Source organism: Streptomyces cellostaticus, from assembly GCF_001513965.1.
GTDB classification, from domain to species: Bacteria; Actinomycetota; Actinomycetes; order Streptomycetales; family Streptomycetaceae; genus Streptomyces; species Streptomyces cellostaticus.
The window spans coordinates 1-55,760 of sequence record NZ_KQ948044.1 but is presented as its reverse complement, the minus strand read 5'-3'; the positions used below and the strand labels follow the sequence as shown (position 1 = coordinate 55,760).

Sequence of the window (55,760 nt, the reverse complement as noted above, 5' to 3'; positions counted from 1 at the left end):
GGGGGATCCTGTGGGCGTGCGGGGTGAGGCGGGCTGAAGAACCCTGGAGGGGCGTCGCGGCCGGCTGGAGGTGACCATGGATCCCGTCTCGGCCCTGGACCGGATCGCGTTCCTGCTGGAGCGGTCGCTGGCGCCCACCTACCGGGTACGGGCCTTCCGCACCGCAGCCCGGGTGCTCTCCGCGCTGCCCGAGGGCGAGGTCGCCGAGCGTGCGGCGGCCGGGACACTGGAGTCGCTGAAGGGGGTCGGCCCGAAGACCGCGCAGGTGGTGCGGGAGGCCCTGACCGGGGAGGTGCCGGGCTATCTGCGCACGCTGGAGGAGGAGGCCGCAGCGCCCGCGGCCGACGGCGGCGGCGCGCAGCTCAGGGCGCTGCTGCGCGGGGACTGCCACACCCACTCGGACTGGTCGGACGGCGGCAGTCCGATCGAGGAGATGGGGCGGGCCGCGGCCGGGCTCGGCCATGAGTGGACCGCCCTGACCGACCACTCCCCCCGGCTGACCGTGGCCCGGGGCCTGTCGCCGGAGCGGTTGCGCGAGCAGCTGGAGGTGGTGGCGGAGCTGAATGCGCAGTGGGCGCCGTTCCGGCTGCTCACCGGCATCGAGTGCGACATCCTGGAGGACGGTGCGCTGGACCAGGAGCCGGAGCTGCTGGCACGGCTCGACGTGGTCGTGGTGTCCGTGCACTCCAAGCTGCGGATGGACGCCCGTTCGATGACCCGCCGCATGGTGGCCGCCGTCCGCAATCCGCACGCCGACGTGCTCGGCCACTGCACCGGACGGCTGGTCACGGGGCGTGGGCGGCCGGAGTCGGAGTTCGACGCGGACGCGGTGTTCGCCGCCTGCGCCGAGTCGGGTACGGCCGTGGAGATCAACAGCCGTCCCGAGCGGCTGGACCCGCCGAGGCGGCTGCTGCGCAGGGCCGTGGCCGCCGGGGTGCTGTTCTCGATCGACACCGACGCGCATGCCCCGGGACAGCTGGACTGGCAGATCCTGGGCTGCGCACGGGCCGAGGAGTGCGGGGTGCCCGCCGAGCGGGTGGTGACGACCTGGCCGGCCGAGGAGCTGCTGGCGTGGACCCATGAGGGCCGTACGCCGCTGTGAGCATCGAACGGCGTGACGCGGATCACGGCATCCGGCTGGAACACCACACAATGGTTGCCTGTTGAACGAACCGTGGGTGCGGATGGGACAGTGTCCCCGGGCCTCACCTTTTGCCCACAGGGACGATCGTCCGGCTGAAGCCCTGTGGAGCCTTTCGCCGAGAGGCGACCGCCATCCGCGCCCACCGCTTGGCCGCCCGTGTGCGCGCGCCCGGCCTGGGTACCCGGTGGGGTCACGCCCGGGCCGACGAGACGAGGAGGACGGTCATGACCGCACAGCCGGAGCCGAAGCCCGCTCACGGCAGGGAGCCGGTCCCCCGGGACCTGCCCGATCAGCAGGCCCGTCCCGGTGGGGATCCATGGGAGGCCGCGGCGGGGCAGCGGCCCGACGACGAGCCGGGGGCGGAGGACGTGCCCGAGCCCGACGAGGCCGGCACGGGACCCCGGGGCGCACCGCGCTCCGCCACGGTCCACCCCGAGCATCCGACGCCGCAGGAGCCCTCGGACTGAGCGTGCGGCGGCCTGCTCAGCGCGGTGCGCGCTCCTGCAGCACGGCCCGCCAGGCGGGGTGCCGGTCCTCGGTCGCCGGTTCGGCGCGCCGGCCGCCGCGGGCGAAGAAGTCGGCCAGGGGCAGGATCGCGGCACCCACGGTGACCGCGTCGGGGCCGAGCCTGCCGAGGTCGATGGTCACCTTGTCGGCCGGGTACCGCAGGGCGTACGTCGTCGCGTGGCGGCGTACGGCGGGCAGGAACCGGGCGCCGAGCTGGAGCCCGGCCCAGCCGCCGATCAGGATCCGCTCGGGCCGGAAGAGGTTGATCAGGTCGGACAGTCCGGCGCCCAGGTACTCGGCGGCCTCCTCCAGGACGGCGAGCGCGGCGGCGTCGGGGACCCGGCCCTCGGGCGGGTAGGCGGCGGCGAGCATCGCGGTGAGTGCGGTCTCCTCGTCGGTGCCCCGGGGCGGCCGCCCACCCTCCTCGCGCCAGCGGGCCAGCAGCGACTCGGCACCCGCGTAGGCCTCCAGGCAGCCCGGCGCACCGCAGCGGCAGCGGCGCCCCCGGACCCGTACGGTCAGATGCCCCCACTCGAGGGCCCGCCCGTGCTCCACCTCGGGGGTGACCAGGCAGGCGCCGACTCCGGAGCCGAAGAGCACGACCACCGCGTTGCGGGCGCCGCGCCCCGCGCCGAACCACATCTCGGCCTGTCCGAGGGTCTTGGCGCCGTTGTCGATGAAGTAGGGGACGCTGTCCGGCAGTTGCGAGGTCGAGCGGAGCAGTTCCTCCAGCGGGACCGCGTCCCAGCCGATGGTCTGCCCGTGCACGACGGCACCTCGCTCGGCCGTGTGCTCGACGATGCCGGGGACGCCGACACCGACGCCGAGCAGCCGCTCGGGCGAGGCCTCCTCGGCCGCGAGGACCTCGGCGATGCCGTCGCGGATGTGGCCGGCGATGACGTCGACTTCGTAGCCCTGCGGGGTCAGCGGGCGTTCGGTGCGGGCGAGTTCGGTGAGCGTCAGGTCGAACAGCTCGATACGGACCCTGGTCTCGCCGACGTCGACGCCGATCATCTGTCCGCTGCGCGGGGCCACGCGCAGCAGGGTGCGGGGGCGCCCGCCGTCGGAGTCGACGCTGCCGGCCTCCTCGAGCAGGCCGTCGGCGACGAGGTCCGCGACCACGTTGCTGACCGAGCCGGAGCTCAGGCCCGTGACCGGGCCCAGCTCGAAGCGGCTGAGGGGACCCTCGAAGTACAGCCGCTGCAGCACAGCCGTGCGGTTGCTCCGCCTGAGATCGCGTACCGTGCGCCCGCTCCGCCCCGCCATGTGGCTCCCCTCAACCGTGTCCCGACCTGCAACATACCCCTGGGAGCAGGGTGGACGCGATATTCAACCACCCCTTATTTCATGTGATGAGCTAAGCGCGGGCGGTCTTGATTCCGGCCCCCTCCCATGCGGGTCACCCCGCCGCGTACACGTCCTCGATGTAACGCCCGTCCGCCACCAGCGAGTCGAGCCACCGTACGGCCGCCGTGTCGTCGGCGCCGGGGGTGTGCTTGCGGTACAGGGTACGGAACGCCTCGCGTACGCCGGGTGCCATCCGGGCACCGTCGCCGCAGACGTGGACGCGGGCCCCGGCGGTCAGCAGCTCCCAGACCTCGTCGGCCTCGGCGGCGATGCGGTGCTGGACGAAGAGGGCGCCGTTCTCGGGGGCGGCACTGAAGGCCGGGCGCAGCGAGACGGCTCCGGCACTCTCGGCGGCGCGGAGTTCACCGGCGTGCAGGAAGTCGGCGTCGGGGGCGTCGCAGCCGAAGTAGAGCAGCGCCGGGGGGAGTTCGGTGCCGGCGGCACGGGCCGCGGCGCGGTCGGCGACGGCTCCGCGGAACGGCGCGAGGCCGGTGCCCGCGGCGACCATGACGACGGGTGCGGTGCCGTCGATCCGGAAGACCTCCCGGCAGGGCTGGACGCGGGCGTACACGGTGTCGCCGGGCCGCAGGGAGGCGAGGTGCCCGGAGCCGGTGCCCCGGTAGCGGCCCTTGCCGGAGCGCGCGGGGGCGTCGAGGACGGAGACCATCAGCTCTGCGTGGCGCGGGTCGGCCGCCGGGGAGGAGGAGAGGGAGTAGTGGCGGGGCCGGATCGGGGTGAGCAGGTCGAGCAGGCGCGGCCAGTCCAGCGCGCCGCGCAGGGCGGGGTGGTCCTCGATGATCTCCACCAGGGTGCGGGGATCGTCGCCGGTCAGGGCGGCGAGGGCGGCACGCTCGGGCGGGCAGGGGTTGGCCTCGGCGAGCAGGGCCAGCTGCCGTGCGGTCGGGCGTTCCTGCACCTCGACCTGGTGGGTGAGAAGGTGACGTACCGTCAGCGGGCGGTCCGTGGCGAGGCCGTCGCGGCGTGGGCGGGTGGCCCGGATGTCCAGGACGGTGTCGAGGTCGACGCCGAGCGCGGCGGCGGCGCGGTCCACGAGGTCCGGGGCGCCCGCGGGGAGCACGGTCAGGTGGTCGGCGGTGCGGTAGGTGACGCCGTCGGGCAGGGCGATGCGCAGGAACCGCTTGGTGCGCGGGTGTCCCGGCGCGGTGAGGTCGTAGGCCTCGGTGACGGTCATCGGCACCAGCCCGTGCCGCTCGGCGAGGGCGTCCAGCGGGCCGCCGGTCACGGTGCGGACCTCGTACGCGGTTGCGGGCTCCTGCTGTGTGCCGGTGACGGCGTCGGGGTCGCCGTACTCCCCGAGCAGGGCGGCGCGCAGCCGGGCGGTGAAGTCACGGACGGTGCCGGTCAGGTCGCCGGAGGCGTCGGCGGCGGCGCGGTCGGTCAGCCGGCCGGCGCCGAGCTCGGCGAGGCGGGCGTCGATGCGGATGGGGACGTGCTGGTAGGTGGCGGCCCAGTTGCGGTCGCCGACGCCGAGGACGGCATAGGTCACGCCGGTCAGGTCGGGGGTGCCGTCGAGCCAGGCGGTGAAGGCGGTGGCGTCGTCGGTGGGGCGGCCGTTGTAGGAGGCGGCGGTGATGACGACGGGCCGGTCGGTGGGCAGTCCGTCCGCATAGTCGTCCAGGGCGGCGACCTCGGTGACGCAGCCGACGGCGGCGGCCTCGTCGGCGAGCTGGGCGGCGAAGGCGCGGCAGGTGCCGTAGTTGCTGCCGTGCAGGAAGAGCGTACCGGTGCCGGGGCGGACCCGGGCCGGCAGCGCGTCCGGGGCCGGGGCCTGGGTGCCGGGGGCGGTCGCGGCGCCCGGCAGCGGGGCGTGGACCCGGTCCGCGTCGGTGCGCGGCGTGAGGGTGAGGGTGAAGTCCTCGGGCTTGAGGGTGAGGGTCTCCTTCACGGTGAGCGCGTAGCCGGCGTGGTCGTGCAGCCGGTAGCGGTGGACCAGCATGGCCAGCAGCATGGTCGCCTCGTGCAGCGCGAACTGCCGTCCGATGCAGGCGCGTTCACCGGTGCCGAAGGGCTTGAAGGCGTGCACCGGGCGGGCCGCCTCCGCCTCGGCGGTGAAGCGCTCCGGATCGAACAGCTCCGGGTTGTCGCCCCACACGGGCTGCCGGTGCAGCATCGGGGCGAGCACCACGACGGCCTGTCCGGCGTGCATCGGGAGCCGCCCGCCGAGCAGGGTGTCCTCGCGGGCGTGCCGGCTGAAGGCGGCGGCCGTCGGCCACAGCCTGAGCGCCTCGTTGAGGACCTGACGGGTGTAGGTGAGACGGCCGATGTCCTCGTACGTCGGTTCCGGATCGGGGGTGTCGCCCCACAGTGCGTCGGCCTCGCGCTGGACGAGCCGGAGCGCGGCCGGATGCTTGGCGAGGTAGTACAGGGCGAAGGACATCGCGCCGGAGGTGGTCTCGTGGCCGGCGATCAGGAAGGTGATGACCTGGTTGCGGATGTTGGCCGTGTCCAGGGTGGTGCCGTCGGCCGGGTGGCGCGCGGTGAGCATCAGCCCGAGCAGGTCCTCGGCAGCGCTCTGGTCGGTGCCGGTGCGGGCGGCGATGACGTCGTCCACGACACCGGCGAGGTAGTCGGCGTCCGCACGGAAGGCGGCGTCGGCCGCCGCGTGGTCCTCGCCGGGGTTACGGGCGAGGCGGGTCATGGCCCACTCCAGGCAGCGCACCATGGACTCGACGAAGGGGTGCGGCTCGGCCCGCTCGAAGGAGCCGAAGTCGTAGTCGAATCCGGCCAGGCCGATGGTGTCGAGGGTCATCCGGGTCATGTCGTCGGGGACGTTGACCGGCTGCCCGGCGCGGGCGGCCCGGTCCCAGGAGTCGATGAGCCGGCGGGCCACCTTCAGCATCACCGGGTGGTAGGTCTTCATCGAGCCGAGCGCGAAGGCGGGCATGAGGATGTCGTGCGCCTTGGCCCAGTTGGGCTCGTCGTTGTAGGCGGTGAACAGGCCGTCGGCGGTGAAGGCGCGCACGTTCTCCAGCGCGGGCCCGATGTGCTTGGCGAACCGCTCCTCGTCGGCGAGGTCGGCGACCAGGTCGGCATCGGCGACGAACAGGATGTCGCGCCCGTGCAGCCGGCGCACCAGCACCGGTCCATGGGCGCGCATCAGCTCCATGACCTGCTGGATGGGGGTGTGTCCGGGCCCGGTGGCGGTGATGTCCACGACGGGGACGCCGGGCAGCGTACCGGCCGGCTCGGGGTGCAGTGCGGTGGGGGGCATGGCGCGACAACTGCCTTTCGCAGAACGGAAGTCCTGCGTTCCAGGGTGGTCGACCGACCAGGGGTGTTCGGGCCGCGGCACTACACGATCGTGCAGTCAAAAGTCGGCAGGAGGGCTTGCGCGGTACCGGCACGGCCGACTTGACACCGCCCCTTCGGGGCCCGTGAAGTGGGCGCTGACCTGGCTTTCCGTCGTGGCCGGGCGGGACATCGGGAGGTGCGGGTGGAGGCAGGGCGGGCCGAGGCGGTGGTGTGGCGCAACCGTGCGCTGACGCTCTTCGACCGGGTCTCGGTACCGGTCGCGGTGTGCGATGTGTACGGCTCGGTCGTGCTCGCCAACCCGGCGATGGCCGCCGAGTGCGGTACGACGCCGGGGCGGCTGCGGGGACAGGACGTGCTGGAGTTGTTCCGGCCGCAGGAGGCCACGCAGGTGAAGCGGATCGCCGAGGCGCTGCGGCTGCGGCGCCGCTCGCGCTACCAGGTGTCCGTGCGCTGGCGCGCGCCCGGCGGTGCGGAGCGGTACGGGGAGCTGACGGCGGATCCGGTGAGCGACAGCACTGACCAGACACCCGCCCTGCTGGTGATGCTGCGGGTGCAGGGCGAGCACGCCGTCCGCCGCGCGCCGGAGCCCGCTGCGGTCACCTCGGTGGAGGGCCGGGTGCTGGCACTGCTGGCCGGGGGCGCCACCACCGCCCGGGCGGCGCGCGAGCTCGGCCTCAGCAAGGACGGCGTCACCTATCACCTACGGCGCCTGTCGGCCCGCTGGGGCGCGGCCAACCGCACCGAACTGGTCGCCCGCGCCTACGCCCTGGGGGTTCTCACACCCGGGGTGTGGCCGCCGGAGGCGAAGGCCACCGAGGCGGAGTAGGGGCGCCTGCGTGGGGGGCGGGGCCATCGGGGGCGGGCTCGATGCAGGCTGGACCGTCGACGCAGGCAGGGCCATCGGCTCAGGCGGGGGCGGTGCGGGCAGGCACGGCGTCGGTGCAGGCAGGTGCGGAGCGGGCCGTGCCCGCACCCTCGGGTGCCCCGAAGCGGGCGAGGGTGTGCCACACCATCTTCAGGTCCTGGAGGTCGTACCGGCCGGTGCGGGCCGCGTCGCCGATGACGCGCGGGGTGAGGAGCCCGCGCTCGGCGATCCGGGCGCCGAGGTCGGCGTACTCCGGGCCGCGGTAGTCGGCGTGACGGCGCAGTTCCGCGACCGTGAGCCGGTAGCCGGGGTGCCATGCGAGGGGGAAGGGCAGGCGCCGGGCCGCCGCCTCCACGGGCGTGTCCCGGTAGCTCGCGTCGAGTACGAGCGCCTCGACGTCCCGGGCGAGCAGGACGCCGCCGTGCACATGGCTCTCGATGTAGTCGTTGAGGGCGTCCTGCTCGTCCGCCTCGGCGAGCGCGACGAGGGGCATGGCCGGGGCCACGCCGAAGTCGGTGGGCTCGGCGGCGCTGTCCGGGTAGCAGAAGGTGGCCCGGGCCAGGACGGGGCCGGTGAGCGCCAGGTACGAGGAGCCGAAGCGCGGGGCCGCGCCGACCACCTGACGGCGGAAGTTCAGCGCGCCGTACACCGGCCGCTCCGCCGGGTCCGCATCGTCGTACGCACCGCCGAAGATACGGTTCTCCCAACGCCAGCGGTCGCCGCCCGGGTGCGCGGTGAGCCCGCCGTTGCTGGTGCCGGTGACGAACTGCGAGTGGTAGGCACCGTCCCGGGCCAGCGCCTCCAGGATCGGCACCGAGGCGGACAGCCGGTCCGGGTGGAAGTTGAGAGTGATGCGCACGCCCGAATCGAGCGGCGGCCCTGACACCCCCGCGGCCACATGATCCAGCGCCCGCCGGGCGCGCGGCGGCAGCACATCCGGGAAATCCATTGGCCCACCCTCCCCTTGGCTACCTAGGCTAGCCATGAACCTAGACCCCCTAGGTTCATGGCGCAGAATCCGGAAGGACCCCCCATGAAGTCCCTCACCGAGCAGGACATCCGCAACTCTTTCATCAACTGCTCCAAGGGGGAGGCCAAACGCCTGGCGGTCCCCCGTGATCTCGATGAACACCCCTGGGAGGACCTGGACTTCCTCGGCTGGCGGGATCCCGGGGCGCCCGACCGAAGCTATCTCGTCACCGAGCGGGACGGCGGGCTCGTCGGTGTCGCCCTGCGCTTCCCGGCCGCGCGGCGCGGATTCCTGCACCGCAGCATGTGTTCGGTGTGCCTGACCACGCATCCCGGCGGCGGGGTGTCGCTGATGACCGCCCGGAAGGCGGGCGCGGCGGGCCGCGAGGGCAACTCGGTCGGGGTGTACATGTGCACCGACCTGGCGTGCTCGCTGTACGTACGCGGGAAGAAGGTGCCGGAGTCCGGGGGCCGGTTCGAGGAGAGCCTGACTCTTGAGGAGCAGATCACCCGCACGACGGGCAACCTGTCCGCCTTCGTCGACAAGCTCTACGCCTGACGCTCCAGGGGGCCGCTCAGCCGCCCGGGGTGAGCACGATCTTGCCCCGGTGGCCCCGGCTCTCCAGCCGCTCGCACGCGGCGCGCGCCCCGGACAGCGGCAGCACGGTCTCGACCGGCACCCGGGCAGGCGCCCGCGGCCACCCGTCGGGACCCCGGCTCGCGCCCCAGCTGGGGTCCCGGCGCCGGCCGGCGCGCCATCCGGCGCGTGCCGCCCTGGTGGCCGTGGCCCGGGCCGCCGTCCGCTGCGGCAGCCTCGCGAAGGTCGTCGGCTACCGGCCGCGCACCCGGGCCGCCTCGACGCGGTGAGGGCGGATCAGTACGTCATCGGTGCGGGCGAGCGGGGCGTCCGTGCGGCGGTGTCAAGGCTGCTGATCGGCCCCGGGGCGCAGCCATGCGACTGTGCTCCGTTCCGCTCGTGCGGACAGCCCCCGGCCGCAGCGGGGCTGCGGGCACGGCAGGGGCATGACGACGACGGCTGCGCGGTCGCGGCGGCCGTCGGGACGCGGTCGTCGCTCAGGACTCCGCGGGCGTCCAGTGCGGGTCGCGGCCGAGGAAGGCCAGGAGTGAGCCGGCCGCATCGCCGGTCCCGGACAGGGCGACCTCGAGGGCGAACACGTGGTAGGAGGCGCGGAGATGGGGCACCAGCCGGTCCGCGGCCGGGCGGATGCCCGCGGCCGGCTCCGGCGCGAGCGGCCGGTCCTGGCGGGTGGCCACGGCGATGTCCCAGGCGTGCACTGCGGCGTCCATCGCGGCCGCCGCCGCGGCGAGCCGCAGGGGCAGCGGGCCCAGCGGGGTCGGCACCGACTCGGCGTCGGCGGGCAGCTGCGCGTACGCCTCGGCCACGGCGTCGAGGACCTTGGTCAGCTCGTCCGCCGGGTCGCCGTCGAGGACGTCGGCCGGCTGAAAAGGATCGGCGTCGGGCCGACCGCCGGTGAGCGTGAGGCCGTACGCCTGCTGGTCGATACGCGCGTGGTTGAGCACCTGCCGTACGGTCCACTCGGCGCAGGGAGTCGGCGCGCCCCACGCCTCCTCCGGTACCGCGGCCACCACCTCGCGCAGGTAGGCATGCGCCCGGTCGAGTACCTCGACACCCTCGAAAGCCTGGTTCGCACCCATCATCTTGCCCTCATGCCTTCCCTTGACCGGCGAGATCACTGTAGAAGTCGTTGCGGACAGATACGGTCCTCGATCAAACAACGTTCGACCCGCCTCCGGAACGGGAACAGGCCAAGGGATGCACGACGCACACAAGTGGAGCGAGAAACTCCTGCGCCTGGTGGGACGCCGCCGGGAGCCGGTGGTCGTCCAGACGCTGCGGTCGGCCGCCGCGGCGACGATCGCCTACGTCGTCGCGCTGCGCCTGAGCCCCGAGCCGGCCCCGCTGACCGCGCCCCTGACCGCGCTGCTGGTCGTCCAGGTCACCTTCTACGCCACGCTCACCAATGGCATCCGCCGGGTGAACTCGGTGGTGGCCGGGGTGCTGGTCGCCATCGCCTTCAGCCTGCTGGTGGGGCTGACCTGGTGGAGCCTCGCGCTGCTGATCGTGGCCTCGCTGGCGGTGGGACATCTGGTGCGCGTGGACGAGTACGTGGCCGAGGTGGCGATCAGCGCCATGCTGGTGCTCGGGGTCACCACCGTCGGGTTCACGGCCTGGGCGCGGATCGTGGAGACGCTGATCGGCGCGGTCGTCGGGATGGCCTGCAACCTGCTGCTGCCACCGCCCGTGTGGGTGGACGAGGCCGGCCAGTCGATCGAGGGACTGGCACGCCGGGTGCGGCAGCTGATGCTGCGGATGGGCGAGGAGGCCGCGGGCCGGACCCCCTGGGAGCGGGCCGCCGAGCGGCTGCACGAGGCGCGCCGGCTGGACCACGACATCGTCCAGGTGGACGCGGCGCTGCGGCAGGCCGAGGACAGTCTGCGGCTCAATCCGCGCGTCAAGGAGGGCCTGCTGCACCGGGTGGTGCTGCGCACCGGACTGGACACCCTGGAGATCTGCACGGTCGTCCTGCGGGTGCTGGCCCGCTCCTTCACGGACCTGGCCAAGGCCCGCGGGCCCGAGGAGCTGTTCCCGCCCCGGGTCGGGGCGACCGTGGAACAGCTGTTGTCCGAGATCGCCGACGCGGTCGTCAGCTTCGCGGTGCTGGTCACCACCCACCTGCGCGAGAACGCCGAATCGGCCGAGGCGCGGCTCACGGCCGAGCTGACCACGGCGGCCGGCACCCGCGACCGGCTCGCCGAGCTGCTCCGGGAGGAGGTCCGCGAGGGCTCGGCGAACTGGCACCTGATGGGCGCCGTACTCACCGAGGTGAACCGGATCATCGACGAACTCGACACCGAGCACCGCACCGGCCGCCTGCTGGAGGAACTGGACCGGGTGTCCCGGGAACACCGGGCGAAGCTGCCGAAGATGAACCGGCTGCGCGAGCGCCTCGGTGTCCAGGAGGAGCTGTGGCGGAACCGCACCGGGGTCGGCGAGCGTTTCCGGTGAGGGAGTGCCGGGGCGGGGCCGGCACCTTGAGGCGAGGGAGCGGGCCGATGGCCGAGGCCGCCGTACGGATCGACGGGAACACGCTGCGGCTGCCGGGCGGTGTGGCGGTGCGGTTCGTCCGCACGCTGCGGCTGCCCGAGACGGGGACGCATCCGCTGCCGCCGGGGCTCGGCGAGTTCCCGGTCCGGCGGGTGGCCGACTACGCCGACCGGGTCCCCGAACGGTGGCGGGCGCGCGGCGGCGTGATGCTGCCGGTGTATCTGCGCGAGGCGATGTGGCTGAGCTTCGCCGGTACGGCGGAACCGGCCGCCCTCCAGGTCGGCGTGGGCAAGGTGTGCGCGGTCTCCGGCAAGCCGTGGCGTGACCGCCTCTCCCGCGCCCCGCAGAACTACGTGGTGCTGCCCCGCCAGCCCTGGCTGGACGGCATCAACTCCGGCACGGGAACGGTCCGCCAGTTCGTCGCGGTGCCGCTCGGTCTGGGCGCGACCGTGGAGGGTCAGGTCACCGGCGAGGAGGTGTGGGGCGGAGTCCAGTTGCAGTCCTTCCCGCTGAAGGAGGAGGTCCTGGCCGACTGGCGGCGCCGGGAGCGGGAGCGGCGCCGGCCGCCCCGGTGGGGCGGGGCGGCCGGCGGCTACGGCGGGCCCGTGCCCGTGGCGGCGGCCGCCCCCGGCGGACCCCCGCCGCCTGCCGCGGCCGCGCCTCAACGGCGCGCGGCGGCCATGGGCCTGGGCGTCGGCGGCTCGATGCGCCAGGAGGTCTACCAGGACGACCGGCCGCTCACGGACTGGTCCGAGACCCCCGCCGGGCGGGTCTTCGTCCATCTGGTCACGCCCCCTGAGTGGCGCCGCATCACGGGCGAGGCGCCCCCGCCGTCGCCGGTGGACCGGGCGGCGTACACGAGCGCGGGACTGCCCTGGTACGACTACTACGACGAGGACGCCGAGGACCTCGCTCCCACGGATACCCTGGAGGCCGTCAAGCCGGTCGGCGACTGGCTCGGGGACGACCTGGAGCCCTGGCAGCAGCCGTCCGCGGGCCAGGTGACACCGCTGAAGGACGCGCCGGGCAGGCCGGTGGAGGGCGGGGACTGGTAGCCGACCCTCGCCGTTGCACACCATGCAACAGCCGTTGCTCGTCTTGCCTTTGACGGTGAATCCGCGCCAAGGTGGCTGTCACGACCGGGGCGAGTGACGACCTGAGGTGCGGCATGGACACGGATGCGCGGGCGGCACGGCGAGGCTGGAGCAGACGCCGGTTCGTCGGGGCCGCGGCGGGCACGGCCGCGGTGGCGGCGATGCCGGCACCGGCGTCCCCGCCCGCGGACGGCGCGCCGGCGGCCGAGGAGCGGCCGGCTGCGCAGCCGCCTCGGAAGGACTCCCGCCCCCGCCCGCTCCACCTCGGCACCTACACCTCCGTCGAGGGCGGCGGCACCGGGATCGGGCTGGCCTGGTACGACCCGGACACGGGCCGGATCACCGGCTCGGGGACGCTCACCGGGGTGCCTGACCCGTCGTACCTCGCGCTGCACCCGGACGGCCGGACGCTGTACGCGGTCGACGAGCGCCAGGACGGGGCGGTCACCGCGGTTCGCCTGGCGGACCGGCGGATCCTGGGCTCCCGGAGTACGGGCGGGGCGGGGCCCTGCCATCTGTCCGTCCACCCCGGCGGCCGCTGGCTGCTGAGCGCCAACTACCAGTCGGGCAGCGTCGCGGTGCACCCCGTCGACGCCTCAGGCGCCCTCGGCGAGCGCACCGAGCTGGTCACGCACTCGACCCCGCCACCCGGCCCGGGCCAACAGGGCCCGCACGCCCACCAGTTCATCACCGCCCCCGACGGCGGTCATGTCCTTGCCGTCGATCTCGGCACCGACACCGTCTACACCTACCGCCTCGACCAGGCGCAGGGCACGCTCGCCGAGGTGGCCCAGGCGCACACCCGGCCCGGCGCGGGCCCGCGTCATCTGACCTTCCATCCGGGCGGCCGGTACGCCTACTTGGCCAACGAGGTGGACGACACGGTCGCCGTCTGCGGCTACGACCCGGACACCGGCCGCCTGACGATCGGGGACCCGCAGCCCACGGGCTCGGCGGGCGGCACCAACTACCCGGCGCAGCTCCTGGTGACCGCGAACGGCTGCTACGCCTTCCTCGCCAACCGCGGCCACAACAGTATCGCGCGGTACGCCGTCGAGGCGGACGGCGCCACGCTGCGGCTGCTCGGCACGGTGCCGGTGGCCGGGGACTTCCCGCGGCAGATCGCCTTCGCGCCGGACGGCCGGCTGCTGTTCGCGGCGAACCAGCGCTCCGGCACGGTCAGCGTCTTCCACGTGGACACCACGAGCGGTGAACTGAGCCTGGCGGGCGAGCCGTTCGCGTCACCCGTCGCCGTCTGCGCGCTGCCGCTCTAGGGCCTGTCCGGCGGATCATGCCGCAGACGCGGGGGCTGGCACGCACTCCCCACTGCCTCAAGGGCGTGGGGGCACCCCCAGCCGCGTTGTCGTCACTCTCCCCCACGCTCGGCCTCGCTCGAGCGGGAGGTACCTCCATCGCTCAGCGTCGACGCCCTCCTCCGTCTTGCAGCTGCGCGCTCCCCCACGCTCGAATGCGCTCGCGCTGGGGCACCCCCATGCCCCCGCTCGGGTCGGCCGATCAGCCACCGTTGCCTCCCTGCGACTTGATCCGCCGGACTGGCCCGAGCGCACGGGGGCAGGCGGCGGCGCTCGCCTGCGCCAGCAGCGCGTGCATGCGCTCGGTGAGCTGCGTGACGTCGTCGGCGGGCGTGTGGAACGGCAGCCGTACGTCGCCGTGGGCGCGGGTGCGTTCGATGCGGAGGGTGAGGCCGTGCCGGTCCACGGCGAGGGGCACCACCCGGGTCGCGGCCTGCAGGCTCTCGGGCTGCACGAGCCGGGTGAGCCGCTCGACGGCGTCCGGGTGGGCGTCGGCGAGGTGGGTCAGCAACTGGGCCTCGGCTCCGGCCAGCGGGTCGGGCCGGGCGGCGGCGAACTCGCCGGAGTCGACGAGCACGGCACCGGACGGCTGCCGCAGCACCACCCGGGTCGGCCGGAAGAGCAGGGGGCCGTCGGCCGGGGCGAACCAGCCGGCCAGCCACAGCCGGGCACGGATCCGCCGGCGCACCGGGACGGGGGCCACGTCCGCGAACTCCAGCACGGCGGACGGCTCCCCGCGCGGAGCGCACAGGGCGGCCGCGAGCAGGGCGCTGTCCTCGGGCACACGCAACAGCACCTCACCGTCGTCCGTCACGGAGTGCGCGCCCACGTACTCCTCGCGGGCACCGTCCGCGGTCACCTGGCACGACCATGCGGCGGCCAGCACCGACCGTGCCCGCTGCGCCGGACCGGGTTCGGCCGCCCAGTCCTGGGTGTCACCCATCCTCGACCTCCTTAGGTAAGCCTTGCCTAACCTATCGAAGATCCGGGCGCACGCCAACCATGCCCCACCAGGACGAGGACTCAGGCGATGACACCCAACAGGGCACGCGCACACAGGTCGCGCACCTGCTCCAGGGTCAGCTCGCCGTCGCGCAGCCACTCCAGGCAGACGGCCGTGGTGAACGCGAGCCAGCCGCGCACGGCCAGCCGCACCTGCGGAGCGCTCTCGAAGACGGGCCCGAACTCGGGGTCGGCCGCCAGGGCGGCGAGGATCTGCTGCTCCTGGGCAGCAAGAGCCCGCTGGTAGACGCGGCGTACGGCCTGGTCACCGGCGGCGTCGGCGCGATGGAAGGCGCGGAAGCCATGGGCGTGGGCCTGGACGTAGCCGAGGTAGGTGTCGAGGCCGGTGCTCAGCTGCTCGCGCACCGGCACCCCGGGCACGGCCGCCGTCATGCGCAGCATCCGCTCGCTCTCGCGCTCCACTACCGCGGCGAAGAAGTCCCGCTTGGTCGGGAAGTAGTGGTACAGCAGCCCGCGGGAGACGCCGGCGATCTCGGCGACCTGCTCGATCCACACCTCGTCGTAGGGACTCTCCGAGAACAGGCTCGCCCCGACCGACAGCAACTGCTCACGGCGTTCCTCGGTGCTGAGTCTGCGACGGACGCGCTCCCCCTGGTTCGCGGGCATGACGTCACTTTACTTGACGCCGGTTCAACAAGCGGCCCACACTGAACCGCGTTATTGAACTCACATACAACACGTGGGGTCCCAGGTTCAACCATCCGCTGGATCAAGGGAGATCGCGCCATGGCGGAGACAACGGAGACCGGGCTGCCGAAAGGTTTCCGCGGTGCCGAGCAGGGCTGGCCCGAACTGCACCGCATCCCGCATCCGCCGCACCGGCTGCCCCTGCTCGGCGACGTGCTCGGCGTCGACCGGCGCCGACCCCTTCAGGACTCCCTGCGCCTGGGCCGCCGGCTGGGTCCCATATTCCGGCGCCGGGCGTTCGGGAACGAGTTCGTGTTCCTGTGGGGCGCGCGGCTCGCCGCCGATATGGCCGACGAGTCCCGGTTCGCCAAGCACGTGGGCCTCGGGGTCGCCAATCTGCGGCCGGTCGCCGGGGACGGGCTGTTCACGGCGTACAACCACGAGCCGAACTGGCAGCTGGCGCACGACGTCCTGGCGCCCGGCTTCAGCCGGGAGGCCATGGAGGGCTACCACGGCATGATGCTCGCCGTCGCCGGGCGGCTGACCGGCCACTGGGACCGGGAGCTGGCGGCCGGGCGGGCGGTGGACGTGCCCGGCGACATGACCAAGCTGACCCTGGAGACGATCGCCCGCACCGGGTTCGGGCACGATTTCGGCTCCTTCGAGCGGGAGCGGCCGCACCCCTTCGTGACGGCGATGGTGGGCACGCTCACCTACGCGCAGCGGCTGAACAGCGTGCCCGTGCCGCTGGTCCCGCTGCTGCTGCGCGGCGCTTCCCGGCGCAACGCGGCCGACATCGCCCACCTGAACCGCACGGTCGACGACCTGGTGGCGGACCGGCGCCGGTCCGGCGGCGGGGACGGGGACCTGCTGGACCGCATGCTGGAGACGGCCCACCCGCGGACCGGGGAGCGGCTGTCGGACCAGAACGTCCGCAAGCAGGTGATCACGTTCCTGGTGGCGGGCCACGAGACCACCTCGGGCGCGCTCTCCTTCGCCCTGCACTACCTCGCCCGGCACCCGGAGGTCGCCGCCCGGGCCCGCGCCGAGGTGGACCGCGTCTGGGGCGACACCCCGCAGCCCGGCTACGACCAGGTCGCCAAGCTGCGCTACGTCCGCCGGGTGCTGGACGAGTCGCTGCGGCTGTGGCCCACCGCGCCCGCCTTCGCCCGTGAGGCCCGCCAGGACACGGTGCTGGCCGGGGAGCACCCGATGCGGCGCGGTGCGTGGGCGCTGGTGCTGACGCCGATGCTGCACCGCGACCCGGAGGTGTGGGGCGAGGACGCCGAGCGGTTCGACCCGGACCGGTTCGACGCCAAGGCCGTACGGGCCCGTCCCGCGCACACCTTCAAGCCGTTCGGGACCGGCGCGCGGGCCTGCATCGGCCGCCAGTTCGCCCTGCACGAGGCGACCCTCGTCCTCGGCCTGCTGCTGCGCCGCTACGAGCTGCGGCCCGACCCGGACTACCGGCTCCGGGTCACCGAGCGCCTGACGGTGATACCGGAGGGGCTGCGACTGCACCTGGAGCGGCGTACCGCGCCCGCGCGCGCCGCAGCGCCCGTCACGGTCCCGGACGACGGCTCCGGGTCAGCCGCCCGCTGTCCAGTGCACCGGCCGGCTGACTGACTCCGGCAACCGGGTCCCGGCACTGCCACGCGCAGCGTTCAGCTGCGGCTGGGTGAGGAAGAAGGCGCCGGTGAGGTCCGCGTCGGTCAGGTCGGTGTCGCGCAGGTCGGCGCCGATCATGTCCGCTCCGCGCAGGTCGGCGCCGGTGAGGTCGGCGGCGATGAGGTAGGCGCCGCGCAGGCTGGCACCGCGCAGGTCGGCGCCCCTGAGCCGGGCCCCGATGAGGTCGGCGCCCCGGCGGTCCTTCGCCTTGCCCTTCTGGCCCTTCTTGCCCTTGGGGCCGGCGACGCTCGCCCGGGCCAGCTCGCTGGAGCGCAGCAGGAGCACGTTGACCTCCTGCCGGTGGGCGGCCACGTCAAGGGCGGCCAGCTCTTCCGGGGTCTGCCGGGTGAGCCGCTCGGTCCGTTCCAGGGCCCGGCGCAGGTCGGCGTGGACGGGCCCGGCGGCGTCGAGGCCCAGCGCCTCCGTCAGGTACCAGAGCAGTTCGTGCAGCTGGCGTACGACCGGGAACACGTCGAACATGCGGCGGGCGTGCTCCTTCGGCGCCGTACGCCAGTCCTGCCCGCCGAAGGTGATCTGCGAGACCTTCTGTCCGGCGCCGAAGCAGTCGTAGACCGTGCAGCCGGTGAAGCCCTTCGTGCGCAGGTCGGCGTGGATGCCGCAGCGGTGGTCGCCCCGGAGGTTCGGGCAGGGCTTGCCCGCGGGCTTGTCGAGGGCGAAGTCCGCGGAGGCGGCGAAGGGCAGGGCGACGCAGCACAGTCCGAAGCACTGGGCACAGTCGCCGCGCAGGCTGGCGGGGTCGATGGTCTTGGTCTGGTCCGGCATGGCGTCAAGCCTACTGACCTGCGAAACCTTCCGGGGCCGAGGCGGCCCGGCCGGCCGTCAGGCCTCGAGCGGGGGCAGGTCCAATCCGGCCAGGCGTCCGGGATCGGCGAGGATGTACATGCCGGTGATCCTGCCGTCGGCGACCGTGAACGCCGTGACCGACAGCGGCTGCCCCTCGGGCGCGGTGACCACGCCCACCGCGCCGTTGACCAGCGCGAGCCGCGCGAATCCCGCGAACCGGGAGAACATCGCGGCCTGTTCGGCCACCGCCCGCGCTCCGCGTACGGCCTTGGAGGCGGCCGCGCCCCGGACCAGGGCGCCCGCGTCGGCGCGCAGCTCCACGTCCGGGTGGAGCAGGGCGAGCAGCGCCTCGAAGTCGCCGCCGCGCGAGGCCGCGAGGAAGGCATCGACCACCTGCCGCTGCCGGCCGAGGTCGGGGTCGGCGGCCGGGGTTGCCCCCTGCACCCGGCGGCGGGCCCGGCTGGCCAGCTGCCGGGTGGCGGCCGGGGTGCGCTCCACGATCGCGGCGATGTCGTCGAAGGGCACGGCGAACATGTCGTGCAGGACGAACGCCAGCCGTTCGGCGGGCTCCAGCGTCTCCAGGACGACGAGGAGGGCGAGCCCGACCGAGTCGGCCTCCAGCACCTCGGTCTCCGGATCGACCCGGGACAGCGGCCGCACCAGCGGATCCGGGACGTACGTGTCGTCCATCGGCTCCTCGCGGCGCGCGCTGCGCGAGCGCAGCATGTCCAGGCAGACCCGGCCGACGACCGTGGTCAGCCAGCCGCCGAGGTTCCTGATCCCGTCCGCGTCGGTGCGGCCGAGCCGCAGCCACGCCTCCTGGACCGCGTCCTCCGCCTCGGCGAGCGAGCCGAGCATCCGGTAGGCCACCGCGCGCAGCTGTCCGCGGTGTTCCTCGAAGCGGTCGGCGAGCAGGTCCCTGCTGTTCATGTCATCCCCGTTCGGTGCGGTCGGCCGTCGGCCGGGCTATCGGCTGAACACTTCGAAGGCCACCGCCGGCTTCCCGCCGAAGCGTTCCGCGGCGCCCTGGGTGCTCGCGGTCAGGAAGTCGCGGACGTACGTCTCCGGGTCCTGCTTGGTCAACGCCTCGATGTAGGTGCGGTGTTCGAGCAGGGAGCGCACCGCGCGCTCCAGGCCGGGCGTGGCGTCGACCGCATGGGTGGGGCTGCTCGACCCGGCCACGGCGACCCGGCGGACGCCGTTCCAGGGCTCCAGCCCCTGCTCGGCGAGTTCCGGGAAGATCCAGCGGTTGCCCGCGTCCGCGGCGGCGTCCAGGGTGGCGCGGCCCACGGCCACGTGGTCGGGGGTGTTCCAGGCGACACCGCCCCAGGTGTCGCGGTGGTTGAGGGTGAGGACCAGTTCGGGGCGGTGGCGGCGGATCGCGGCGGCGATGTCCCGGCGCAGTGCCAGGCCGTATTCGATCACTCCGTCCCGGTGGTCCAGGAACTCCACGGTGGTGACGCCGACGGCGGCCGCGCTCGCCCGCTGCTCACGCTCGCGCAGCGGGCCGCATACGGCGGGGTCGAGGGTGTCTATCCCCGCCTCACCGCGTGTCGCCAGGACATAGGCGACCTCACGGCCGGCATCGGTCCAGGCGGCAATGGCCGCCGAGCACCCGTACTCCAGGTCGTCGGGGTGCGCGACCACGGCGAGGGCACGCTGCCAGTCGTCGGGCAGGGGCTGGAGCTGGGTGATCTTCGGCTCGGTCATGGGCGCAGACTATGCCGCTCAGTCCCGCCCGCAACTCCTTTTACCGGGTGACCCGTTGTGTCGCCCCTCGCGTGGGCCGGGTCCGTCACGCCTCGTCGTGGGCCAGGGCGAGCAGCCGGTCCAGCACGCGGGGCGCGCCGGTGCGCAGGCCGTCGTGCTCGAACTCGTCGGTCACCCAGGTGCGCAGGCCGCGGATGGCGCGGGCGGTGTGCACGGAGTGGGCGCTGTCCACGTACATGTCGTCGTGGTAGATCGCCGCGGCGACCGGGACCTCGTTGACGGCGAGGCGCGCCGGGTCGTACAGGGGCTGCCAGTCGGTGCGGGCGGCCAGCAGCTCGGCCGTCTCGCGCAAGGGGCGCAGGGCCGGGTCGGTGTCGAACATCCAGGGGTGCACCGTCTCGCCCGTGAACAGTACCGGGGTGTCACCGGCGAGGGCCTTGGCCGCGTCGAACTGCGGGAACTCGGCGCGCATGCGCTCGGCGGCCCAGGCGGTGGGGCGCAGGCCCTGGCCGTAGATCGCCTCGTGGACGAGGGCGTAGAGGGGGTGGCCGGCGTACGAGAGCAGGGCCTGGACCTCCTCCTGGAAGGCGTCGGACAGGTCGAGGCCGCCGGGGGTGCGGACGAAGGCGTCCTCGAGGAGGTAGTGGAGGCGGTGGCTGCCGTCGCTCATGCCGAGCATGAGGCCGAGGGACTGGAAGGCCTCCACGGTGAAGCGGTAGCCGTTCGGCAGGACGACGTCGTGGGTCAGGAGGTGGTCGGCGATGCGGCGGGCGCGCTCCACGTCCTGCGGGTAACGGGCGTAGTGCGTGGTGACCTTGCGTTCGATGCGCGGGTAGGCGGCCCGGTAGACGTCGTCGGCGTGGGCGTCGAGGGAGGGCAGGCCGCCGGTGATGACGGCGGTGGCGAGTCCCTCGGGGGCGAGGGAGAGGTACGACACCGTGCAGAAGCCGCCGAAGCTCTGGCCGAGCACGGTCCAGGGGGCCCCGCCCGTCAGCTCGGGGCGGATGGCCTCGCAGTCGCGGACGATCGCGTCGGCGCGGAAGCGGGTCAGGTACTCGGCCTGCTCCGCGGGAGTGCCGCGCAGCGGCAGCGTCTGCCGGGTGGCGGGCGTGGAGCGGCCGGTGCCGCGCTGGTCGAGGAGGAGGACGCGGTAGTCCTTCAGGGCCCGGTCGAGCCAGGCCTGACGTCCGATGAAACGATTCGCCCCGAAGCCGGGCCCGCCCTGCAGGTACACCAGCCAGGGCAGGTCCTGCCCCGCCTTGTCACGCGCGACGGCCGCACGGGCGTACAGCTCGATGGTCTCGCCGCCCGGGTCGGCGTGGTCGAGGGGCACGGTGAAGTGGCGGTCGGTGAGGACGACGCCGGGCTGGCGGTAGCTGAGGCTCAACGGGTCTCCCGGGACGGATGGGACGGACGCGTCCCAGTTCAGCACATGGACGCCCGTGGTCCGACCCCCGGGATCATGGATTGTTACTGAACTTCCGGTCAGCGGGCGGCGAGGCTGGAGCGGCGCACCACCAGCTCCGGCTGGAGCACCACGCGCCGGTGCTCGTGGGCGATGGTTCCGTCCTCGGCCTCGGTCTCCTCCAGCAGCAGTTCCGCGGCGAGGGCGCCCATGGTGACGGCGGGCTGCCGTACGGAGGTGAGGGGGACGGCCGCGGCGGCGGCGAACTCGATGTCGTCGTAGCCGACGATGGCGAGGTCGTCGGGGACGGTGACGCCGGCCGCGTACATGGCCTGGAGCACGCCGAGCGCCAGCAGGTCGTTGGCGCAGAAGACGGCGGTGGGGCGGTCGGCGAGGCCGAGCAGGCGGGCCCCCGCGTCCCGGCCGGCGGCCACGTCGAGACGCTCGGTGGGCAGTTCGCGCAGCGCGTCGGGGCCGAGGCCCGCCTCCGCAAGCGCGTTCAGCGCGCCGGTACGGCGGTCGCGCACCTGGTTGAGGCCGGGCGGGCCGCTCACGTAGGCGAGGGAGCGGTGCCCGGCGTCCACCAGGTGCCGCACGGCGAGGGCGCCGCCCGCCACGTCGTCCACGGAGACCGAGCACTCGGTGGTGCCCTCGGCGACGCGGTCGACCAGCACGAAGGGGATGCCGTGCCGGCGGAAGGTCTCGATGTTGCGGCCGGTGGCGTCGGCCGGAGTGAGCAGCACCCCGCGTACCCGCTGCTCGGCGAAGAGCGACAGGTACTCCGCCTCCTCCGCCGCGTTCTGCGCGCTGTTGCAGACCATCACGCCGAGCCCCGCCTGACGGGCCGCCCGCTCGGCGCCGCGCGCCACGTCCACGAAGAAGGGGTTGCCCATGTCCAGCACCAGCAGCCCCATGATCCGGCTGCGGCCGGCGCGCAGCTGGCGCGCGGACTCGCTGCGGACGTAGCCCAGCCGGTCGATCGCGGACAGCACCCGCGCACGGGTCTCGCTCGCGACGGTGTCCGGGCGGTTGATGACGTTCGACACCGTGCCCACCGACACTCCGGCGGCACGGGCGACATCCTTGATACCCACCGACTGAGCCATCGGGCGGAGACCTCCAGGGGGACGAGGGGCGGCGGGAGGGACTTCACATTACCGTCACCGCCGCCCGGAACAGACCGGTCAGGCAGGGAGTGCGAAGTCCACGACATGGAGGGCCGAGGGGGTCGTGCCGCTCGACTTCTCCTGGTACATGAACGACAGCACGTGATCCGCCCCGACCCGTGTCTCGTCGATCACGACCTCCCCGAACGCGTTCAGGCCGCTGCCGTCGTACAACAGCGCCCAGTCCGTGTACCCGGAGGACTTGGAGGCACCGGCGATCCGGCCGTAGGGGAAGACCGCGTAGGCGTTGTCGTACCTGTCCAGGACCAGCTTGGTGCGCTGGCTGGAGTTCAGGGGGACGGGGATCTCGGTCTTCCGCCACGTTCCGGAGGAGTTCTTGCGGAGATGGAAGGCGCGGCCGTTCGCCGTGCGGTCGCTGACGTAGTTCGTGGTGCACTGGCTGAAGCGGCCCGGGACGTAGCTGATGATCGCGTGGGGCAGACCGGTGGAGTCGGTGGCCTGGCTCTCCTGGTTCATCAGGGAGTGGTCGGGGTTGAGGGAGTCGACGACCAGCCCGGAGTCGGTGACGGCGACGGTGTCCGGGCGTCCGGTGGTGCCGACGAGGGTGCCCGCGTCGTTGCGCCAGGTGCGGCCGTGGTCGGTGGAGTACACGTAGCCGGTGTCGTGGTTGGTGATGCCGCCGCTGCTGCACATCACGGCCGCGTTCTGCTCCCGCCAGGTGAAGAAGGCGTGCAGGCGGCCGCCCGCGTCGTAGTCGATGCCGTGCAGGTACATGTTGCGGGCGCTGCTGGAGCCGTGCGAGCTGGTGTAGGTGCCGGTGGAGCTGGTCCACTCCCCCAGCGCGGTCCAGGCCGAACCGTCGTACTCGGCAAGGGCGTTGCGGCCGTTGCCGGAGATGCCGACGCGGTAGCTGAGCTGGAGTCTGCCTTCGGGTGTGGAAATGAACTGGGGGTAGGTGAACTGTGAGGTGAGCGCGAGTCCGTCGAGGGTCGTCCGTACGGCGCCGAAGACGGACGCGGTCCAGGCCGTGGACGCGGGGTTGTCGAGGAGTCCGGCGACCGACTTGACGTAGAAGAAGCCGTCGCTGTGCGCGTCCATGGTGAGGTGGAGACGGCCGTCGGTCCTGGAGACGCCCATGGAGATGACGTTGTGGGAGTCGTCGCTCTTGAGGGTGTGGGACAGGGTGACGGTCGACCAGGTGGAGCCGCCGAGGACCCGGCGGGCGACGACGGCGTTGCGGGTGGAGGTGTACCAGGCGGCGTACTGGTAGCCCTTGTAGGTGAGCAGGCCGTTCTTCTGGAAGGAGTTGTTGTTGACCAGGCCGTCGTAGGAGACGAAGTAGATGGCCTGGGAGTCGAGTCGGGTGGTGCCCTTCTTGGTGACCGAGGGGCCGGGGCCGGCGGCCCGTGCCGTGCCCGGGGCGGTGACGGCGGCGAGCAGGGCGGTGGCCAGCACGGTACGTCTTCTCATGAGCGGAACTCTCCGGTTCAGGCGAGGTGGAAGACTTCGGTGAGCGGTTTCATGGCCTCGTCGGGCCGGGCGCCGTCCAGCGACTCGAAGAACGGCGCCATCTGCGCCTGCCAGCGGGCGTTGACGTCGGTGGCCTCCATGCCTGCCCGGGCGGCGGCGAAGTCCTCGGTCTCCAGGTAGCCGACGAGCAGTCCGTCCTCGCGCAGGAACAGCGAGTAGTTGTGCCAGCCGGTCGCCCGCAGGGCGTCGAGCATCTCGGGCCACACGTCGGCATGCCGCTCGCGGTACTCGTCGAGGCGCTCCGCCCGGACCTTCAGCAGGAAGCACACACGCTGCATCAACAGCCCCTGATCCACTAGAAGTTGAACCGGTCGATGTTCTTGGCGTCGAACACGGTCGGCTTGCCGAGGTTGATCACGCCGTCCTTGCCGATCGTGACGGACGTGGAGCCGGCCTTGAAGGTCTCGCCCTCCTTGCCGCTGATCTGACCGGACGCGAGGGCGACGGCGGTGCGGGCGGCGAGGTCGCCGAGGGCCGCCGGGTCCCACAGCTCGAAGGCGTCGACGGTCCCGTTCTTGACGTACTTGCGCATGTCGTTCGGGGTGCCGAGGCCGGTCAGCCTGACCTTGCCCTTGTACTTGGAGCCGGACAGGTACTGGGCGGCGGCCTTGATGCCGACGGTGGTCGGGGAGATGATCCCCTTCAGGTCCGGGTGCTCCTGGAGGAGGCCCTGGGTCTGCTGGAAGGACTGCTGGGCGTCGTCGTTGCCGTAGGCGATCTTGACGAGCTTGACGTTCTTGTACTTGGGGTCCTTCAGCTCGTCCTTCATGTAGCCGATCCAGGTGTTCTGGTTCGTCGCGGTCTGTGCGGCGGACAGGACCGCGATCTCGCCCTTGTAGCCGATCTGTTCGGCCAGCAGCTGCACCTCGGTGCGGCCCAGGTCCTCGGCGGACGCCTGCGAGGCGAACGCGTTGCGGCAGCCGGGGTTGGTGTCGGAGTCGTAGGTGACGACCTTGATGCCGTTCGTCATGGCCTGCTTGAGCGCGGTGCACAGCGCTCCCGGGTCCTGAGCGGAGACGGCGATCGCGTTCACCTGCTGCTGGGTGAGGGTGTTGACGTAACTCACCTGGCCCGACGTGTCGGTGGCGCTGCTCGGACCCACCTCCTTGTACTTCGAGCCCAGCTCGCCGAGGGCCTTCTCGCCGCCCTTGTCGGCGGTGGTGAAGTACGGGTTGTTGACCTGCTTGGGCAGGAAACCGACGGTCAGGCCCTTCTTGGTGGCCGCGTTCGGGTCGGCCTTGCCGGCCGAGGCGGCCGAGGCGTCGTCCGCCTTCACGTCGTTCTTGGTGGTGCCGCCGCAGGCGGTGAGGGCGAGGGCGAGGGAGGTTGCGGCGGCGAGGGCGGCGCCGGTGCGGCGCAGGGATGGCTTGAGCATCGTATGGTCCCTTGTTACGAGGTGAGTGTGGTGCGCCCCTTCAGGGGCGCGGGGAACTGCGCGAGCAACCGCAGACGGCCCGCAGCTTTCAAACGGACCGCTGCGCCGCGAAGATCTGCCGTGCGACCCGAGGCCCGAGCACAGAAACAACAAGCAGCACACCGGTCACAACAATCTGCGACTGCGCGGAGACATTCAGCAGACTCATCACGTTCTGCAACGCCCCGAGCAGAACGACACCGGCAATCGCACCGCCGAGCGTCCCCTTGCCCCCGTCGAAGTCGATCCCGCCCAGCAACACGGCTGCGACAACGGAGAGTTCGAGCCCCGAGGCGTTGTCATACCGCGCGCTGGCGTAGTGCAGCGCCCAGAAGACACCGGTGAACGCGGACATGAACCCGGTGGTGACGAAGAGGACCAGCTTGGTCCGCCTCACCCGGATCCCGGCAAAGCGCGCAGCCTCCTCGCCGGCGCCGATCGCGAACAGCGAGCGGCCGAACGGGGTGGCGTGCAGGACGACCACGGCGATGGCGAGCAGCACCAGGAAGGGCAGGAAGGCCTGCGGGAGGAAGGTGCCACCGAGGCGTCCGGCGGCGAAGTCGAGGTACTGCGTGGGGAAGTCGGTCACCGCGTCCGAGCCGAGCACGATCTGTGCGACGCCCCGGTAGGCGGCGAGCGTGCCGATGGTGACGGCGAGGGAGGGCAGCCCGAGCCGGGTCACCAGCAGGCCGTTGACCAGCCCGCACGCCACACCCAGCAGCAGGCAGACCGGGATGATCGTCTCGATGGCCATGCCCTCGTTCCACAGCTTGCCCATCACCGCCCCGGACAGCCCGGCGGTGGAGGCGACGGAGAGGTCGATCTCCCCGCAGACCACGAGCAGGGTCATGGGCAGGGCGACCAGGGCGATGGGGAGCGTGTTGCCGATGAGGAAGGACAGGTTGAGGGCGTTTCCGAAGCCGTCCACGAAGCCGAACGACAGGAGCAACAGGACGATCAGGAGCGCGCCGACGACCGTGTCCCAGCGAAGGGCGCGGGTCAGTGGCTCAGGCACCGGAGTTCTCCTTCGTCAGGGCGGCGTTCCGCGGGGCCGACTTCTTCTTCAGGGCGGCGGCCACCCGGAGCGCGACGATCCGGTCGACCGCGATGGCGAGCAGCAGCAGGACGCCGTTGATGGCGAGCACCCAGACCGAGCTGACGCCGAGCGCGGGCAGCACACTGTTGACGGACGTGAGCAGCAGCCCGCCGAGGGCGGCGCCGTAGACGCTGCCGGAGCCTCCGGTGAAGGCCACGCCGCCCACCACGACCGCGCTGACGACGGTGAGTTCGTAGCCGTTGCCGGTGCCGGAGTCGGCGTTGCCGAACCGGGCCAGGTACAGGGCGCCGGCGAGTCCGGCGAGGGCGCCGCAGACGGTGTAGGCGGTCAGGATCCGCGCCCGCACGGGGATGCCGGCCAGCCGGGCGGCCTCCGGGTTGGAGCCGAGGGCGTACAGTTCCCGGCCGCTGCCGAAGTGTTTGAGGTAGTAGGCGGTGGCGACGAGCACGGCGAGGGCGATCAGGGCGAGCCAGGGGATCGCCGAGAGTCCGCCGGAGCCGAAGTCCACGAATCCGCCGGGGAGGTCGGCCGCGGTGATCTGCCGGGAGCCGACCCAGATGGAGTCGAGGCCGCGGATGATGTACAGGGTGCCGAGCGTGACGACGAGGGCGGGTACCTGGCCGAGGCTGACGAGCAGACCGTTCAGCAGCCCGAAGCCGATGCCGAGCAGGACCGCCAGGGCGATCGCGACGACGGGGTTGCCGCCGCCGTGGAGGTAGGTGCCGGCGGCGAAGGCGCTGATGCCGAGGGTGGAGCCGACCGACAGATCGACGTTGCGGGTGATGACGACCAGGCACTGGCCGGTGGCGACCAGCACCAGGATCGTCGCGTTCAGCAGCAGGTCCTTGATGCCCTGCTCGGACAGGAACTCGCTGTTGCCCGCCTGGGTGACGGCGATCATCACCAGGAACACGACCAGGATGGCGAGTTCGCGCATCTTGAAGACACGGTCCACCAGCGTGGTGCCGCTGGAGCGGGGCACCTCGGCGGGCGGGGCGTGGTCGGGTGCGGTCACCGTCATGCGGCGGCCCTCCCGGTGGCTGCAGCCATCACGGTCTCCTCGGTGGCTTCGGAGCGGGGGATCTCGGCGGTGATCCGGCCCTCGTGCATCACCAGCACGCGGTCGGCCATGCCGAGGATCTCGGGCAGGTCGGAGGAGATCATCAGGACGGCGACCCCGTCGGCCGCCAGCTGGCTCAGCAGCCGGTGCACTTCGGCCTTCGTACCGACGTCGATCCCGCGCGTCGGCTCGTCCACGATCAGCACCTTCGGGCCGGTGGCGAGCCACTTGGCGAGGACGACCTTCTGCTGGTTGCCGCCGGAGAGGGTGGAGACGGCGTCGGCGATCCGGGCGTACTTCACCTGGAGCTTCACCGCCCAGTCGAGGGAACGGCTGCGCTCGGCACCGCGGTCCATCAGCCCGGCCTTCACCGTCGTACGGAGCCCGGTGAGGCCGATGTTGCGTTCGATGGACATGTCCATCACCAGGCCCTGGGCGCGCCGGTCCTCGGGGACCAGGGCGAGGCCTGCGGTCATCGCGGTGGAGGGGGCGCCGTTGGTGAGCCTGCGGCCGTCGACCTCGACCTCGCCCGCGTCCCAGCGGTCGATGCCGAAGACCGCCCGGGCGACCTCGGTGCGGCCGGCGCCCACCAGCCCGGCGAGACCGACGATCTCACCGCGCCGGACCTCGAAGGACACGTCGGTGAAGACGCCCTCGCGGGTCAGCCGGCGCACGCTCAGGGCGAGTTCGCCGGGCGTGACGTCCTGCTTGGGGTAGAGCTCGTCCAGGTCGCGGCCGACCATGCGGCGGACCAGGTCGTCCTCGGTCATGCCGGCGAGGGGCTCGCCGGCGATCCAGGCACCGTCCCGCAGCGTCGTCACCCGCCGGCAGATCTGGAAGATCTCCTCCAGCCGGTGCGAGATGAACAACACCGCCGCTCCCTGGTCGCGCAGGGTGCGCACGACGCCGAAGAGACGGGCGACCTCGCTGCCGGTCAGCGCGGCCGTCGGCTCGTCCATGATCAGCACACGGGCGTCGAAGGAGAGCGCCTTGGCGATCTCCACGATCTGCTGGTCCGCGATCGACAGTCCGCGCGCCGGACGGTCGGGATCGAGGTCCACGCCCAGCCGTTTCATCAGAGCGGCGGTGGCCGCGTGGGTGGCCTTGTGGTCGATCCGGCCCAGGGCCCGGCGGGGCTGGCGGCCCATGAAGATGTTCTCGGCGATCGACAGATCGGGAAAGAGGGTCGGTTCCTGGTAGATCACGGCGATGCCGGCGTCGCGGGCGTCACCGGGACCGTGGAAGACGACGGGCTCGCCGTCGAGCAGCACCTGCCCCCAGTCCGGTCGGTGCACCCCCGCGAGCGTCTTGATCAGGGTCGACTTGCCCGCGCCGTTCTCCCCGGCGAGCGCATGCACCTCACCGGGCAGCAGCTCCAGGGAGACGCCCCGCAGGGCGCGCACGGCACCGAAGGACTTGGACACGTCCCTCAGGGCCAGCACCGGGGCCGGTCCCGGGTCAGGCGGGTGGGTCATGGGGGCTCCTCGACGACACCGGCGGCACCGCCTCACGGCGTCGTGAAAGGTTTCAACTGGATTGCCGGGACGTTAGGCACCCCGGCCATGTCACGTCAATGGGTCCGTGTCGAAAAAATTTCGATAGCCGAAGGGCACGGACGAGTCACGGGAAACGGGGTTGGCCGGATCGCTTGACACCCCTCCGGGCGACTCATAGCTTGCCGTTCTGAATCGTTTCACACGCTCAGGCATTCCGGCCCACACCACAGGAGCCCCGAAGTGACCGACCTCGCCGCGGTGAAGACCGCGCTCAAGACCCAGGCCGTCGAGACGCCGTCGTGGGCGTACGGGAACTCGGGGACCCGTTTCAAGGTGTTCACACAGGCAGGCGTGCCGCGCTCGCCGTGGGAGAAGCTGGAGGACGCGGCCCAGGTGCACGCGTTCACGGGTGTGGCGCCGACCGTCGCCCTGCACATCCCCTGGGACAAGGTCGACGACTACGCGGCGCTGGCCAAGTTCGCCGAGGAGCGCGGGGTCGGGCTGGGCGCGATCAACTCCAACACGTTCCAGGACGACGACTACAAGCTGGGCAGCATCTGTCATCCGGATGCGGCGGTGCGCCGTAAGGCCGTGGATCACCTGCTGGAGTGCGTCGACATCATGGACGCGACGGGCTCCGCCGATCTGAAGCTGTGGTTCGCGGACGGTACGAACTATCCCGGCCAGGATGACGTCCGGGCGCGGCAGGACCGGCTGGCCGAGGGGCTCTCCGAGGTGTACGGGCGGCTCGGGGACGGGCAGCGGATGCTGCTGGAGTACAAGTTCTTCGAGCCGGCGTTCTATACGACGGATGTGCCGGACTGGGGGACGGCGTACGTGCACTGTCTCAAGCTCGGCTCCAAGGCCCAGGTCGTGGTCGACACCGGGCACCATGCACCCGGCACCAACATCGAGTTCATCGTGGCCACGCTGCTGCGGGAGGGGAAGCTCGGCGGGTTCGACTTCAACTCGCGGTTCTATGCGGATGACGACCTGATGGTGGGGGCCGCGGATCCGTTCCAGTTGTTCCGGATCATGTATGAGGTGGTGCGTGGGGATGGGTTCACCTCCGAGGTCGCGTTCATGCTGGATCAGTGCCACACCATCGAGGCGAAGATTCCGGCGATCATCCGGTCGGTGATGAATGTGCAGGAAGCGACGGCGAAGGCGCTGCTCGTCGACCGGTCGTCGCTGGCTGCGGCGCAGGCGGCCGGTGATGTGCTGGGTGCCCATGCCGTGCTGATGGATGCGTACAACACGGATGTGCGGCCGTTACTTGCGGAGCTTCGGGAAGAGATGGGGTTGGACGGCGATCCGTTGGCTGCGTATGCGCGGTCCGGGTGGGCGGAGAGGATCGTTGCCGAGCGGGTTGGGGGGCAACAGGCCGGTTGGGGCGCGTAAGCGTCTGCAGGGTTCTGTTCGTCTGCGGGGTGCGGGGCCGTTGTGGCTGGTCGCGCCCACGCGGCGGAGCCGCATATCGATACAGCCCCGCGCCCCTGTCTGTTCCCACTCTCTTTTCAAAAGGACTGCATCTCATGGCACCCCACCCCGAAGCCGCTGCCCTCCTCGCTCGGTCGCACCGACTCGGCGCCGATCCCCGGAACACCAACTACGCCGGCGGCAACGCCTCCGCCAAGGGCACCGACACCGACCCCGTCACCGGCGGTGACGTCGAGCTGATGTGGGTGAAGGGGTCCGGTGGTGACCTCGGCACGCTCACCGAGGCCGGGCTCGCCGTCCTACGGCTGGACCGGCTGCGGGCGCTCGTCGACGTCTACCCGGGCGTCGAGCGCGAGGACGAGATGATCGCCGCGTTCGACTACTGCCTGCACGGAAAGGGTGGGGCGGCTCCTTCCATCGATACGGCCATGCATGGGCTGGTCGATGCCCCGCACGTCGATCATCTGCACCCGGACTCGGGTATCGCGCTCGCCTGTGCCGCCGACGGGGAGAAGCTGACCGCCGAGTGCTTCGGCCGGCGTGTCGTGTGGGTGCCGTGGCGGCGGCCGGGGTTCCGGCTGGGGCTGGACATCGCCGCGATCAAGGAGGCCGATCCGCAGGCCGTCGGGTGCATCCTCGGCGGACACGGCATCACCGCGTGGGGCGACAGCGCCGAGGAGTGCGAGCGCAACTCGCTGTACATCATCCGCACCGCCGAGGCCTTCCTGGAGGAGAAGGGGAAGCCCGATCCCTTCGGGGCGGTGATGGAGGGGTACGAGGCGCTGCCCGAGGGTGAGCGGCGGGAGCGGGCCGCCGTGCTCGCGCCGTATGTGCGGGCCCTCGCCTCCCAGGACAGGCCGCAGGTCGGGCACTTCGACGACACCGAGGCCGTCCTGCACTTCCTGGCCCGGGACGCGCACCCGCGGCTCGCCGCGCTCGGCACCTCGTGCCCGGACCACTTCCTGCGCACCAAGGTACGGCCGCTCGTGCTCGACCTGCCGCCGAGCGCTCCCCTCGAAGACGCCGTCAGCCGGCTGAAGGAGCTGCACGCCGCATACCGTGAGGAATACGCCGCCTACTACCAGCGGCACGCCCAGCCCGACTCCCCCGCCATGCGCGGCGCCGATCCGGCGATCGTGCTCATCCCCGGCGTGGGCCTGTTCTCCTTCGGCAAGGACAAGCAGACCGCCCGCGTCGCCGGCGCGTTCTACGTCAACGCGATCAACGTGATGCGGGGTGCCGAAGCGGTGTCGTCGTACGCGCCGATCGAGGAGTCGGAGAAGTTCCGCATCGAGTATTGGGCGTTGGAGGAGGCCAAGCTCCAGCGGATGCCGAAGCCCAAGCCGCTGGCCACCCGGGTGGCGCTCGTGACCGGGGCCGGCAGCGGGATCGGGAAGGCGGTCGCGCACCGGCTCGTCGCCGAGGGCGCCTGCGTCGTCGTGGCCGATCTCGATGCGGAGAACGCCGCCGCCGTCGCCGGGGAACTCGGCGGGGCCGACAAGGCCGTCGCCGTCACCGTCGACGTCACCTCCGAGGAGCAGATCGCCGAAGCCTTCAAGGCCGCCGCTCTGGCCTTCGGCGGGGTCGACCTGGTCGTCAACAACGCCGGTATCTCGGTCTCCAAGCCGCTGCTGGAGACCACCGCGCGCGACTGGGACCTGCAGCACGACATCATGGCCCGCGGGTCGTTCCTGGTGTCACGGGAGGCCGCGCGCGTGATGATCGCGCAGGGGCTGGGCGGGGACATCGTGTACATCGCCTCGAAGAACGCCGTCTTCGCCGGCCCGAACAACATCGCCTACTCCGCGACCAAGGCCGACCAGGCCCATCAAGTACGGTTGCTGGCAGCCGAGTTGGGCGAGCACGGCATCCGGGTCAACGGCGTGAACCCGGACGGGGTGGTGCGGGGCTCCGGGATCTTCGCGGGGGGCTGGGGTGCCCAGCGGGCCGCCGTGTACGGGGTGCCGGAGGAGAAGCTGGGCGAGTTCTATGCGCAGCGGACCCTCCTCAAGCGGGAGGTGCTGCCCGAGCACGTCGCGAACGCCGTCTTCGCGCTCACCGGCGGCGATCTCACTCACACCACCGGGCTGCACATCCCGGTCGACGCGGGCGTGGCGGCCGCCTTCCTGCGATGAGCACGGCGTGAAGTCGTACGCCGCGGTCGACCTGGGCGCCTCCAGCGGGCGGGTGATGGTCGGCCGCGTGACCCCGGACTCGCTGGAGCTGAGCGAGGCGCACCGGTTCCCCAATCGGCCCGTGCGGGTGCGGGAGGGGCTGCGCTGGGACGTGCTCGGCCTGTACGCCGGTGTGCTGGACGGGCTGCGGGCGGCCGGTGCCCACTGCGGTGGACGGCTCGACTCCGTCGGCATCGACAGCTGGGCCGTCGACTACGGCCTGCTGGACGCCGACGGCGCCCTGCTCGGCAACCCGGTGCACTACCGCGACACCCGTACCGAGGGCGTCGCCGAGAAGGTGTGGGCCACCGTGCCGGCCGCCGAGCTGTACGCGGCGACCGGCCTGCAGTACGCCCCCTTCAACACCCTGTACCAGTTGACGGCCGCGCGCTCCACAGCTCAACTCGCCCACGCCCGGCGTCTGTTGCTCATCCCCGACCTGCTGACCTACTGGCTGACCGGCGAGCAGGGCGCCGAGCTGACCAACGCCTCCACCACCCAGCTGATCGATCCCCTCACTCGCGACTGGTCGTACGACATCGCCGGCCGGCTCGGCATCGACCTCGGGCTGTTCGCACCGCTGCGGCAGCCCGGTGACCCGGCGGGGGTGCTGCGGGCGGAGGTGCTGGAGGAGACGGGGCTCACCGGGCCGGTGCCGGTGACCGCGGTCGGCTCGCACGACACCGCCTCGGCGGTGGCCGCGGTCCCGGCCGTGGGCGAGCGCTTCGCCTACGTCTGCACCGGGACCTGGTCCCTGGCCGGACTGGAGCTGGATGCGCCCGTGCTCACCGAGGAGAGCCGGGCCGCGAACTTCACCAACGAGCTGGGGCTGGACGGCACGGTCCGCTATCTGCGCAACATCATGGGGCTGTGGCTGCTCCAGGAGTGCGTACGGGCCTGGGGCGAGCCGGATCTGGGGCTGCTGCTGCGCGAGGCGGCCGGGGTCGCGGCGCTGCGCTCGGTGGTGGATGCCGGGGACGGGGCGTTCCTGGCGCCGGGACGGATGCCGGAGCGGATCGCCGCAGCGTGCCGGGCCTCGGGACAGCCGGTACCCGGGACGCGGGCCGAGATCACCCGCTGCATCCTCGACTCCCTCGCGCTGGCCCACCGGCGGGCGGTCGTGGACGCCCAGCGGCTGGCCGACCATCCGGTGGACGTCGTGTACGTCGTCGGCGGCGGCACCCGTAACGCGTTGCTGTGCCAGCTGACCGCCGACGCGTGCGGGCTGCCGGTGGTGGCGGGTGCGACGGAGGCGGCCGCCCTCGGCAACGTCCTCGTGCAGGCCCGCGCACACGGCCTGGCCGGTGACCTCGCCGAGCTGCGCCGGCTGCTCACCCGTACCCAGCCGCTGACCCGGTACACGCCCCGCGGCGACACCGCGCGCTGGCGGGAGGCCGAGGCCCGGCTCGCCACGCGCTGAGCCGCCCCCTCCCCTACGACGGTATCCGCCCATTACCCTGCACTCGTCCGATGACCGACCGCGAGGAGCCGCGATGCGTGTCGCCCTGTTCCTGACCTGTGTCAACGACACGCTCTATCCGGACACCGGCCGAGCGGTGGTGAAATTGCTGACCAGGCTGGGTGTCGAGGTCGACTTCCCGATGGCCCAGACGTGCTGCGGGCAGGCGCACTACAACACCGGCTACCGGCATGAGGCGGAGCCGCTCGCCCGGCATTTCTCCGATGTCTTCGGGGAGTACGAGGCGATCGTGACCCCGTCCGGGTCCTGCGGGGCGATGATACGGGAGCTGTATCCCCGGATGGGCGAGCGGGCCCGGGCCGAGGGGCGCGGGGACACGCTCGCGGCCGTCCTCGCGCCGGTGGTCCCCAAGACCTACGAGCTGACGGAGTTTCTGGTCGACGTGCTGGGCGTGACGGACGTGGGTGCCTGCTACCCGCACAAGGTCACCTACCACCCGACCTGCCACGGCCTGCGCGGCCTCGGGCTCGGCGACCGGCCCCGACGGCTGCTGCAAGCGGTCGAGGGGCTGGAGCTCGTCGAGTTGCCGGGGGCCGAGGAGTGCTGCGGGTTCGGCGGCACCTTCGCGCTGAAGAACGCCGACGTGTCGGCGGCGATGGGCGCGGACAAGGTGCGCAACGCCGAGTCGACCGGGGCCGAGGTGCTGTGTGCCGCCGACAACTCCTGTCTGATGCACATCGGCGGGACCATGACCAGGCTCGCGGTAGGCATGCGGCCGGTGCACATCGCGGAGATCCTGGCGAGCACGGAGGAGGAGACGGCGGTATGAGCAGGACCTTCGTAGGCATGCCGGTGTTTCCCCCACCCACCCACCCGGCCTTTCCAGAGGCTGCGCGCGACGCCGTCCACAACCACACCCTGCGCAGCAATCTTCGGCACGCCACGCACACCATCCGCGCCAAGCGGGCCAGGGCCGTCGCCGAGTTGTCCGACTGGGATCGGCTGCGGGAGGCGGGCCGGCTCATCAAGGACCACACGCTGCGCCATCTGGACCGGTATCTGGTGCAGTTGGAGGAGTCGGTCACCGCGGCGGGCGGCACGGTCCACTGGGCGGTGGACGCCGCCGAGGCCAACCGGATCGTCGCCGAACTCGTCAAGGCCACCGGCGAGTCGGAGGTCGTCAAGGTCAAGTCGATGGCCACGCAGGAGATCGGGCTCAACGAGGCCCTTCTCGAAGAGGGCATCCGTGCCTACGAGACCGATCTCGCCGAGCTGATCGTCCAGTTGGGCAACGACCGGCCCTCGCACATCCTCGTGCCCGCCATCCACCGCAACCGCGGCGAGATCCGCGACATCTTCCGCACGGAGATGGGCGCGTGGGGGCGACCGGCTCCCGACGGACTGACCGACACGCCCGCCGAACTGGCCGAGGCGGCCCGCCTGCACCTGCGGGAGAAGTTCCTGCGCGCCAAGGTCGGCATCTCCGGCGCCAACTTCATGGTCGCCGAGACCGGCACCCTGGTCGTCGTCGAGTCCGAGGGCAACGGGCGCATGTGCCTGACCCTGCCCGAGACACTGATCTCCGTCGTCGGCATCGAGAAGACCGTCCCCACCTGGCAGGACCTGGAAGTCTTCCTCCAGACGCTCCCCCGCTCCTCCACGGCCGAGCGCATGAACCCGTACACGAGCATGTGGACCGGCACCACGGACGAGGACGGCCCGAGGGCCTTCCACCTGGTCCTGCTGGACAACGGCCGCACCGACGCCCTCGCCGACCAGGTCGGCCGCCAGGCGCTGCGCTGCATCCGCTGCTCGGCCTGTCTCAATGTGTGTCCCGTCTACGAGCGGGCCGGCGGACACGCGTACGGCTCGGTCTACCCCGGCCCGATCGGCGCCATCCTCAGCCCCCAGCTCCGCGGCACCGCGAGCGAGATCGACGCCTCCCTCCCCTACGCCTCGTCGCTGTGCGGCGCCTGCTACGAGGTCTGCCCCGTCGCCATCGACATCCCCGAGGTGCTGGTGCATCTGCGCGAACGGGTCGTGGAGGGCGGGGTGGCGGTCCGGCAGGGCAACAAGGTGGTGCTGAAGCCGGCCAAGGGGCATGCGGCCGAGCGGGCCGCCATGCGGGCGGCGCGCTGGGCGTTCTCCCACCCGGGCGCGCTGCGCACCGGCCAGCGGCTCGCCTCCCGCACCCGGCGGCTGCACCCGCGCACCCTGCCCGGACCCGGCAGGGCGTGGAGCGCAACCCGGGACCTGCCGGCCGCACCGGCCGAGCCGTTCCGGGACTGGTGGCAGCGGACCCGCGGCGGAAAGGACGGCGCCAAGTGAGCAGCAGGGAACGGATCCTGGGCCGGGTGCGGCGCGCGCTCGCCGACGTCCCGCCGGACGACACGCCGTACGAACAGGTCGTCCGGCGCGACTATCTGAGGGAGCACGGCGAGCGTACGGTCGAGCAGACCGTGGAGTTGCTGGCCGAGAACCTGGCCGACTACCGGGCCGTCGTCCACCGCTGCACGGAGGCCGAACTCCCTTCTCTGGTGGCCCGGTTGCTCGCGGACCGGAAGGCGGGCTCGGTGCTGGTGCCGTCGGGGCTGGAGGCGGGCTGGCTGGCTCAGGCGGATGTCTCGCGGGTCGCGGACCGGACCGAGAGCACTCCGGACGATCTGGACCGGGTCGACAGCGTGGTCACGGCCTGCGCGGTGGCGATCGCCGAGACCGGCACCATCGTGCTGGACGGCGGGCCCGACCAGGGCCGGCGCCGCATCAGCCTCGTGCCCGACCACCACATCTGCGTGGTACGGGTGCCCCAGCAGGTGGTCGCCTCGGTGCCGCAGGCTCTCGAACGGCTCGCTCCCGCCCGCCCGCTGACCTGGATCTCCGGCCCCTCGGCCACCAGTGACATCGAGCTGGACCGGGTGGAGGGCGTCCACGGTCCGCGCACGCTGGAGGTCCTGCTGGTGAACTGACAACATCCCACAGTACGACATCGATCAAAGTTTGACACTGATTGAAGTTTACGTCACGGTGGAGCCCGATCACCCAGAGCCGAGGGGGAGTTGACATGGCGAGGACGGTGCGGTTCCACGAGACCGGTGGGCCCGAGGTGTTGCGGATCGAGGATGTGGACCCGGGCGAACCGGGGCCGGGCGAGGTCCTGGTGAGAATCGAGGCGATCGGGGTCAACCGGGCGGAGGCTCTGTTCCGCAGGGACAGCTACATCGAGCCGGTCAAGCAGTTCCCGGCCCGGCTGGGCAACGAGGCGTCCGGAGTCGTGGAGGCGGTCGGCTGGGGGGCCGGCGGCTTCGCGCCCGGCCAGGCGGTGAGTGTCGTACCGAACTTCTCGCAGGGCGACTACGGCGTGTACGCCGAGCGGGCGCTCGTCCCGGCGACCGCGCTCGTGCCGCGTCCCAAGGGCCTGGACGCCGTGTCCGGTGCGGCGGTGTGGATGCCGTACCTCACCGCGTACGGGGCGATGGTGGAGATCGGCGGGATGCGGGCCGGTGATGTTGCGGTGGTGAACGCGGCCTCCAGCAGCGTCGGCCTGGCCGCGATCCAGACGGCCTGCCGGGTGGGTGCCACGCCGGTCGCGGTGACCCGCACGCGGGCCAAGGCGGAGCGGCTGCGGGCCGAGGGCGCGGCCGAGGTCGTCGTCTCCGACGAGGAGGACGTGGCGGGGCGGGTGCTGGAGCTGACCGGCGGCCGCGGTGCCGAGTTCGTCTTCGACGCCGTCGCCGGCCCGGGCGTGCGGGAGCTGGCCCGGGCCGTGGCGGCCGACGGGACGCTGTTCCTGTGGGGTGCGCAGAGCGGGCAGCCGACGCCGTACCCCGGGTTCGAGCTGAGCATGCCCGCGCTGAACATGCGTACCTTCACCATGCTGGAGATCACCCGGGACGCCGAGCGGATGCGGCGCGCCACGGCGTTCCTCACCACCGGCCTGTGCGGCGGAGCCCTGCGCCCCGTGGTGGACCGTCTGTTCCCGCTGGAGGAGGTCGTGGCGGCCCATCGGTACCTGGAGTCGAACGAGCAGTTCGGGAAGATCGTGGTGACGGTGGAGTAGTAGTCCGTCCCGCCGTCATCCCTTCGGCCGTTCGGAGACGGGCGGGGCCGGGCGGGCGCGGATAGCGTGAGGGGATGATCCGGTTCGAGCAGGTCACCAAGCGGTATCCGGACGGTACGACGGCCGTGGACGACCTCTCCTTCGAGGTGTCCGAGGGTGAGCTCGTGACGCTCGTGGGCCCCTCGGGCTGCGGCAAGACGACGACCATGATGATGGTGAACCGGCTCATCGAGCCGACCTCCGGCCGGATCTTCGTCAACGACGAGGACATCGCCCGGGTCGACCCGGTGCGGCTGCGCCGCCGGATCGGCTACGTCATCCAGCAGGTGGGCCTCTTCCCGCACCGCACCGTCCTGGACAACACGGCGACCGTGCCCTCCCTGCTCGGCTGGAAGCGGGCCAGGGCGCGGGCCCGGGCCGCCGAACTGCTGGATCTGGTGGGCCTCGACCCGAAGACGTACGGGCCGCGCTATCCGGAGCAGCTGTCGGGCGGACAGCGGCAGCGGGTGGGCGTGGCGCGGGCGCTCGCGGCGGATCCCCCGGTCCTGCTGATGGACGAGCCGTTCGGCGCGGTCGACCCGGTGGTGCGCGAGCAGTTGCAGGACGAGTTCCTGCGGATGCAGGCCGCGGTCCGCAAGACGGTCCTGCTGGTCACGCACGACATCGAGGAGGCCGTGCGGCTCGGTGACCGGATCGCCGTGTACGGGCAGGGTCGCATCGAACAGTTCGACACGCCGGGGGCCGTACTGGGCGCGCCCGCCACGCCGTACGTCGCCGGGTTCGTGGGCGCCGACCGGGGGCTGAAGCGGCTGTCGGTCACCGAGATCGAGCCGGACGACCTGGAGCAGCCGCCGGTGGCCCGTGTGCACGAGCCTGCCGGGCGGGCCGCGGAGCGGCTGGGGGCCGAGCGCGCCCGGTGGGCGGTCGTCCTCGACGCGCAGGGCGATCTGCACGGCTGGGTCGGCATCGACGAGCTGGCCGCGGGCGGCACGGTCGGGGATCTCGCGCACCGGATGACCGCGTGGGTGCCGGTGGGCGCGCCGCTGAAGCAGGCATTCGGGGTCATGCTCCAGTACGACGCCGGATGGGTTGCGGTGCTGGACGGGGCACGCTTCCTGGGCGTGCTGACCCCGGCGAAGCTGCACGAGGCGCTGCGCCGCTCGGTGGACGCGGATGCGCGGGGTGTCGCGCGGGGGCAGGTGCCGTTCGACTCGGTGTCGGACGCCTGAGGCGGCCGTCACTTCAGCAGGCCTTTGTCCTTCAGATAGGTCCGGGCCACGTCGGCCGGCAGCCGGCGCCAGCTGTCGGCCTGCCGGTTCAGGTCCGCGAGGTCCGCTGTCGTAAGGACGCCGTTGAGCCTGCCCAGGGCCTTCGCCACGCCTGCGCCGCCCGCGCGGGAGCGGTTGACGACCGGCACGACGTAGTCCGCGTTCTGCAGGTGCCTGTCGTCGGCGAGCAGGACCAGGCCGAACTGGTCGAGGGTCGCGTCCGTGGTCGTGGTGAGCACCATCTGGTCCCGGCCGTCCTGCACGGCCCGCTTGGCCTGGGTGGTGCCGACGCCCTTCGGGTCGACCCCGGTGATGTCGATGCCGTAGACCTTCTTCAATCCCGGTTCGCAGTACGGCCGTTGCACGCACTCGTCACCGGCGGCGAGCCGTACCCCCAGCTTCGCGTCGCCGAGGTCGCTGAGGGTCGTGAGGTGATGCTGCCGGGCGTAGGCGGCGGTCACCGCGAAGGCGTTCTGGTCCACCGCGCGGCCGGGTGGGAGGAGCGTGAGCCCGCGGGGTGCGGTGAGCTTCCGCAGGGACTTCATCGTGGCGTCGAGGTCGGGTGAGCCGACCGGTTGCGCGTCGGCGCCGTGGGTCTTGGCGTTCAGCCAGTCGGCGAAGGTGGCCGCGTATTCGGGCACGACGTCGATCTGGCCGGACTCCAGGGCCGGTTCGTACAGCTCCCGGTTGGCGACCGTGAGGAGGGACGTCTTGTAGCCGGCCTGGTTCAGCAATTGCGCGTACATCTGGGCGAGCAGGTCGCTCTCGGTGAAGCCGGCCGAGCCGATGGTCAGGTGGTGGCTGTCGCCGGGAGGCGCGGTGACCGCGCCGCGGTTCTCCAGGGAGGGACCCGTGGAGCAGCCGGTCAGGGCGAGGAGCGCGGCCACCGTCACCGTGGTGCGCGCCCTCATCGGCCGCCCCTGGCCCACGCCGGTGCCAGGCGTTCGGCGATCTCGAAGACGCCCTCGACGATCAGCGCGAACACGGCGACGAGGAGGGCGCCGGCGACCACCTGGGGTGTGCTGGCCAGGTTGAAGCCCGCCGTGATGATCCGGCCGAGTCCCCCGCCGCCCGCGAGTGCGGCGATGGTGGCGGTGGCGACGAGCTGGACGGCGGCGAGCCGCACCCCGCCCAGCACCATCGGGAGCGAAAGGGGAAGTTCCACACGAAACAGCATCTGCCGCCCGGTCATCCCCATCCCCCGCGCCGCCTGTACGACGCTCCGGTCGACCTCGCGCATGCCCACGTAGGCGTTGGTGAGCAGCGGCGGTACGGCGAACAGCACCAGGGCGACCACCGTGGGCCCCTCGCCCCACTTTCCGACCGGGGTGAGCAGCAGCAGTACCAGGACCGCGAAGGTGGGGACGGCCCGGCCGACGTTGGAGATGTTGACGGCGAGCGCGCCGCCCTTGCCCAGGTGGCCGAGGACCAGCGCGACCGGCAGCGCGATCAGGCAGCTGATGAGCAGACAGACGACGGTGAGCACCAGGTGCTGGAGCAGCCGGTGCCAGACGCCGTCGTCGCCCGACCAGTGCGCGGGGTCGGTGAGCCAGTCCCAGGTGGCGCCGAGGGTGTTCATGCGCGGGCCGCCCTCGCCCAGGGGGTGATCAGCCACTGCACGCCGAGCAGGAGCAGGTCGGCGGCGACGGCGATCAGCACGCACAGCACGGACGCGGTGAGCACCTGAGCCTTGAAGTAGGTGTTCATGCCCGCGTAGATGAGGTTTCCGAGGCCGCCGAAGCCGACGATCGCGCCGACCGTGACCAGGGAGACCGCCGAGACGGTCGCGATGCGCAGCCCGGCCATCGCGGCGGGCAGGGCCAGGGGCAGCTCGACCGTGAGCAGCAGCCGGATCGGCCCGTAGCCGAGGCCGCGCGCGGCCTGCCGGGTCTCCCGGGGGACCGCGCGCAGCCCGGCGAGGATGTTCCGGACGAGCACGGTGAGCGAGTAGAGCACCAGGCCCGCGACGACCAGGGTGGCCGAGAGGCCGTAGAGGGGCAGGAGCAGGGAGAACATCGCCAGGGACGGGATGGTGTAGAGGACCGTCGTCACGGCGAGCACCGGACCGGCCGCCAGGGCCCAGCGCCGGGCCAGCACCGCGAGCGGCAGGGCGAGAGCGAGCCCGATGAGCACCGCCGACGCCGTCAGCTGAAGGTGCTGGCCGACCGCGTCGAGCAGGACCTCGCGGCGGGTGCTCAGATAAGCACCACAGACCCACTCGTTGCGCGCAAGGCAGTCGTCCGGGGGCGCGGTCACGCCTCCATTGCACCGGGCGCGCGAGGGGGGCGGCGCGTTGTGGTGGACCTTCCGGGGGAGCATGAGCCGGCGGGCGAGCAGTTCGGGGTCGCGGGCGCCGCCCAGGTCGGTCTGTGTGCGGAAGGCCTCCTCCAGGGCCTCCTTCACCGCGCGGGCTACCTCGCTCACCGGGTGCTCGGAGTCCTTCAGCTCGACCAGGACGGCCAGGTACGGGCAGCCGAAGCAGCCGGGGTCGACGGAGGCCTTCTCCACCTGCTCGAAGACGTACAGGATCCGCTCGCGAGGCGTCACGGAGTCCGGGTCGGCGGGCGCGAGCTGGGCCTCGTACCAGGGGATCCGCCGCTCCAGGCTCGCGGCCGGCATCTCGTCCTTACGGTCGAAGAGCTGGTACATCGACCGCTTCGAGACACCCGCCGTCCGGCACAGCGCCTCGACGCCGATGGAGACGCCGTCGCGGGAGAACAGCTGGGCGGCCGCGTCGAGCAGCCGGTCTCGGGGGGACGCCTGGGAGGGATGGAAACCGGTCGGTCCACCCCTTGAGGCCGTCACGGAATCCTCGTGACAGAGGGGGTGAACAAGCGCTTAGATAGGAAACGGCTGCCCATCCCCGAACCGCCGGAGGCCCCGTTGTTCACGTCCGTCGACGACGTCTCCGCCCGTCTCGCCGAGACCGGGTACCTCGCCTCGCCCGCCGTCGCCACGACCGTCTTCCTCGCCGCCCGGCTGGGCAAGCCGCTGCTGGTGGAGGGCCCCGCCGGGGTCGGCAAGACCGAGCTGGCCAAGGCCGTCGCCCAGGTGGCCGGGGCTAGGCTGGTACGGCTCCAGTGCTACGAGGGCGTCGACGAGTCCCGGGCGCTGTACGAGTGGAACCACGCCAAGCAGCTGCTGCGCATCAGCGCGGGCCGCGACGAGAGCTGGGACGAGGCCCGCACCGACATCTTCAGCGAGGAGTTCCTGCTCCCCCGCCCGCTGCTGACCGCGATCCGCGGCGACGAGCCGACCGTGCTGCTGATCGACGAGACCGACAAGGCCGACGTGGAGATGGAGGGGCTGCTGCTGGAGGTGCTCAGCGACTTCCAGGTCACGGTCCCCGAGCTGGGCACGATCACCGCGACCCGCCGCCCTTTCGTCGTCCTCACCTCCAACGCAGGGCGCGAGCTGTCCGAGGCGCTGCACCGCCGCTGCCTGTTCCTGCACATCGGGTTCCCCGAGGAGGAGCTGGAGCGGCGGATCGTACGGCTGAAGGTGCCGGGGCTCGGCGAGGCCCTGGCCCAGTCGGTGGTGCGGGTGGTCGGCGCGCTGCGCGCGATGGACCTGCGCAAGGTGCCGTCGATCGCCGAGACCATCGACTGGGCGCGCACCCTGCTGGCCCTGGGCGCCGACACGCTGGACGAGGCCGTCGTACGGGACACCCTGGGCGTGATCCTCAAGCACCAGGACGACGTCCAGAAGGCCGCCGCCAAGCTCGACCTGGACGCCCTGTGACCGGTGTCGACGGGCGGATCACCGGCCTGGTCGGCGCGCTGCGCGCGCACGGCGTGCGGATCGGCACCGGGGAGACCGTCGACGCGGCCCTCGCGGTCGAGGCCCTCGGGCTCACCGACCGGGAGCTGCTGCGGGAGGGGCTGGCGGCGACCCTGCTGCACGGTCCGGCCCAGCGGGCGGTGTTCGACCCCGTCTTCGACCTGTACTTCCCGCGCGTCACCGGCGGTTCGGACGGCGGCTCCACGGACCGGGAGGAGCTGCGCGACCGCCTCGCGGACGCGCTGGCCGCCGACGACCGTTCCCTGATGGCGCGGTTGGCGGCCGAGGCCGTGGACGGCCTGGGCGGGTACGGGAGTTCACCGGGGTCGGACGGTTGGTCGGCGTACCAGACCCTCGACCGGCTCCGCCCGCAGACCCTGCTGGCCCGGGTGCGGGCCGATGTGCGGGGCCGGGACGGGGGCGCGGGGTTCGCGGACCGGCTGCTGGACGACGAGATCCGGCGCCGTATCGAGGTGTTCCGGCGACTGGTCGGCGCGGAGGCGCGGCGCCGGGTGGCCGAGCGGCGCGATCGGGACGAGATCGCCCGGCGGGCCGTCGCGCCGACCGCCGACCGGGTGGACTTCCTGTACGCCGGAAGGGACCGGCTCGCCGAGCTGCGCAGGACCGTGTCGCCGCTCGCGCGCAAGCTGGCGACCCGGCTCGCCGCGCGCCGTCGCCGTGCCGCGCGCGGCACGATCGATCTGCGCCGCACCCTGCGCTCCTCGCTGTCCACGGGCGGGGTGCCGATGCGGCCGGTGCTGCGCAGACGCCGCCCGGCCCGGCCCGAACTGGTGCTGCTCTGCGATGTCTCGGGCTCGGTGTCCGGCTTCTCGGACTTCACGATGCTGCTGGTGCAGGCGCTGCACGACCAGTTCAGCAAGGTCCGGGTGTTCGCCTTCGTCAACCGTCTCGACGAGGTGAGCGGCCTGCTCGGCCACGGCCACGCCGACCCGGACGGGCTCGGCGCCCGGATCCGCGCCGAGGCCAGGCTCACCGGCTGGCACGGCAGCAGCGACTACGGCGTCGCCCTGGGCGAGTTCGCCGAGCGGTACGGCGACGCGGTCGGCCCGAAGACGACCGTGTTCGTGCTCGGGGACGCCCGTACGAACATGAGCGACCCGAACCTGCCCGCCGTCCGCGACATCGCCCGCCGTGCCCGGCGCGTCTACTGGCTGAACCCCGAGCCGCGCGCCCAGTGGGGCACCGGCGACTCGGCGGCGCCCGGCTACGCCGAGCTGGTCGAGATGCACGAGTGCCGCAACGCCCGGCAGCTGGGCGAGCTGGTCGGACAGCTGCTGCCGGTGTGACGCGGGGTGGCCCGGCGTGATCGACTGGGCACCGGCCGGCGGCCGAGCACGTGCCATCCGCTCGCCTGCTGCCCGCATCCCGCCCGCCATCCGCCCGCAGACGAGGACGTACGACATGAGCCACCCGCCCGTGCAGCTCGGCACCTTCCCCACGCCCGTGGAACCGGCGCCCCGGCTCGCCGCCGCGCTCGGGCTCGGTCCCGAGGACCTGTGGGTCAAGCGGGACGACCTGACCGGTCTGGGCGGCGGCGGGAACAAGATCCGCAAGCTGGAGTGGACGGTGGGCGCGGCGCTCGCCGAGGGCGCGGACACCCTCGTGACGACCGGTGCCCCGCAGAGCAACCACGCCCGGCTGACGGCCGCCGCCGCGGCCCGGCTGGGTCTGGACGTCGTCCTCGTGCTGCGCGGCTCGCCCGGTGGGTCGCGCTCCGGGAACCTCGCGCTGGACGGCCTGTTGGGAGCGCGGCTCGCCTGGGCGGGCGACGTGGACCAGGCCGGACTGAACGTCGCGGCGGCCGAGGTGTGCGCGCGGCTGCGGGAGACGGGCGCCCGGCCGGCCCTCATCCCCTTCGGCGGGTCCAGCACGCTGGGCGCACGGGGCTATGTGCGGTGCGCAGAGGAGTTGCGCGCGCAGGTGCCGCAGCTGCGGACGGCGGTGGTCGCGCTTGGCTCGGGCGGCACCATGGCGGGGCTGGTCGCCGCCCTCGGCACCGAGTCGGTGCTCGGCGTGGATGTGGGCGCGCTGGCCGACCCGGCCGCCGCGGTGGCGGAGTTCGCGGCCCCGCTGACCACGGACAAGATCACGGCGGAGGGGCTGCGGGTGCGCCGGGACCAGGTCGGCAGCGGGTACGCGGCACTGACCGGTCCGGTGGCCGAGGCGCTCCGGCTCGCGGCCCGCACCGAGGGAATCGTCCTCGACCCCGTCTACACCGGCCGGGCCCTGGCCGGGCTGGCCGCCGCCGTCCGGGACGGCGACGTACGGCCGGGCCAGAAGACCGTGTTCGTGCACACCGGCGGACTGCCCGGCCTCTTCGGTCACACGGAGGCCGTCGCATACGCCGAGGAGGGTGCCGTCACCCACGCACTCTGACGGCCTGCGGCTCCTTACCGGACCTTCCCTGACCTGCGCGTACGGGGCGACGAGGGACGGACGGTCCGACGGGTCGGGTCGGCAGTCCATGCGGGTGCCCCGCGGCGACGGGCGCACCGCGGGGCATCTGCGGGACGGATCAGGTCCCCTGTGCCTTCGCGTAGTCCTTTGCCGTGGGTCCTGCGAAGTCGTACACCACGACCTGTTCGTCACCCACGACCCAGGCGTCGTGCCCGGGCGGGCACATGAAGACATCGCCGGGGCCGACCTCGCCCTCACCGCCGTCGTCCATACGGATGTGCAACCGGCCCTGAACGACATAGGCGCTGTGCGGGAACTGGCAGCTCTCGGTGCCCGCGATCGGCGCCACGGACTCCGACCAGCGCCAGCCCGGTTCGAAGGTGCCCACGGCGAAGTCGAGTCCCGTCAGGTGGACGGCTTCGAGATGACCGCGAGGGAAGTCGCGCCGCTCGTCCGGCTTGTCCACCGTCTTCACTTCCAGCATCACGGTGTCCTCCCTTCCGGCCGCTCACCGCGGCCGGGGCCGGCCCCCGTCCCCCGGCGGCCTCGGACGGCACCGGCGCTGCGGCGGTGGCCGTACCCCACGCCTCCATCCTCGGCCCGGCCTCACAGGGCCGCCATTCGGGGGAACCCGCGTCGACAACGTTGTCTCGACGTGATGCGTGGCTCACGGGGCACTGCAGTGGGGGTCCCGATCAGCGCTGAAGGGCGCCCTGAGCGGGAACCTGGGCCGAACCGGTGGTCCGCTCGGCTCGTCCTACGGCGAACACCGCGTACGCGTAGGCGAGATCGAGGAGGAAGCAGCCGATGTAGAAGTAGTACATGAGGGCGTTGTCGTAGCGCGGATCCCCGTCGGGGTCGGTGAGCAGCGCGAGTGAGGCGCAGGCGGTTCCCAGCAGTTTGGTCACGGCGATGCCCACCGACTGGCCGCGCGTTCCCCGGCGGGCGGCCAGCATCGCCAGGAACATGCCGGACATGGCCAGGTTGCTGCCGAACGCGGTGATCGCGCCGACGCCCTCGTCGAACTGCTCGGAGACGTAGTTCATGCCCGGGTAGGCCAGGGCGAGCAGGACGGCCAGCGCGGGCAGGAACAACCGGTCGGGGAGGTAGGGGAATTCGGCCCGTCCGAAGCGTACGACGGTGTAGCCGATGGCGAGGTCGAAGCAGAACCAGACGATGTTGATCACGTGCATCACTCCGGACGGAGGGCGTACGAACGCGAACATGAACTCCCAGCTGATGTTGGTGGCGAACGCGACGACGGGCATCCCGAACGTCCGCGCCCGCAGCCCGGTGCGGATCAGCAGCACGTACGCGGCCGTCCAGAAGAGCCCCGTACCGAGCAGAAAAGCCGTGTGCACCGCCGCCATGAACACCCTCCGTAAGTCGACCGTCACGCCAGCAGGTGCTTACTCTGACACGGTGACAGCCACGAGCACAGCGTCGATCGCGACGGACGAGACCTTCGACCCGCCGCTACGGCCGCTTCCCGAGCGGGCCGCCGTGCTGCTGGGCCGGGTTGACGCCCCACCACGTCTGGTGGCCCACCTCAGAGCGGTGCACGACGTGGCGGCGCGGCTCGTGGAGTGGGTGCAACGGCGCTGTCCGGGGCTGGAGTTCGACGCCGAGGCGGTGCTCTTCGGTGCCGCCACGCACGACATCGGCAAGGCCGTGCACGTGGCCGAGCTGTCCGGCCCGGGCGCCCGGCACGAGGAGGCCGGGCAGGAACTGCTGCTGACGCACGGTGTGGAGTCCGGTCTGGCCCGGTTCGCCGCGACGCACGCCTCCTGGACCGCGCCCGGGATCGGTGTCGAGGATCTGCTGGTGAGCCTCGCCGACAAGGTCTGGAAGGGCAAGCGCGTCCCGGAGCTGGAGGATCTCGTCGTGGCCCGGCTGGCCGGTGCCGACGGGCGGGCGGTCTGGGAGTGGTTCATGGAGCTGGACGAGGCCCTCACCGGGATCGGAGAGGGGGCCGACCGTAGGCTGGCCTACCAGATGTCCCACCCCCTCACCCGAAGGTGACCATGTACGCGATCCCCCTCGGCGACGACGGCGCCGAGCTGTGTCCGCTCGGCCCCTGGCAGGCCGGGGAGTTCCTCGGCCATGTGGACCGGGGGCGGGAGTTCATCGGGCAGTTCAACGGGCTGCCGGACGTGGTCACGGACCTGGCGTCCAGCCGGGCGTTCCTCACGGCGTACGCCGAGAAGGAGGCGGCCGACGCGGGCCGCATCTGCGGGATCCGGTACGGCGGCACGCTGGTCGGGGCGGTGATCCTGCGCAGGATGGACGTGGCGCAGGGCACCGCCGAGGCGGGCTGCTGGCTGGAGCCGGCGGCGGTGGGCCGCGGGCTGGTGACGCGGGCGGCCCGGGTGCTGATCGACTGGGCGGTCCGGGAGCGGGGCATCCACCGTGTGGAGTGGTGGGTGTCGCCGCACAACGCCCCGAGCATCGCGGTCGCCCGGCGGCTGGGAATGCGCAGGGACGGGGTCCTCAGGGAGAGTTACCTGTACCGGGGCGAGCGGCACGACGAGGAGATCTGGTCGGTGCTGGCGCCGGAGTGGACCGGCGGAGCGCACTGAGCTACCAGGTCCGCGCCGCGCGCAGCAGGAAGTCACGGACCCGGATCACGTCGGGGTTGTCCGAGGCGCCGGGGCGCTGGACGAGGAAACCCGTGTTGATCGGCGGGTCCTCCGGCTCCAGCAGCTCCACGAGCACGCCGGACTCCAGCAGGTCCGCGCACAGGTAGCGGGGCAGCACGCTGAACCCCGCGCCCGCGACCACCGCCGCCAGCACCCCGCGCAGGTCGGGCACGGTCATGGCGGCGGTGCAGGACAGGCGCCGGCCGAAGACGTGCCGCCAGTAGCGGCGGGCGATCGGCAGGTCCTCGGCATAGCTGACCAGGGGTACGGAGTGCAGGGCGGCGGGCCCTTCGACGGGCAGCCGGTCCGTCAGGCGCTCCGCCCAGACGGGCGCGGCGACCAGGACGAACTCCTCGTCGGCGAGCGGCACGGCGTGCAGCGTGCGGCCGCGCGGGCGGGCGGTGGCGATCACCAGGTCGTGGCGGCCCGCGCGCAGTTCGTCCAGCAGCGGATCGGTCAGGCCCGTCGCCACCCGCAGCCGTACGCCCTCGGCCACCAGGGGGGCCAGGGCGGGCAGGACGGTGGTGCACAGGAACTCGGCCGGGCCGGCGAGATGGACGGGCTCCGGGCGTGCGCCCTCCAGCGGGTCGGGGCCGGCGACGGCGGCCAGCTCGTCCAGGGGCGCCGCGATCCGGGCGGCCAGTTCGTCGGCCACCGGCGTCGGCGCGACCCCGCGCGGCAGCCGTTCGAACAGCTCCCGGCCACTGAGCCGTTCCAGCGCGCGCATCTGCGTCGTCACCGTCGGCTGCGACAGGCCCAGCAGGCGGGCGGCGCCGGTGAAGGAGCCGGAGCGGTAGACCGCCAGGAAGGTGCGCAGCAGGTTCAGGTCGAGGGAAGGGATGTCCACGAGGCCGAGTATTCACCGGGCGCCGACCGCGCGACCCATAGGAGATCCAATGTCTGCCATACGATGCTTCATTGGTTGCCTATGGGTGGTGTCGCCTACGTTTGCCGCACAAGCGCAAGTACAGGGACAGGGAGACGAAGACCCATGCCGAAGATCCTTTTCGTGCTGACCGGTGCCGACCACTGGACGCTCGCCGACGGCACCCGGCACCCCACCGGCTTCTGGGCCGAGGAGGCCGTGGTCCCGTACCGCGCTCTCAAGGCCGCCGGCCACGAGGTCGTCGTCGCCACGCCGGGCGGTGTGGTGCCCCAGGTCGACCGGGCGAGCCTCGCGCCGGAGTTCAACGGCGGTCAGGAGGGGGCCGACGAGGTGGCGCGCGCCCTGGAAGAGATGACCGAGCTCCGGGAGCCGGTGAAGCTGACGGAGGTCGACCTGGACGACTTCGCCGCCGTGTTCTACCCCGGCGGGCACGGGCCCATGGAGGACCTGACCGTGGACGCCGGCTCGGGCCGGCTGCTGGCCGCGGCCCTCGGCTCGGGCAAGCCGCTGGCGGTGGTCTGCCACGGTCCGGCCGCGCTGCTCGCGGCGGCAGGGGCCGACGGCTCGAACGCCTTCGCCGGTTACCGGGTGGCGGCCTTCACCAACGAGGAGGAGAGGCAGGGCGGGTTCGCCGAGCGGGCCAAGTGGCTGCTCCAGGACCGGCTGACCGAGGCCGGTGTCGACGTGCAGGTGGCCGAGCCGTGGGCGCCGTTCGTGGTCGTCGACCGCAACCTGGTCACCGGCCAGAACCCGGCCTCCTCGGCACCGGTCGCCGAGGAGCTGCTCAAGAAGCTGGGCTGAAGCAGCGGCGGTCGGCCACACGTGCGGAAAATTGGCCGGCCGTCGCCTGCAACCTCGCCCGGGGCCGGACGTCTGTCGGGGTGGAGGCCTCCACTTCGACCGATGCCCGAACCGAGCGACCGAAGGAACCCATGTCCGCACACCGTGTCCCCCGATCTCGCCGCATGCGCAGGCTGCGCGCCGCCCTGGGGGTCTCCGCCGTCGGCGCGGCTCTGGCCGTCGGCGGCACCGTGACCGCCCAGGCGGTCCAGAGCAACGCCCACCCCGTGTCCCGGTCCGACAGCACCGCGACGCCGTCACCCGTGCCGTCCCCGGTCCACACGGCGACACCGAAGCCGGTGCCGTCCACCCCGCACACGGGCACCCCCACTCCGGTGCCGTCCACCCCGCACACGGGCACCCCCACTCCGGTGCCGTCTCCCACGCACCCGGGGACGCCGCAGCCCGTGCCGGCCACCCCGTCGCCGGTCCCGTCCACCGCAACCCCGTCACCGATTCCGTCAACCGCGCCCCCGGCCCCGGTGCCGGCACCGCACCACGGCCACCCGAGGGCGCACCACGGCCGCCCGGCGGCATCGCCGAGTCCGGTCCCCGCGGCCGGGTACGCCACGCCTTCGCCGGTTCCGCAGCAGCACTGAGGCATGCCGGTGTGCGGGGAGTCGCCGGGTGCGGCTCCCCGCACACCCGGCCGGGAGACCCATGACGACAGCCACACCACCAGCGGCGGCCCTGCCCTGGGACCGGGCCGGCGCCCCGCGGTGCGCCCCGCCCTGGCGCAGGTTCACGCATGCGCTGCGGACCCGCTTCCTCGCGCGCGTACGTGCCGCAGCGACGGCCGACCCGGCACCACCCGGCCACCGCGCCCGCACCGGGGCACAGGAGCTGGTCGTCCCCGAACCCCCGCTCGGCATCGAGGAGTTGTACCACCATCGCCGGCTGTCCCTGGTGCGCCTGGCGGTGCTGCTGGTGGACGACCTGCCCACGGCCGAGGACGTCGTACAGGACGCCTTCACGGCGCTGTTCCGCCGCCACGGCCACCGGCTCGGCTCGCTGGACGACCCCGAGGCGTACCTGCGGACCAGTGTCGTCAACGGGGCCCGCTCGGTGCTGCGGCGGCGCAGGACCGTACGGGCGCACACCCCCGAACGCGAGCAGCACGCGCCTGCCCCTGAAGAGGACGTCCTGATCCACGAGGACCACCGGGAGGTGCTGGCGGCCCTGCGGACGCTGACTCCGCGCCAGCGCGAGGTGCTGGTCCTGCGGTACTGGTCACATCTGACCGAGGCCGAGATCGCGGCGACGCTCGGTCTGTCGCGGGGCACCGTCAAGTCCACGGCCAGCCGGGCCCTGGACGCCCTCGGCCGACGTCTGGAGGGTCTTCGATGAACACATCCGGTACCGGGACCGCACCGACGCCGGTCGAGGAGCGGCTGCGGGCCGCACTGGCCGCTCGGGCGCAGTCCGTCGGCCCGGCCGACCTGCGGCCGCTGCACCCGCCGGCCGGGTCCGCCCGCCCCCGCCGGGCACACCTGCGCCGGGTCGCGGTGGGGCTGCTCGCCCTGGCCGCGGTGGCGGCCCTGGTGTTCTTCGTCACCCTGCGGAGCGCCCCGGCCCGCCCTGCCGAGCCGGCCCACTCCCCCAGGCCCACGACCAGCACACCCTCACCGGTCCCCAGCCCGATCCACCCGACCACGGCCGAACCGTCCCCCAGCTCCCCGAAACCGTGATCCGGGGAGCCACGCGGGAAGCCGACAGCAGCGGTCCCCCGGGCCACTCGGCGTGGTGCAGGTCTCCTGCCACATGTGCCCGGCGGCCAGTGAGGCTGCGCACACTCCGGGCGTCTGCCGCGTACGGCGACTAGGGTGACAGGAGATGCCGAAGGGGGGCACAACCGGCGGAGGGCAAGTCTGTGGCGGACGAGAGGCGGCTCGTCGCGGGGCGCTACCGGCTCAACGAGCGGATCGGCCGCGGCGGCATGGGCACCGTGTGGCGCGCCCAGGACGAGGTGCTCGCCCGCGAGGTCGCCCTCAAGCAGCTGCACACGCAGCCCCACCTGACCGACGACGAGCTGGCCACCCTCTACGAGCGCACCCGCCGCGAAGCGCGCAGCGCCGCCCGCGTCGTACATCCCAACGTGGTCGTCGTCCACGACGTGGTGGACGACGAGGGCCGGCCCTGCATCGTCATGGAGTACGTCCGCGCGCCCACCCTCGCCGACCTCCTGAAGGGCGGCCGGGCCGTCCCGCCCGAGGAGGCGGCCCGGATCGGCCTGGGCATGATCGCCGCGCTGCGCGCCGCGCACGCCGCCGATGTGCTGCACCGCGACGTCAAGCCCGGCAACGTGCTCCTCGGCGCCGAGGGCCGCATCGTCCTCACCGACTTCGGCATCGCCGTCACCGCCGGGGCGTCGACGCTGACCCAGACCGGTCAGATGGTCGGCTCCATCGACTACATGGCGCCGGAGCGGATCCGCGGGCACAAGCCCGGCCCCGCCTCCGACCTCTGGTCACTGGGGGCGACGCTGTACCAGGCGGTGGAGGGACGCCCGCCGTACCGCCGCGAGACGGCGATGGAGACGGCGTACGCCATCGCCGTCGACCCGCTGGAGCCGATGAGGCAGGCCGGCGCCCTGGAGCCGCTGATCGACGCCCTGCTGACCAAGGACCCCGAACAGCGCCCGTCGGCGGAGCAGACGGAACGGGCCCTGCGGGCCGCGTCGGCGGACGGGACCGGTACGGCGGGACACGCCCTCGCCTCCGCCGCCGCTCCGGCGAGCCCCGTCACGCAGACCGGTCCGGTGCCCGCGCCGCCGCCCACGCAGACCGGCCCCGCACCGGACTCCCCCACGCGGGCACACGCCCGCCGCAAGCGCCGCACCTCACGCAGGCGCCTCGCCCTGGTGTCCGCCGTGGTCGCGCTGGCCGCCGCGGCCGGTGCCGTCACGTACGTCACGGCGAGGCACCACGGCGAAGGCTTGTCGCTCACCCAGCACACCACCCACACCCCCACCCCCAGCGCCACGCCCACCCCGGCGGCCGTCCCCGACGGCTACCACCTGGTCAGCGACACGAAGCTCGGGGTCTCCTTCCCCCTCCCCGACGGCTGGAAGGCGGGCAAGCGGACCGGCGACACGCTCACCTACACCGACCCGACCGGTCTGGTCGGCATCACGATCGGCACGGTGGAGCCCGCCGGGCCGAACCCCGTCACGCACTTCCAGGACATCGAGGCGAACACCAAGGTCAACTACCCGTCGTACCGCAGGCTCCGCATGCAGCAGACCACGTTCCGGGGACAGCCGGCCGCCGTGTGGGAGTTCACCTTCAGGGGGCGCGCCCGCGACTTCCGCGCGATCGACCTCGGCTACGGCAGGGAGGGCGGCCGCGAGTACGACATCTACCTCTCCGCACCGGAAGCCCAGTGGGACACCCACCGCCCCGTCTTCGACGTCGTCCGGGACGGTTTCGCCACGTCCGGCTGAACGCTCGCCCGTGCCGGGCCGTTGGTCTGCCGGTGACGCCGTGGCAGGGCTAGGTTGTGCGGCATGAGCAATCTTGACCGTGCGCCCGTACCGAGCGTGTGCGGCGGCCGCGGATTCGTCGTCGCCGAGCCCGTCCGCGAGCTGCTGAGTCCCCGCCTGGTGAAACTGGGCGAGTCGACCGAGGTGCGCCGGCTGCTGCCGAACCTCGGCCGGCGCATGATCGGGGCCTGGGCCTTCATCGACCACTACGGCCCCGACGACATCGCCGACGAGCCCGGCATGCAGGTCCCGCCGCATCCGCACATGGGGTTGCAGACGGTCAGCTGGCTGCACGAGGGCGAGGTGCTGCACCGCGACTCGACCGGCAGCCTGCAGACCATCCGGCCCAAGCAGCTGGGCCTGATGACCTCGGGCCGGGCCATCAGCCACTCCGAGGAGAGCCCGAAGTCGCACGCCCGCTTCCTGCACGGCGCCCAGCTCTGGGTCGCGCTCCCCGACGAGCACCGCCACACCGAACCCAGGTTCGAGTACCACCCGGAACTGCCCACGGTCACCGCGCCCGGCCTGACGGCGACCGTGATCCTCGGCGACCTCGACGGATCTGCCTCCCCCGGTACGGCGTTCACCCCGATCGTCGGCGCCGACCTCGCGCTCAGCCGGGGCGCCGACGTCCGCCTGCCCCTCGAACCGGACTTCGAGTACGGCGTGCTGGCGATGTCCGGCGAGGTCCACGCGGACGGCGTGCCGGTACTGCCGGGCTCGATGCTCTACCTCGGCTGCGGCCGCAGCGACCTCCCGCTGCGCGCCGAGTCGGACGCCGGGATCATGCTGCTGGGAGGCGAGCCGTTCGCCGAGGAGCTGATCATGTGGTGGAACTTCGTCGGGCGTACTCAGGACGACATCAGTCAGGCCCGCGAGGACTGGATGAACGGGACAAGGTTCGGGGAAGTGAAGGGGTACGACGGGAATCCGTTGCCTGCACCGGAACTGCCGCCGGTCCCGCTCAAGGCGCGGGGTCGAGTGCGCTGAGCTGGGATGGGGGACTCCGCTCGCCCTTCCCGTGCCCTCTCACCACCGCGTTCTCGAACTCGTGCAGAGCCCGCGCGAAGCGGGGCTGAGCGGGCGAACCACAGCGCGCCCGCGACGAACAGAACCATCTGCGGTTCCGAGGGCAGGTGCATGCTCCACGGCCACGCCATGTGGAGCGGTACGGGACCTCACCCGGCGAAGCGCGGGTTCACTCCATTCAGTACGTAGTCGCGGCCGACGGACGCTGAGTTCCCGGCCGCGGGCCGATGGCGTGGGAGTGCGCGTCATGTGGTGCAGGCGCCAAGGAGAGGTCGGCCGAGGCTGCTAGCTTCGCGCACCTGGTTCGAGGTCAGGGCCCGGATCGCGGGCGTGTGTGCGGAGGCTGCGGTGGCGAACACGAGAAGATCTCCCGAGGAGTCGACCGGTGCCCCCTTCCGGCGTCGCGCTCTCCTGGCGTCGGCTGCCTTGGCGGCGGGCACACCGATCTCACCGGCCGCTCCCGCTCAAACCCCCAGACTGTCGACGCCTGGGCGGCACGCCGCAGCACAGCGCGGGACTACGGTCCGCCTCCTCGCAGTGCCAGAGGAGAACCGCGGCGTCAACTGGCTCAGATCGGCCCTTCAGGTTGCCGTGGAAATCGAGTTCTCCACCATCCCGCCGTACCTGTGCGGCTGGTGGTCCATCAAGAATCGGAAGTGTGATGCCTCCCGGTTGATCCGGCGCATCATCTCCGACGAGATGTATCACCTCGGTATCGTCTGCAACCTGCTGGCAGGCCTGGGAGGACGGCCGCGGATCAGAGAGTCGGCACCCACTTACCCGGGCCCGTTGCCGGGCGGGGTGCATCCAGGGGTCAACGTCTATCTGTCCGGTCTGACCAAGTCGCTCGTCGGGGACGTGATGATGGCCATCGAAGCCCCCGCGGTACCGCTCACCGAGGGCGCGCACGACCCACGCAGCATCGGCGTCTTCTATGAGGAACTACTGAAAGCGTTCCGGGTGGTGGCGCCCGATCTGTCAGTGCACCGGCAGATGCACGAGCGCATCGGCGAGGACACACTCAGGCCGGTCAGGACTCTCGAGGATGTCGAGCGCTCGATCGAGATCATCAAAGACCAGGGTGAAGGCACCGCGGCCTCTGCGGCCGACGGCCAGGGGGACGGTCACCTGGCGCACTACTACGCCTTCGCCGAGATCTATCACGGCCGGCAGCTGCGTGAGGCCGACGGCGATTGGAAGTTCACCGGTGCTCCGGTGCCGTTCCCCGATACTCGGCCCATGGCCAGGGTCCCTGCGGGCGGCTGGGACCAACCGCCCGCCGAGGCCCAGCGGCTCCTGGACGACTTCGACACCACCTACACGGCAGTTCTGGAAGCGCTCGACACGGCGTGGGATGAAGGCGACCCGCGTAGCCTGAAGGCTGCTGTACGGCGCATGCGCAGGCTGGAGACTCCGGCCGTGGGGCTGATGGAGATCCCGATCACCGGCACCAAGGAAACCTACGGCCCTCAGTTCCGCCCACGCAGATGACGCACCGCCGGTCGGCTTCCGGAGCCCGGATCGCAAGCTCCGCACGCCCTGCTGGTTCACAAGGGTCGCCGGTGCGCGGAAGCCCGGGAGCCGTGCAGCCCGCGTATGTCCGCCCCGGGTCGTCAGCGGATTCATGGTGGGGATATCCGCGGCTCCCTGGCCCTGTCGCCGTTTTCCGTGTCCCGAAGCGGGGAGGAAGGGGTGGGTCCTCCTCGTGGCGTGAAAGTGGCGTCGAAGCCGCAGGAGGCGAGCAGGATCAGGGGTGAGCGCGTGGCCGATGCACTCAGAACGTCCGGCGCCGGCGCAGGCGAGACGT

The 55,760-nt window shown here is 72.4% G+C and carries 52 protein-coding genes and 2 pseudogenes; 29 read left to right on the top strand and 25 right to left on the bottom strand.

Features of this window, described 5'->3' with window-relative positions; all coding sequences use genetic code 11:
- The first annotated feature begins 76 nt into the window (after window positions 1–76).
- The gene (locus tag AQI88_RS35990) at window positions 77–1,102 is read left to right on the top strand and encodes a PHP domain-containing protein (RefSeq protein WP_067007971.1); all 1,026 of its coding nucleotides are present in this window, start codon (window positions 77–79) and stop codon (window positions 1,100–1,102) included.
- Window positions 1,103–1,368: 266 nt separating this feature from the next.
- Window positions 1,369–1,611 carry a hypothetical protein gene (locus AQI88_RS35985; RefSeq protein WP_067007968.1) on the top strand — a complete coding sequence of 81 codons (243 nt, stop codon included), beginning with the start codon at window positions 1,369–1,371 and terminating at the stop codon, window positions 1,609–1,611.
- A gap of 16 nt (window positions 1,612–1,627) precedes the next feature.
- Here AQI88_RS35985 and AQI88_RS35980 read toward each other — a convergent pair whose 3' ends face one another.
- Window positions 1,628–2,917: an ROK family protein gene (locus tag AQI88_RS35980; protein WP_067007964.1), complete on the bottom strand. Its 1,290-nt coding sequence runs from the start codon at window positions 2,915–2,917 to the stop codon at window positions 1,628–1,630.
- 133 nt (window positions 2,918–3,050) lie between these two features.
- Window positions 3,051–6,230, bottom strand: a complete 3,180-nt coding sequence (locus tag AQI88_RS35975; RefSeq protein WP_067007961.1) for a bifunctional cytochrome P450/NADPH--P450 reductase — start codon at window positions 6,228–6,230, stop codon at window positions 3,051–3,053.
- A 222-nt stretch (window positions 6,231–6,452) separates the two neighbouring features.
- On the opposite strand from AQI88_RS35975, the gene AQI88_RS35970 reads away from it, so the two are divergent.
- The gene (locus AQI88_RS35970; protein WP_067007959.1) at window positions 6,453–7,097 is read left to right on the top strand and encodes a PAS domain S-box protein; all 645 of its coding nucleotides are present in this window, start codon (window positions 6,453–6,455) and stop codon (window positions 7,095–7,097) included.
- Between the two features lie 79 nt (window positions 7,098–7,176).
- Here the strand turns inward: AQI88_RS35970 and AQI88_RS35965 are convergent, their stop codons facing one another.
- A complete protein-coding gene (locus AQI88_RS35965; RefSeq protein WP_067007957.1) occupies window positions 7,177–8,085 on the bottom strand; it encodes a DUF3626 domain-containing protein in 909 nt (302 codons plus the stop codon).
- A gap of 84 nt (window positions 8,086–8,169) precedes the next feature.
- On the opposite strand from AQI88_RS35965, the gene AQI88_RS35960 reads away from it, so the two are divergent.
- Together AQI88_RS35960 and AQI88_RS47180 are read left to right on the top strand one after the other, a co-directional pair.
- Window positions 8,170–8,664 carry an FBP domain-containing protein gene (locus AQI88_RS35960; protein WP_067007955.1) on the top strand — a complete coding sequence of 165 codons (495 nt, stop codon included), beginning with the start codon at window positions 8,170–8,172 and terminating at the stop codon, window positions 8,662–8,664.
- A gap of 29 nt (window positions 8,665–8,693) precedes the next feature.
- Window positions 8,694–8,972: a hypothetical protein gene (locus AQI88_RS47180; RefSeq protein ID WP_067007954.1), complete on the top strand. Its 279-nt coding sequence runs from the start codon at window positions 8,694–8,696 to the stop codon at window positions 8,970–8,972.
- A 207-nt stretch (window positions 8,973–9,179) separates the two neighbouring features.
- Here the strand turns inward: AQI88_RS47180 and AQI88_RS35950 are convergent, their stop codons facing one another.
- Window positions 9,180–9,785 (bottom strand): TIGR03086 family metal-binding protein, encoded by a 606-nt coding sequence (locus AQI88_RS35950; protein WP_067008058.1) that lies wholly within the window; start codon window positions 9,783–9,785, stop codon window positions 9,180–9,182.
- A 115-nt stretch (window positions 9,786–9,900) separates the two neighbouring features.
- On the opposite strand from AQI88_RS35950, the gene AQI88_RS35945 reads away from it, so the two are divergent.
- The 3 genes from AQI88_RS35945 to AQI88_RS35935 all read left to right on the top strand — a co-directional run bounded on the left by AQI88_RS35945 (window position 9,901) and on the right by AQI88_RS35935 (window position 13,561).
- A complete protein-coding gene (locus tag AQI88_RS35945; protein WP_208615993.1) occupies window positions 9,901–11,154 on the top strand; it encodes an FUSC family protein in 1,254 nt (417 codons plus the stop codon).
- Between the two features lie 47 nt (window positions 11,155–11,201).
- Window positions 11,202–12,248 (top strand): hypothetical protein, encoded by a 1,047-nt coding sequence (locus tag AQI88_RS35940; RefSeq protein WP_067007952.1) that lies wholly within the window; start codon window positions 11,202–11,204, stop codon window positions 12,246–12,248.
- Between the two features lie 113 nt (window positions 12,249–12,361).
- Complete coding sequence (locus AQI88_RS35935; RefSeq protein ID WP_079058024.1) at window positions 12,362–13,561, top strand: lactonase family protein; 1,200 nt, start codon at window positions 12,362–12,364, stop codon at window positions 13,559–13,561.
- Between the two features lie 241 nt (window positions 13,562–13,802).
- Here AQI88_RS35935 and AQI88_RS35930 read toward each other — a convergent pair whose 3' ends face one another.
- Together AQI88_RS35930 and AQI88_RS35925 are read right to left on the bottom strand one after the other, a co-directional pair.
- On the bottom strand, window positions 13,803–14,543 hold the full coding sequence (locus AQI88_RS35930) for a DUF2470 domain-containing protein (protein ID WP_067007950.1): 741 nt from the start codon (window positions 14,541–14,543) through the stop codon (window positions 13,803–13,805).
- Window positions 14,544–14,623: 80 nt separating this feature from the next.
- Entirely contained in the window at window positions 14,624–15,229 is a 606-nt protein-coding gene (locus AQI88_RS35925) for a TetR/AcrR family transcriptional regulator (protein WP_067007948.1), read from the bottom strand.
- A 120-nt stretch (window positions 15,230–15,349) separates the two neighbouring features.
- Here AQI88_RS35925 and AQI88_RS35920 point away from each other — a divergent pair, with 120 nt between their 5' ends.
- Window positions 15,350–16,876, top strand: coding sequence for a cytochrome P450 (locus AQI88_RS35920; RefSeq protein ID WP_067007945.1), 1,527 nt, complete (start codon window positions 15,350–15,352; stop codon window positions 16,874–16,876).
- Here the strand turns inward: AQI88_RS35920 and AQI88_RS35915 are convergent.
- From AQI88_RS35915 to AQI88_RS35865, 11 genes are all read right to left on the bottom strand, one after another.
- Window positions 16,838–17,701, bottom strand: coding sequence for a pentapeptide repeat-containing protein (locus AQI88_RS35915; RefSeq protein WP_067007942.1), 864 nt, complete (start codon window positions 17,699–17,701; stop codon window positions 16,838–16,840). The two genes, AQI88_RS35920 and AQI88_RS35915, sit on opposite strands and share 39 nt — an antisense overlap.
- Window positions 17,702–17,758: 57 nt before the next feature.
- On the bottom strand, window positions 17,759–18,652 hold the full coding sequence (gene sigJ / locus AQI88_RS35910; protein WP_067007938.1) for an RNA polymerase sigma factor SigJ: 894 nt from the start codon (window positions 18,650–18,652) through the stop codon (window positions 17,759–17,761).
- A gap of 36 nt (window positions 18,653–18,688) precedes the next feature.
- Complete coding sequence (locus tag AQI88_RS35905; RefSeq protein WP_067007935.1) at window positions 18,689–19,432, bottom strand: PIG-L deacetylase family protein; 744 nt, start codon at window positions 19,430–19,432, stop codon at window positions 18,689–18,691.
- Between the two features lie 85 nt (window positions 19,433–19,517).
- A complete protein-coding gene (locus AQI88_RS35900; protein ID WP_067007932.1) occupies window positions 19,518–20,819 on the bottom strand; it encodes an alpha/beta fold hydrolase in 1,302 nt (433 codons plus the stop codon).
- 98 nt (window positions 20,820–20,917) lie between these two features.
- On the bottom strand, window positions 20,918–21,943 hold the full coding sequence (locus AQI88_RS35895; RefSeq protein ID WP_067007929.1) for a LacI family DNA-binding transcriptional regulator: 1,026 nt from the start codon (window positions 21,941–21,943) through the stop codon (window positions 20,918–20,920).
- A gap of 78 nt (window positions 21,944–22,021) precedes the next feature.
- Complete coding sequence (locus AQI88_RS35890) at window positions 22,022–23,434, bottom strand: BNR repeat-containing protein (protein ID WP_067007926.1); 1,413 nt, start codon at window positions 23,432–23,434, stop codon at window positions 22,022–22,024.
- Between the two features lie 17 nt (window positions 23,435–23,451).
- Complete coding sequence (locus AQI88_RS35885; RefSeq protein WP_067008051.1) at window positions 23,452–23,772, bottom strand: L-rhamnose mutarotase; 321 nt, start codon at window positions 23,770–23,772, stop codon at window positions 23,452–23,454.
- A gap of 17 nt (window positions 23,773–23,789) precedes the next feature.
- Entirely contained in the window at window positions 23,790–24,869 is a 1,080-nt protein-coding gene (gene rhaS / locus AQI88_RS35880) for a rhamnose ABC transporter substrate-binding protein (RefSeq protein ID WP_067007922.1), read from the bottom strand.
- Between the two features lie 88 nt (window positions 24,870–24,957).
- Window positions 24,958–25,923 carry an ABC transporter permease gene (locus AQI88_RS35875; RefSeq protein WP_067007919.1) on the bottom strand — a complete coding sequence of 322 codons (966 nt, stop codon included), beginning with the start codon at window positions 25,921–25,923 and terminating at the stop codon, window positions 24,958–24,960.
- Complete coding sequence (locus AQI88_RS35870; protein ID WP_067007911.1) at window positions 25,916–26,986, bottom strand: ABC transporter permease; 1,071 nt, start codon at window positions 26,984–26,986, stop codon at window positions 25,916–25,918. Before AQI88_RS35870 ends, AQI88_RS35875 begins: the two co-directional genes overlap by 8 nt.
- The gene (locus AQI88_RS35865) at window positions 26,983–28,500 is read right to left on the bottom strand and encodes a sugar ABC transporter ATP-binding protein (protein ID WP_067007908.1); all 1,518 of its coding nucleotides are present in this window, start codon (window positions 28,498–28,500) and stop codon (window positions 26,983–26,985) included. The genes AQI88_RS35870 and AQI88_RS35865 overlap by 4 nt, the downstream gene beginning before the upstream one ends.
- 261 nt (window positions 28,501–28,761) lie before the next feature.
- On the opposite strand from AQI88_RS35865, the gene rhaI reads away from it, so the two are divergent.
- From rhaI to AQI88_RS35825, 8 genes are all read left to right on the top strand, one after another.
- On the top strand, window positions 28,762–29,922 hold the full coding sequence (gene rhaI / locus AQI88_RS35860) for an L-rhamnose isomerase (RefSeq protein ID WP_067007905.1): 1,161 nt from the start codon (window positions 28,762–28,764) through the stop codon (window positions 29,920–29,922).
- Between the two features lie 134 nt (window positions 29,923–30,056).
- Entirely contained in the window at window positions 30,057–32,096 is a 2,040-nt protein-coding gene (locus AQI88_RS35855) for a bifunctional rhamnulose-1-phosphate aldolase/short-chain dehydrogenase (RefSeq protein ID WP_067007902.1), read from the top strand.
- A gap of 7 nt (window positions 32,097–32,103) precedes the next feature.
- Complete coding sequence (locus tag AQI88_RS35850) at window positions 32,104–33,555, top strand: rhamnulokinase (RefSeq protein WP_067007898.1); 1,452 nt, start codon at window positions 32,104–32,106, stop codon at window positions 33,553–33,555.
- A gap of 73 nt (window positions 33,556–33,628) precedes the next feature.
- The gene (locus tag AQI88_RS35845; protein WP_067007895.1) at window positions 33,629–34,384 is read left to right on the top strand and encodes a (Fe-S)-binding protein; all 756 of its coding nucleotides are present in this window, start codon (window positions 33,629–33,631) and stop codon (window positions 34,382–34,384) included.
- Window positions 34,381–35,883 (top strand): LutB/LldF family L-lactate oxidation iron-sulfur protein, encoded by a 1,503-nt coding sequence (locus AQI88_RS35840; protein ID WP_067007892.1) that lies wholly within the window; start codon window positions 34,381–34,383, stop codon window positions 35,881–35,883. Before AQI88_RS35845 ends, AQI88_RS35840 begins: the two co-directional genes overlap by 4 nt.
- On the top strand, window positions 35,880–36,521 hold the full coding sequence (locus tag AQI88_RS35835; protein WP_067007889.1) for a LutC/YkgG family protein: 642 nt from the start codon (window positions 35,880–35,882) through the stop codon (window positions 36,519–36,521). Before AQI88_RS35840 ends, AQI88_RS35835 begins: the two co-directional genes overlap by 4 nt.
- Before the next feature lie 95 nt (window positions 36,522–36,616).
- Entirely contained in the window at window positions 36,617–37,612 is a 996-nt protein-coding gene (locus tag AQI88_RS35830; protein ID WP_067007885.1) for a zinc-dependent alcohol dehydrogenase family protein, read from the top strand.
- A gap of 74 nt (window positions 37,613–37,686) precedes the next feature.
- Complete coding sequence (locus AQI88_RS35825; RefSeq protein WP_067007882.1) at window positions 37,687–38,841, top strand: betaine/proline/choline family ABC transporter ATP-binding protein; 1,155 nt, start codon at window positions 37,687–37,689, stop codon at window positions 38,839–38,841.
- 8 nt (window positions 38,842–38,849) lie between these two features.
- Here the strand turns inward: AQI88_RS35825 and AQI88_RS35820 are convergent, their stop codons facing one another.
- The 4 genes and pseudogenes from AQI88_RS35820 to AQI88_RS48075 form a co-directional block, all read right to left on the bottom strand.
- The gene (locus AQI88_RS35820) at window positions 38,850–39,791 is read right to left on the bottom strand and encodes an ABC transporter substrate-binding protein (RefSeq protein ID WP_067008044.1); all 942 of its coding nucleotides are present in this window, start codon (window positions 39,789–39,791) and stop codon (window positions 38,850–38,852) included.
- A complete protein-coding gene (locus AQI88_RS35815) occupies window positions 39,788–40,459 on the bottom strand; it encodes an ABC transporter permease (protein WP_067007879.1) in 672 nt (223 codons plus the stop codon). Before AQI88_RS35815 ends, AQI88_RS35820 begins: the two co-directional genes overlap by 4 nt.
- Window positions 40,456–41,136, bottom strand: a complete 681-nt coding sequence (locus AQI88_RS48080) for an ABC transporter permease (protein ID WP_067008048.1) — start codon at window positions 41,134–41,136, stop codon at window positions 40,456–40,458. Before AQI88_RS48080 ends, AQI88_RS35815 begins: the two co-directional genes overlap by 4 nt.
- 372 nt (window positions 41,137–41,508) lie before the next feature.
- A pseudogene (locus tag AQI88_RS48075) lies at window positions 41,509–41,685 on the bottom strand (TetR/AcrR family transcriptional regulator); the annotation flags it as partial.
- A gap of 78 nt (window positions 41,686–41,763) precedes the next feature.
- On the opposite strand from AQI88_RS48075, the gene AQI88_RS35805 reads away from it, so the two are divergent.
- The 3 genes from AQI88_RS35805 (at window position 41,764) to AQI88_RS35795 (ending at window position 45,057) form a co-directional block, all read left to right on the top strand.
- Window positions 41,764–42,621, top strand: coding sequence for an AAA family ATPase (locus AQI88_RS35805; RefSeq protein ID WP_067007876.1), 858 nt, complete (start codon window positions 41,764–41,766; stop codon window positions 42,619–42,621).
- Window positions 42,618–43,967 (top strand): vWA domain-containing protein, encoded by a 1,350-nt coding sequence (locus tag AQI88_RS35800; protein WP_067007873.1) that lies wholly within the window; start codon window positions 42,618–42,620, stop codon window positions 43,965–43,967. The genes AQI88_RS35805 and AQI88_RS35800 overlap by 4 nt, the downstream gene beginning before the upstream one ends.
- Before the next feature lie 115 nt (window positions 43,968–44,082).
- Complete coding sequence (locus AQI88_RS35795; RefSeq protein WP_067007871.1) at window positions 44,083–45,057, top strand: pyridoxal-phosphate dependent enzyme; 975 nt, start codon at window positions 44,083–44,085, stop codon at window positions 45,055–45,057.
- Between the two features lie 139 nt (window positions 45,058–45,196).
- Here AQI88_RS35795 and AQI88_RS35790 read toward each other — a convergent pair whose 3' ends face one another.
- Both AQI88_RS35790 and AQI88_RS35785 read right to left on the bottom strand, forming a co-directional pair.
- A complete protein-coding gene (locus tag AQI88_RS35790; protein ID WP_067007868.1) occupies window positions 45,197–45,562 on the bottom strand; it encodes a cupin domain-containing protein in 366 nt (121 codons plus the stop codon).
- 211 nt (window positions 45,563–45,773) lie between these two features.
- Window positions 45,774–46,448 (bottom strand): transmembrane-type terpene cyclase, encoded by a 675-nt coding sequence (locus AQI88_RS35785; RefSeq protein ID WP_067007865.1) that lies wholly within the window; start codon window positions 46,446–46,448, stop codon window positions 45,774–45,776.
- Window positions 46,449–46,500: 52 nt separating this feature from the next.
- Here AQI88_RS35785 and AQI88_RS35780 point away from each other — a divergent pair, with 52 nt between their 5' ends.
- Both AQI88_RS35780 and AQI88_RS35775 read left to right on the top strand, forming a co-directional pair.
- Complete coding sequence (locus AQI88_RS35780; RefSeq protein WP_067007862.1) at window positions 46,501–47,100, top strand: HD domain-containing protein; 600 nt, start codon at window positions 46,501–46,503, stop codon at window positions 47,098–47,100.
- A 2-nt stretch (window positions 47,101–47,102) separates the two neighbouring features.
- Entirely contained in the window at window positions 47,103–47,657 is a 555-nt protein-coding gene (locus AQI88_RS35775; RefSeq protein ID WP_067007859.1) for a GNAT family N-acetyltransferase, read from the top strand.
- A gap of 1 nt (window position 47,658) precedes the next feature.
- Here the strand turns inward: AQI88_RS35775 and AQI88_RS35770 are convergent, their stop codons facing one another.
- Entirely contained in the window at window positions 47,659–48,564 is a 906-nt protein-coding gene (locus AQI88_RS35770; protein ID WP_067007857.1) for a LysR family transcriptional regulator, read from the bottom strand.
- A 144-nt stretch (window positions 48,565–48,708) separates the two neighbouring features.
- Here AQI88_RS35770 and AQI88_RS35765 point away from each other — a divergent pair, with 144 nt between their 5' ends.
- From AQI88_RS35765 to AQI88_RS35740, 6 genes are all read left to right on the top strand, one after another.
- A complete protein-coding gene (locus AQI88_RS35765; protein WP_067007853.1) occupies window positions 48,709–49,404 on the top strand; it encodes a type 1 glutamine amidotransferase domain-containing protein in 696 nt (231 codons plus the stop codon).
- Window positions 49,405–49,535: 131 nt separating this feature from the next.
- A complete protein-coding gene (locus AQI88_RS44045; protein ID WP_079058022.1) occupies window positions 49,536–50,042 on the top strand; it encodes a hypothetical protein in 507 nt (168 codons plus the stop codon).
- A gap of 61 nt (window positions 50,043–50,103) precedes the next feature.
- Window positions 50,104–50,790: an RNA polymerase sigma factor gene (locus tag AQI88_RS35755; RefSeq protein WP_067007847.1), complete on the top strand. Its 687-nt coding sequence runs from the start codon at window positions 50,104–50,106 to the stop codon at window positions 50,788–50,790.
- Window positions 50,787–51,131, top strand: a complete 345-nt coding sequence (locus tag AQI88_RS35750) for a hypothetical protein (RefSeq protein ID WP_067007845.1) — start codon at window positions 50,787–50,789, stop codon at window positions 51,129–51,131. The genes AQI88_RS35755 and AQI88_RS35750 overlap by 4 nt, the downstream gene beginning before the upstream one ends.
- Window positions 51,132–51,313: 182 nt before the next feature.
- On the top strand, window positions 51,314–52,885 hold the full coding sequence (locus AQI88_RS35745; RefSeq protein ID WP_067007841.1) for a serine/threonine-protein kinase: 1,572 nt from the start codon (window positions 51,314–51,316) through the stop codon (window positions 52,883–52,885).
- A gap of 63 nt (window positions 52,886–52,948) precedes the next feature.
- Complete coding sequence (locus AQI88_RS35740) at window positions 52,949–53,914, top strand: pirin family protein (RefSeq protein WP_067007839.1); 966 nt, start codon at window positions 52,949–52,951, stop codon at window positions 53,912–53,914.
- A gap of 62 nt (window positions 53,915–53,976) precedes the next feature.
- On the opposite strand, the pseudogene AQI88_RS48665 reads toward AQI88_RS35740, so the two are convergent.
- Window positions 53,977–54,084 (bottom strand): annotated as a pseudogene (locus AQI88_RS48665) (DUF5134 domain-containing protein); the annotation flags it as partial.
- 406 nt (window positions 54,085–54,490) lie between these two features.
- Between AQI88_RS48665 and AQI88_RS35735 the strand changes: the two are divergent.
- The gene (locus AQI88_RS35735) at window positions 54,491–55,444 is read left to right on the top strand and encodes a ferritin-like domain-containing protein (RefSeq protein WP_244184479.1); all 954 of its coding nucleotides are present in this window, start codon (window positions 54,491–54,493) and stop codon (window positions 55,442–55,444) included.
- Window positions 55,445–55,760: the final 316 nt, after the last annotated feature.

Excerpts from the sequence above, each read along its gene's own strand:
- AQI88_RS35855 (WP_067007902.1), top strand. The coding sequence starts at position 30,057 with ATGGCACCCCACCCCGAAGCCGCTGCCCTCCTCGCTCGGTCGCACCGA.
- AQI88_RS35905 (WP_067007935.1), bottom strand. The coding sequence starts at position 19,432 with ATGACCGAGCCGAAGATCACCCAGCTCCAGCCCCTGCCCGACGACTGG.
- AQI88_RS35985 (WP_067007968.1), top strand. The coding sequence starts at position 1,369 with ATGACCGCACAGCCGGAGCCGAAGCCCGCTCACGGCAGGGAGCCGGTC.
- AQI88_RS35965 (WP_067007957.1), bottom strand. The coding sequence starts at position 8,085 with ATGGATTTCCCGGATGTGCTGCCGCCGCGCGCCCGGCGGGCGCTGGAT.
- AQI88_RS35940 (WP_067007952.1), top strand. The coding sequence starts at position 11,202 with ATGGCCGAGGCCGCCGTACGGATCGACGGGAACACGCTGCGGCTGCCG.
- AQI88_RS35870 (WP_067007911.1), bottom strand. The coding sequence starts at position 26,986 with ATGACGGTGACCGCACCCGACCACGCCCCGCCCGCCGAGGTGCCCCGC.
- AQI88_RS35865 (WP_067007908.1), bottom strand. The coding sequence starts at position 28,500 with ATGACCCACCCGCCTGACCCGGGACCGGCCCCGGTGCTGGCCCTGAGG.
- AQI88_RS35980 (WP_067007964.1), bottom strand. The coding sequence starts at position 2,917 with ATGGCGGGGCGGAGCGGGCGCACGGTACGCGATCTCAGGCGGAGCAAC.
- AQI88_RS35960 (WP_067007955.1), top strand. The coding sequence starts at position 8,170 with ATGAAGTCCCTCACCGAGCAGGACATCCGCAACTCTTTCATCAACTGC.
- AQI88_RS35840 (WP_067007892.1), top strand. The coding sequence starts at position 34,381 with ATGAGCAGGACCTTCGTAGGCATGCCGGTGTTTCCCCCACCCACCCAC.
- AQI88_RS35795 (WP_067007871.1), top strand. The coding sequence starts at position 44,083 with ATGAGCCACCCGCCCGTGCAGCTCGGCACCTTCCCCACGCCCGTGGAA.
- AQI88_RS35990 (WP_067007971.1), top strand. The coding sequence starts at position 77 with ATGGATCCCGTCTCGGCCCTGGACCGGATCGCGTTCCTGCTGGAGCGG.
- AQI88_RS35935 (WP_079058024.1), top strand. The coding sequence starts at position 12,362 with ATGGACACGGATGCGCGGGCGGCACGGCGAGGCTGGAGCAGACGCCGG.
- AQI88_RS35915 (WP_067007942.1), bottom strand. The coding sequence starts at position 17,701 with ATGCCGGACCAGACCAAGACCATCGACCCCGCCAGCCTGCGCGGCGAC.
- AQI88_RS35775 (WP_067007859.1), top strand. The coding sequence starts at position 47,103 with ATGTACGCGATCCCCCTCGGCGACGACGGCGCCGAGCTGTGTCCGCTC.
- AQI88_RS35925 (WP_067007948.1), bottom strand. The coding sequence starts at position 15,229 with ATGCCCGCGAACCAGGGGGAGCGCGTCCGTCGCAGACTCAGCACCGAG.
- AQI88_RS35920 (WP_067007945.1), top strand. The coding sequence starts at position 15,350 with ATGGCGGAGACAACGGAGACCGGGCTGCCGAAAGGTTTCCGCGGTGCC.
- AQI88_RS35785 (WP_067007865.1), bottom strand. The coding sequence starts at position 46,448 with ATGGCGGCGGTGCACACGGCTTTTCTGCTCGGTACGGGGCTCTTCTGG.
- AQI88_RS35825 (WP_067007882.1), top strand. The coding sequence starts at position 37,687 with ATGATCCGGTTCGAGCAGGTCACCAAGCGGTATCCGGACGGTACGACG.
- AQI88_RS35890 (WP_067007926.1), bottom strand. The coding sequence starts at position 23,434 with ATGAGAAGACGTACCGTGCTGGCCACCGCCCTGCTCGCCGCCGTCACC.
- AQI88_RS35755 (WP_067007847.1), top strand. The coding sequence starts at position 50,104 with ATGACGACAGCCACACCACCAGCGGCGGCCCTGCCCTGGGACCGGGCC.
- sigJ (WP_067007938.1), bottom strand. The coding sequence starts at position 18,652 with ATGAACAGCAGGGACCTGCTCGCCGACCGCTTCGAGGAACACCGCGGA.
- AQI88_RS35950 (WP_067008058.1), bottom strand. The coding sequence starts at position 9,785 with ATGATGGGTGCGAACCAGGCTTTCGAGGGTGTCGAGGTACTCGACCGG.
- AQI88_RS35975 (WP_067007961.1), bottom strand. The coding sequence starts at position 6,230 with ATGCCCCCCACCGCACTGCACCCCGAGCCGGCCGGTACGCTGCCCGGC.
- AQI88_RS35820 (WP_067008044.1), bottom strand. The coding sequence starts at position 39,791 with ATGAGGGCGCGCACCACGGTGACGGTGGCCGCGCTCCTCGCCCTGACC.
- AQI88_RS35750 (WP_067007845.1), top strand. The coding sequence starts at position 50,787 with ATGAACACATCCGGTACCGGGACCGCACCGACGCCGGTCGAGGAGCGG.
- AQI88_RS35845 (WP_067007895.1), top strand. The coding sequence starts at position 33,629 with ATGCGTGTCGCCCTGTTCCTGACCTGTGTCAACGACACGCTCTATCCG.
- AQI88_RS35895 (WP_067007929.1), bottom strand. The coding sequence starts at position 21,943 with ATGGCTCAGTCGGTGGGTATCAAGGATGTCGCCCGTGCCGCCGGAGTG.
- AQI88_RS35790 (WP_067007868.1), bottom strand. The coding sequence starts at position 45,562 with ATGCTGGAAGTGAAGACGGTGGACAAGCCGGACGAGCGGCGCGACTTC.
- rhaS (WP_067007922.1), bottom strand. The coding sequence starts at position 24,869 with ATGCTCAAGCCATCCCTGCGCCGCACCGGCGCCGCCCTCGCCGCCGCA.
- AQI88_RS35765 (WP_067007853.1), top strand. The coding sequence starts at position 48,709 with ATGCCGAAGATCCTTTTCGTGCTGACCGGTGCCGACCACTGGACGCTC.
- AQI88_RS44045 (WP_079058022.1), top strand. The coding sequence starts at position 49,536 with ATGTCCGCACACCGTGTCCCCCGATCTCGCCGCATGCGCAGGCTGCGC.
- AQI88_RS35930 (WP_067007950.1), bottom strand. The coding sequence starts at position 14,543 with ATGGGTGACACCCAGGACTGGGCGGCCGAACCCGGTCCGGCGCAGCGG.
- AQI88_RS35885 (WP_067008051.1), bottom strand. The coding sequence starts at position 23,772 with ATGCAGCGTGTGTGCTTCCTGCTGAAGGTCCGGGCGGAGCGCCTCGAC.
- AQI88_RS35740 (WP_067007839.1), top strand. The coding sequence starts at position 52,949 with ATGAGCAATCTTGACCGTGCGCCCGTACCGAGCGTGTGCGGCGGCCGC.
- AQI88_RS35830 (WP_067007885.1), top strand. The coding sequence starts at position 36,617 with ATGGCGAGGACGGTGCGGTTCCACGAGACCGGTGGGCCCGAGGTGTTG.
- AQI88_RS35945 (WP_208615993.1), top strand. The coding sequence starts at position 9,901 with ATGCACGACGCACACAAGTGGAGCGAGAAACTCCTGCGCCTGGTGGGA.
- AQI88_RS35815 (WP_067007879.1), bottom strand. The coding sequence starts at position 40,459 with ATGAACACCCTCGGCGCCACCTGGGACTGGCTCACCGACCCCGCGCAC.